Below are 57044 nucleotides of genomic sequence, written 5' to 3'. Positions count from 1 at the left end.
TGCGCCAAGGCGGCGAGCGGCGGCGCCGGTGTGCTGTTCATGTACGGCAACTATGCCGGCGACGTCATGAATTTCGACATGGCGGCCGAGATGGCCGCGATGGACGACATCGAGGTGCGCACGGTGCTGAGCACCGACGACGTCGCTTCCGCGCCCGTTGGCGACAGGCACAAGCGGCGCGGTGTCGCAGGGAACTTCTTCATCTTCAAGGCGGCAGGCGCCGCTTGCGACCGCATGTTGTCTTTCGATGAATGCCAACGCATTGCCGGGAAAGCCAACGACCACACCTTTACCATGGGCGTCGCATTGGCGCCCTGTTCGTTGCCGCAAACCCGCCGGCCGAATTTCGAAATCGGACCCGACGAGATGGAGATCGGCATGGGCATCCATGGCGAACCCGGCATCGCACGCGGAAAACTCAAAACGGCCGACGAGATCACTGACGAAATGCTGGACAGGATTCTCGCCGAGATGGCGCCGGCACGCGGCGAGAAGGTCGCCGTGCTGGTCAATTCGCTGGGTTCGACGCCGCTGATGGAACTCTACATCATGAACCGGCGCGTGAAGCAGAGGCTTGACGATATCGGTGTATCCATTCACGCAAGCTGGGTCGGCAATTACTGCACCTCGCTCGAAATGGCCGGCGCTTCGATTACGCTGCACCACCTCGACGACGAGTTGCAAACGATGCTCGACCACCCTTGCGACTGCGCCATGTTCCGCGCCGGGTAAACTTGGTGAACGGCAAGGAACAAGAGATGACGACAATCGACACCACCCGCCTTGCCGCGATGTTCGCGGCCATCGCCGACGCCATGTCAGCCGACCGGGATCGGTTGTGCGCGCTTGACGGGGTGATCGGCGATGCCGACCACGGCATTGCCATGGAGCTTGGATTTTCCGCGGCACGCGATGCGGTGGCCGCATTGGATACCGGCACCACCGATCCGACCATCTTGCTGAACACGGCGGCGAAGTCGTTCCTCAATGCCGTCGGCGCCTCCTCGGGCCCGCTCTATGCCACGGCATTCATGCGCGGCGCGGCCGCCGTCAAGGGCAAGGCGACGCTCGACGACGCCGACGCGGTCGCTATGTTCCAAGCGATGGCCAGAGGCATTCAGGATCGCGGCAAGGCCGAGCCTGGCGAAAAGACGATGATCGATGCGTGGGCGCCGGCCGCGAGGGCTGCGGGCGAGGCACTGGCCGCCGGCAAGGGGCTGGCCGGCAGCCTCGCGGCTGCAGCCGAGGCGGCAAAGGCCGGCGCGGAGGCGACCAAGGCGATGATCGCCACCAAGGGCCGGGCCTCCCGCCTCGGCGAACGCTCGCTTGGCCATATGGATCCAGGCGCGGCGTCCGCCGTAACCGTCATCGAGGCGATGCGGATCGCCTTGACCGGCTAGGTCGGGAGCGAATCCTCAGCGCTTCGCGTCGAGCCTGTCGACAGCCTGCACATTGGCGGCAGAGGGACCGTTCGGATCGAACTCCGAGGCCAGCCAGGCGTCGGCGATCGATTTGGCCAGTTCGGGGCCGATGACGCGCGCACCCATGGTGATGATCTGGGCATTGTTGGATTTCGCAGCGCGTTCCGCCGAATAGGTGTCGTGGGTTAGCGCGGCACGGATTCCGGGCACCTTGTTGGCCGAGATGCTGACGCCGATGCCGGTGCCGCAAAACAGGATGGCGCGGTCGTAATTGCCGTCGACAATTTCGTGGCCGACCGCAGCGGCAATATCGGCGTAGAATCCGGCCTGGCTGAGATCGACGACCTGCAGTTCTGGCTTGGTGGCGAGATGCTTGGCGATGACATCGAGCAGCGGCTTGCCGGCGCTGTCGGCTCCGAGTGCGATCTTCATGGCAATTAACTCCTTCGTTTTCGTGGTCAGCGCGCGATGGCGGCCGACGCCTTTTTGAGAATGTCGATATAGCCTTCCGCTTGCCATGCCGAGCGGCCGATGAACAGCCCATCGATATGCGGCTGGCCGATCAGTTCGGCCGCGTTGCCGGGATTGACGCTGCCGCCGTAGAGCACAAGCGGGGCGGTCGGCAACCGGGTTGCTGCGATCTGCTTGATCAGCGCCTGCTGCTTGTCGGCATAGTCGGCGCTGGCCGGGATGCCGTTTTCGCCGATCGCCCACACCGGTTCATAGGCAAACAGAATTTCCGCCGACAACTCATTGTTTGTGAGACCCTGCAGCGCGCCCAGAACCTGCGCGGTCAGGATTTCATCAGCGCGGCCGCCCTCGCGCTCGGCCAGCGTCTCGCCGACACAGATCAGCGGCACAAAGCCGTGCCTGACCGCCGCCGCCGTTTTCAGTCCTACGGTCCTGTCCGTCTCGCCAAAATGCTCGCGGCGTTCGCTATGGCCGAGTTCGATCAGGTCGAGCCCGCAATCCCTCAGCATCACCGGCGAAATCTCGCCCGTCCAGGCACCGGCGTCGGCCCAATGCATGTTCTGGGCGCCAACCTTGACGCGGGTGTTGGCGAGCGCCGCCTTGACCTGCCGCACCGCGGTGAAGGGCGGAATGACGAAAGGCTGTATCGCCGGATCGAAGCCGGGCACGAAGGCAGCCAATGCCTCGGCGAACTGCAGCGCCTCCGCCAGCGTCTTGTTCATTTTCCAGCTCGTGCCGACCCAATATGGGGCCATTCTTCTCTCCTTCGATCCGAAATTCGGATGTTTCCGGCCAGCGCGCCGGCCTACGGGCCGGCGCTTTCCCTCAAGCGCGAGGCTTGAGACTTTCGCGGCCGCTGTCGATGTAAGGCGCCCAGAAATCCACCGACTCACGGATCATTGCAATAACCTGATGATCGACCGGTTCCCTCTCCCGGAAGGAAAGTTCAAGGCAGATTTCATTGTCGGTTCCGCCACCCGCCCGCACGGCGTCGAGCAGCTTCTGCGGGATGATGCGGCCATCCTTGTTGTAGGCGGCGGTGAACGGCCAGTGCCCGCCCTTGTTCATCGACGATTGCTTGATGTGGATGATCGGCGATTGCAACGGGAACGCTTTCGCCCAGGCATAGGGATCAGTGTCGTCAGGATTGGGCGAGGTCACGTCGCCATGGTCGATGTCGACCATCATCTGCATCGGGATCGGCAGCTTGGCCGCATCGATGGCGCCCTGCAATTCGACGCAGCTTTCGATCGTGTGGCCAAACTCGCGGCCGACCGACATCGGTTCCCAGAAAAGGTAGGTCAGGCCCGCCGCCTTGGCGTGCTCGGCCACTTCGCGCCAGCATTCGAGCGCGATGTTGAGAAGTGCTGCGCGCCGGGTTGGATCGTCAAAATCCTTGTAGGTGAATATGGCGAACTGCGTGCCCATGCCCGACGCGCCGAGTTCGGCGGAGATGTCGGCGAAGGTCTTGAACCAATCGACATAATAGCGGCGCACATCCGCGTCCGGATGGCCGAAATGATTGAGCCGGCCATAGGGACCGGTCATACCCGAAGTGATCCGCACGCCGGTCCGCGCCAGGGCGCTGTTGAACAGGCGAACGAACTTGGCGATCGTTGCCGCCGGCCAGCCCGGATTGACGAATTCATGCGTCAGTTGCACGTCGCGGATGCCGATGCCATAGGCAATGGCGTCGATCAGATCGTCGGGATCGGCGAAGCGATTGACCAGCGGGTTGGTGTTCAGCGAAAGCGTGAAGGCCATCAGTTCACCGCCGCCATTGTCTTTGTGCACCAGTCTTCGAATGTTTTCCGCTCGGCCGCATTGATATGCAGCCCGTGTTTGGTCCGGCGTTCGAGAACGTCGGCGGCGGTCATCGCCCATTCGGTCTCGAACAGGAAGACAGCTTCGAGCTCATAGAAATCCGGGCCGAAACGACGGCCGAGATCGGCTTCGCCTTTTACGCCTTTCAGCAAGGCGCGCGTGCGCGTGCCGTAGCTGCGGGCATAGTGCTTCACCAGCGACGGGCTAAGCCACGAAAACTCGGCGTGCAGATCGCCCAGGAACTGCTCGAAATCCGCGTTGGGCAGGTCGCCTCCCGGCAGGGGAATTTTGGCTGTCCAGGCCTTCTTCATGGTCGGAAAGAAGGGCTGGATCTTTTCCAGCGCATGTTCGGACAGTTTGCGGAAGGTGGTGATCTTGCCGCCGAACACAGAAAGCAGCGGCGCGCCACCGTTCGGGGCGTCGAGTTCGAAGATGTAGTCGCGCGTCACCGCGCTCGGGTTGTCGGCATTGTCGTCATAGAGCGGACGCACGCCCGAGAAACTGTAGACCACGTCTTGCGCGGTCAGCTGCCGCTTGAAGTAGCGATTGACCACCTTGATCAGATAATTGATCTCGCTTGCCTCGGCGGCCACTTCTTCGGGCCGACCTTCATAAGGAATGTCGGTGGTGCCGATCAGCGCTAGATCGTTCTCATACGGGTTGACGAAGATCACCCGCTTGTCGTTGTTCTGGATGAGATAGGCCTGCCGTCCCTCCCAGAATTTCGGCACAACGATATGGCTTCCTTTCACCAAGCGAACGTTGCGGGTGGAATTCTGTCCAGCGACGCGGCTGACGATGTCATTCACCCATGGCCCGGCCGCGTTGACCAACCCGCGTGCGCGGGCCCTCGTCACAGCACCCGTGCGGCCATCCTGCATGTCGATCGACCACAGGCCGCCTTCGCGCCTGGCAGCAATACAGGCCGTGCGCGTGAAGACTTTTGCGCCACGCTGACTGGCGTCGAGCGCATTGAGCAACACCAGCCTGGCGTCATCGACCCAGCAGTCGGAATATTCGAAGCCGCGCTTGAATTCGTCCTTGATCGGCTCCCCTTCCGGCGCGGTCCTCAGGTTCAGCGTCCTCGTTCCCGGCAACCGCTTGCGGCCGCCAAGATGGTCGTAGAGAAACAGCCCGAGCCGAACCAGCCATGCCGGCCTGTCTTCGGGGCTGTGCGGCAGCACGAAGCGCATCGGCCAGATGATGTGCGGCGCCGCCTCAAGCAGCACCTCGCGCTCGATCAGCGCCTCGCGCACCAGCCGGAACTCGTAGTACTCGAGATAGCGCAGGCCCCCATGCACCAGCTTGCCGGAACGCGAGCTGGTGCCTTGCGCCAGATCGTCCTTCTCGCACAGGATGACCGACAGCCCGCGACCCGCGGCATCGCGCGCTATACCGGCGCCGTTGACGCCACCGCCGATCACGAAGAGATCGACAATATCCGTTGTATCGCTCAAGACTTAGCTCCTGTGCGGTGCGCCATCGATTTCCACACCGGATGCAGCGCCTGACGCGCCGCGACAAAGGACGGAAACAGCGCATCGTAGGTTTGCGAAAGCGCCTCGTCATAGGCGTCGCATTCGCCCAGCAGCGGCGTCACCCACTCGGCGCAGCAAACATCCATCGAGCGATAGACGCCAAGCCCGACCGCGGCCATCATCGCCGCACCCGCGGCGCCGGCTTCCTGGCGGCTGCTGGTCCTGACTTGCGCGCGGGTCGCCGCAGCGATGATACGGCGCAGCGACGGGCTGCGCGCGGCGCCGCCAGACAGGCGGATTTCGCCGGGCATGCTGCCCATTGCCTGGTAGCAATCGCGGGCCGCGAAGGCCAATCCTTCGAGAACTGCGCGCGCCAGATCGCCAAAACCGTGCTTGACGGAAAGCCCGATGAAGCCCGCGCGTGCGTCGGAGTCAACGAACGGTCCGCGTTCGCCGGCGAGCGAGATATAGGGCTGATAGACCAGCGATCCCGGCTCCGATCCTTCGACCCAGACATCGAGCGCTTTCAGCAATTCGTCGCCCGAAGGTTTTGCGCCGCTGGCGGTCAGCACGTCGCGCGCCAGGCCGAGCAGCCAGTCGATGTTGAGCGTCGCCGCCATATTGGATTGCAGTTGCGCATAGGCGCCGGGAACCGGCATGGCGATCGTGTAGCCGGACGCGTTGTCGTTGAGGATGACATCGTCGGCTGTGCGCGCCAGGCGCGTGTGGATGCCGGTCGAGCCGATGACCGTGCAGCCAACATTGCCGCTTGGATCATAGAGGCCGGCGCCGAGCGCGGTGCTGACCATGTCGACGTAGCCCAGCACCACCGGCGTGCCCGCAAGCAGGCCGGTCTCGCCTGCTGCCGACGCAGAAAGCGGATGATGGTCGGTCGTGCCTTCGAGCATGGGGGGCAGCAGGCGGCGGTGCGACGTCAGACGCAGAATGTCGAGCACCTCGTCGGAATAGCTGCGCGCGCGGAAATCGCCGAAGGTGAATGTTCCCTCCGAAGGATCGGTGGCGCGCTCGCCGGTCATCTTGAAATAGAGCCAGTCCTTGCAGTGAAAGGCAGTGGCGGCGCGCTCCAGGATTTCCGGGCTGTTTTTCTTCAGCCAGCTGAGCTGAGCGCCCTGCTGGCAGGCGTTGAGCCCGGTGCCGGTGATCTCGAACCGCGTGCGATCCCGGGGATCGCCGCGCATCTCGTCCACCAGATGTCCGGCGCGCGCATCGAGCCAGAGCCACGCGCGCCCGACCGGCATGCCGTCGCCATCGATCAGCCAGGTGCCGTCGCCCTGCCCGGTGACCGCGACGGCCGCGGTTCGCCGCGCGAGGTCTGGAATTTTCGTCGCCAGATCGAGAACGGTCAGCACCATGTCGCGCCAGGTCTGATTAAGGTCCTGTTCGGCGCCGCCGCCTTCCAGCGTGACGAAGCTGTTGGTCACCGATGCCATGGCGAGCTGCCGCCCCGATAGATCGAAAGCGACCGATTTGATCACGGACGTTCCCGCGTCGATCCCGATCAGCAGGTCTTTCATGCCGCAAGTTCCGGATGGTTATGAAGGCAAGTCACAAGGAGCAGTCTTTGTTGTCTCGAAGCCATGGAAGAGCCAGGGAGTGTCCGCGAAGGACACCCCCTGAGCAGGTTTTTATTCCGACAGCACGAAGGGTGCGGTGTACTTGTCCACATTGTCCTTGGTGATGAGCAGGCAATCGAACAGTTGCTTCTCGCTGGTGGCGCCGGTAGCGCCCGTCTTGATGAACGAGTCGGCCTGCTGCACGGCCTTGGCCGAGAAGATGGCCACCGGCTGAAGCACGGTGTACTGCAGTTCGCCGGACTTGATGGCCGCAACCGCATCCGGGGAGCCGTCAAAGCCGCCGACCTTGATGCCGGCGAGCTTGCCGGCTTCCTTCAGCGCCGCAACCGCGCCAAGCGCCATTTCGTCGTTGCCGCTGATCACCGCGATGATGTCGGGATTGGCCTGCAGCATGCTCTGCATCTTGTCGTGTCCCTGGGTACGATCCCAGTTGGCGACCTGCGAAGCGGCCTTTTCGAGATCCGGATACTGGCTCAGCACAGTCGCATAGCCGTTCGAGCGCGTGGCGGCGTTGTTGTCCGAGGGGGCGCCGAGCAGTTCGACATACTTGCCCTTTTCACCGACCGCCTGCACCCACTGCTGGGCGCCGAGAGCCGCACCCTGGGCGTTGTTGGAGACGAGCTGTCCCTTGGCAAGACCTTCCTGGTTGATCTCGGCATTGACGAGGAAAACCGGGATGTTGGCGGCAATCGCCTTCTTCACCGCGCCGACCGAACCATCGGCATTGGCCGGGTCGAGGATGATCGCCACCGACTTGTTGGTGATGGCGGTGTCGATCAGATTGCTTTCGGTATTGGTGTCGCCCTTGTGGGCGGCGACGTTGGCTGTATAGCCAAGCTTTTCGGCTTCGGCCTTGGCGACGTTGCCTTCGGTCAGCCAGTAGGGGTTGGCCGGATCGTTGACGATGATCGAGATCAGGCCCGCGGCCGATGCGGCTGCGCTAAACCCGACCACCATCGCGGCGGCAAGCAAACTTCTAAGCACGATTTTCATGTACATTCCTCCAATGATTTTACGCGGTCTTGCTGCCAGTCAGCTGGCAGTCTTCCCTTGGGCAGGATTGGCCGGTTCGGCCTTCCCCCGTTTCTGAGAAGTCGGTTGGCCGCCCGTCGAAGCTGGAAGCTTGCTACGGCGGCGATACTGAACGGCATTGAGGAGCACGGCGAGCACGATGACGGCGCCGGTGAACACTGTCTGCCAGTAGGATGAGATGCCGATGATCACCAGACCATCGGATAGGAAGCCGATGACGAAGGCTCCGAGCAAGGTGCCGCGAATGTTGCCGCGCCCGCCGGTGAGTGCGGCGCCGCCGATGACCACGGCGGCGATGGCCGTCAGTTCGTAGGTGGTGCCGGCGGTCGGCCCGGCCGAGGTCAGCTGCGAGGACAGGATCAGGCCGGCAATGGCGGCGCAGATGCCCGACAGCACATAGACCGAAATCTGCACGGTCTTGACCGGAACGCCGGAGAGTTCGGCGGCGCGCTCATTGCCGCCCGAGGCGTAGAGCCAGCGTCCAAAGGCGGTGCGGTTCAGGACGATGCTGCCGATCAGCGCGATAACCGCCAGCACCACCACGCCGGTCGGCACGCCGAACAGGCGGTTGAAGCCGAGAGCATCGAAACCGGTGTTGCCCAACTCCGGCTTGCCGCCGAGATTGTTGTAGGTCAGGCCGCTGGTCATCAGCAGTGCCAGGCCGCGCGCCATGTACATGACGCCGAGCGTGGCGACGAAGGCCGGAACCTTGAACCGCGCGATCAGCACGCCGTTGATAAGCCCGACGGCCGCACCCAGCATGCAGGCCAGCACCGCGACCACCCAGACCGGCGGGTAGAGAACGACGCCCAGCCAGGTCAGCGTCACGCCCTGCATCAGAAACCCAGCGACGACGCCGGCAAGCCCGAGCGTCGACCCCACCGACAGGTCGATGCCGCCATTGAGAATGACCAGCAGCATGCCGACGGCGAGAATCCCGAAGATGGCGACATGCGAGGCCATGGTCAGGAAATTCGCCACCGAGAGGTAATAGGGCGACAGGATCGAGAAGACGACAATGATGACGATCAGGGCAAAGAAGGCCCGGCCTTCGAGCAGCAGCTTGGCCACGTCGAAGCCCTCGCCGCCCGCATTGGGGCTGGACTGTTTGCTGGCCTGGCTGACATCGCTCATGGGTCGGGGCTCCGAAATTCTATGGTCAGGCGACCACGGCTTCGCCGGAGGCGGCCATGATCTGCTCTTTGGTGGCGTTGGCGCCGAATTCGGCTGAAATCTTGCCGCGCCGCATCACGACGATGCGATGGGCGATGCTGAGGCACTCATTGACCTCCGAAGTCGAGAAGACGACCGCCAAGCCTTGCGCGGCGCGCTCGCTGAGCAAGCGAAAGACTTCGGCCTTGGCGCCGACATCGATGCCGCGGCTCGGCTCGTCGAGAAGGATGACCTTGGGATCTGTCGTCAGCATCTTGCCGATGACGACCTTCTGCTGGTTGCCGCCCGACAGCGATCCGATCATGGCGTTGCCGCCCGCGGTCTTGATGGTCACCCTGCGGATCGAATCGTCGATCAGTGCGCGTTCCCTCGGCCGGGAGAGGAACAGGCCTTTCGCGAACGCCTCGATGCTGGCAAGCGACAGATTGCGGCCGACGGTCATGGTCTGAACCAGGCCATCGCGCTGGCGATCCTCGGGGACCAGAACCAGACCTCGGGCGATGCGCTGGGCAATGGTCAGCCCCGAAACGTCCTCACCCTCCAGCAGCGCCCGCCCGCCCGCCATGGGCACACGGCCGGCGACGGCCTCCAGCAATTCCGTGCGGCCCGCGCCCATCAGCCCATAGATGCAGACGATCTCGCCCGCTTTGACATCCAGCGACAGATGATCGACGACGTAGCCTGAACCCGAAGCGTCGGTGACGCTGACATCCTCGATCGAAAGCGCCACCGCGCCGAACTCGTGGCCGGTCGGCGGCGAGCCGAGATCGAAATTCTCGCCCACCATGTTGCGGACGATCCATTCGAGGTCGATGTCCTTGGCCTCGGCCGTTGCCGTGATCGCCCCGTCACGCAGCACGACGGCGTAGTCGGTGATCTGCAGCGCCTCTTCGAGGTGATGCGAGATGTAGACGATGGAGACACCGCGGCTGGTCAGATCGCGGATCACCTTGAACAGCACCTCCACCTCGGTCGCACTGAGTGCGGAGGTCGGCTCGTCCATGATCAGGATGCGGGAATCGACCGACAGCGCGCGTGCGATCTCGACGATCTGTTGCTGCCCCAGGCGCAGGTCCTCGACCAGGGTCATCGGATCGATGTCTTCTTCGAGGTCGGCCATCAGCGCCCGCGCCTGGCGCGCCTCCTCGGCGAAGTCGAGGCCGGTTCTGGTGCGCAGTTCGCGGCCCATGAAGATGTTGTCGCGAACGCTCAGATTCGGCGCCAGGCTGAGCTCCTGGTGGATGATCGAAATGCCGCGATCGCGCGCGTCCGAAGACGAGGCAAAGCTGACGAGATTGCCGTCGAGCACGATGTCGCCGGATGTCGGCGTCACCACGCCGGACAGGATCTTCATCAGCGTCGATTTGCCGGCGCCATTCTCTCCGAACAGGGTGGTGACCTTGCCGCGATGGATGTCGAAGTTGACGCCCTTGAGCGCGTGGACGCCGCCATACGACATGACGACATTGCGCGCCGAAAGCACGGCATCGCCATTCGCGGGTTCTGTGCCGGCAGCCATTGTCATTTGATGTCCAGCCTCACCGGTGTGACCAGCCAGCCCTTCGGATTGACCAGCTTGAAGACGCCGACCACCGCTATTGTCTTGCCGGTCAAGGCACTGGTATCGACTTTCGCCAGCACCTCCTTCTTCATCTCGTTGTTCAGCGCCGAGCCGGCGTCCTGATACTCGATCTGGTTGGTGAACTGACCAAAGGTGATCTTGCCGGTGGCGTCGCGAAGCTCGGTTCCGTTGATCGCCGGCCCAGTCTGCACGCGGACCGTCAACGTGTCTGGCAAACCGTCGACGGCGACCTTGTAGATGCCCGATTTTCCCTCGCCGACGACGCCGGTGAACTTGACCGAGATGACCGGTCCGACTCCCGCCGGCACGCCATATTCCTTTTCGGCCGTCGCCCTGTCCTTGGCGATCGCCGTTGCCACCGTTGCGGCGTCGGCGGCACGCGCTTCGACATCGGCTTGCACCTTGGGGAATTCAGATTTGCCGTAGTCGGCCGCCGAAAACACGGCGTTGCGAACATCGCCGGCAGAGCCGATCTTGATCACCTTGGTATCGAGCGCCATGGCGCCGAGCAGAACCACAACCGCAGCGCCGGCAAGCACCCGGCGCAGGCCGGGCGAAGCTTGCCGGGCGGTGGCCTTCGCGCTCATGATGCAACCACCAGCGGTGCGGATTGTCCGTTGTCACGCATTCGAAGTTCCTCCGTTCACGCAGCGCTTCGCGGTCCCGGCTGCATCGTCGAGCTCGACCAGCGCGCGGGCCGTGCATTCGTCGGTGATCAGGCCGCTGAGATAACGGCTTTCGAGTACTGCCTTGATGGCGCGCACCTTCACCTTGCCGCCGGCGACGGCAACGATCCTGCGGCCCTTCAACTGATCGCGCGGAAGCGCCAGTATTCTTTCCGACAGCGCCGTTTCGACCGGACGCCCCTTGTCGTCGAAGAAATGCGCCAGCAATTCACCAACGCCGCCGTCACGCTTGACCTCGTCGATTTCGGAAGGCTCGATCATGCCGGTGGCGACCAGCGACGCCTCCCGCTCGGCCGTGCCTATTCCGACGAACATCAGGTCGGACCGGCTGGCGAGAGCGAACACATCGCTGATGCCGCGCTGGCCAAGCAGCACTTCGCGGTCCTCGGCGGTATTGGCGACAAAAGGCACCGGCATGACGAAAGCCTGCGCGCCGGTCCGCTCTGCCAGGCGATGCATGACGTCGTGCGGGTTGGCGGCGAATTTGCGCGTCACGCCGCCAAGCAGCGAGACGAAACGGATGTGAGCAGCAGTTGCGCGCGTCAGATATTCGACGCTGGCGGCAAGCGTGCGGCCATGGCCGACGCCGATCAGCATGTCTTCGCCGCGATCGATTTCGCGCTTCAGGAACTGGGCGCCGGCAATGCCCAGCCCCTTGAGCGGCAGTTCGTCCTGATCGAGATCGGGAACCACCTCGCAATAGTGGAGCCCATAGGCGGCGATCAGGCGCTGTTCCAGGTCGACGCATTCGGCGACGTCGCCGTCGATGAAGACCCTGACCAGACCTTCCTGGTTGGCCTTGGTGATCAGCCTATGCGCCTTGAGGCTGGTCAGGCCAAGCCGCTTGGCCACCTGGGCCTGGGTCAGACCACCGGCATAGTGCAGCCAGGCCGCGCGCGTGGCGAGGCTGGATTCATGGTCGCGGTTTGCGCTTCCGCCGGAATTCAAGCCATCCCCTCCCCAGGGTGATAATATTATCTTTGTGTGCAAAAATTTTCATACCTTTGCACCGCTGTCAATCCCTCCGCAGATGGTTGCCTCAGCCGACGTTCGGCAGCCAACGCGAGCCTATTAGAAGGTAAGCATACAATTGACCATACGGTAGTGTTAATTTAACGTCAATTTGTGTTACCGGATCCAGTGACGGCATGAGCCCGTAGGCGCCGGCAAATCCCAATCCGGGTGCAAAATGGGAAGGTTGATGCACAGGGCGCAACAAGGGCAAATCGATCGGATTGCCTCAGGAAAAGCTAGGCGTCGGCGATCAAGCGATCAGTCCAGCCGCATCAGGTTCCTGCCTTCGAGCTCGACAACAGCGGCTTCGACCTCCCGCGTGAGGCGCTCGGTGCTCCACCCCAACGCCCGCCCCGCGATCGCGGCAATCTCCTGCAGGTCGCGGCTCGTCAGCGAGCCGCCTATCGCCAACGTGCTGCGGCGCATAACGACATCGGCCAGATGTTCGACGAACTCGTTGCGCGCGATGTAGTCGATTTCCGCCTTGCCGTAGCCGCCGGAGTCCGGCAGGCAACCCTCATCATCCAACCCGTGCCTGGCGATCTCAACGGCTCTGGTCCCGTAGCGCGACAGCAATTGATCAAGGCGCCCTTCCCCGGCGCCCGTTGCCTGCTGTGCCTCAGCCAGCCAGTCCGCGCGCGCGGCGGCATTGGCCGGAAAATCCCGCCCACCGCCGATCGGCATCGACTGAGTCGACATCTTGCGGCTGCGCTGCAAGCGCTTGAGTACGGTATCAGTGACTTCCTCGGCAAAGCCGCGGAACGTCGTCCATTTGCCGCCGACCAGCGAAATGACTGCAAAGGGCCTGTTGCCGTCCGGCTCGGCAACGGGCGCCGAATGATCGCGGCTGATCAGTCCGGGCGTCGCTGCTTCAGACGTCGGCAGCGGCCGGATGCCGCTATAGGCGTAGACGATCTGGTCGCGCTCGAACGCCATGCCCGGCAGCAGCGTTCGCACGCTGTCGAGCAGATAGTCGACTTCTTCGGGTTCGCAGCGGACCGCGTCCGGATTGTCGGCCTTGATGTCGGTCGAGCCGACCAGCGCCAGGCCGAGATAGTCGTAGACCAGGCAGATGCGGCCGTCATCGGCCTCGAAATAGAGCATGCGCCCGGCGAGGCTTTTGACCAGTTCGTCATGCCTTAAAAGGATATGCGAGCCCTTGGTGCCGCCGATCATCTTCGATGGAGCACCAAGCAGCGCGTTGACGTCGTCGATCCACGGACCGGCGGCGTTCACCACCAGCTTCGGCCGCACCGAAAAGGCCGCGCCGTTTTCCGGCTGGAAGGTGAGCACGCCATTGGCTGAAGCCGCCAGTGTCGTGTAGTTGGCACCGGCAGACGCCGCGTGAGCCTGCAAGCCGTCGAGGATCAGTTCCAGCACCAGCCTTTCCGGGTGACTTATCTTGGCGTCGTAGTAGGTGCCGGTGGCGACGATCGCCGGATTGAGCGCCGGCATCTCAACAAGCGCCTGCCGCCGCCCGACCATGCGGTGGCGCGGCATGACCTGGTTTCGTGAACCGTAGAAATCGTAGATCATCAAGCCGATCTTGATCAGTATGGCGCCGCGGCTGCGCGGCGCGCTGGTCGAGCCGAACAGCGTTCGCAACGCCGCGAGCATGCCCTTGCTCCACGAGAAGATCGGGATGACGGTCGGCAGCGGGCTGACATAGTGCGGCGCGTTTTGAAGAAGCAGATTGCGTTCGAGCGTCGACTGCGCCACCAGCCCGAACTCGCCGGTCTCGAGATATTTCAAGCCGCCGTGGATGAGCCTCGACGGCGCGGCACTGGTGCCCGAGCCGAAATCCGCCTTTTCGACGATCAGGCAGCTGACACCTTGCGCGCACAGATCGCGAAACAGCCCAGCCCCGTTGATGCCGGCGCCAAGAATGACGACGTCGACTTCGCCGGTCCCGGCCATCGCGGCGAGACGCCCTGCGGGATTGTCCGCCCCGGCTCCATCTGCTGGGTTCATGGCGCCTTCGTCTTGACGATGCGCAACTTCACCCCCGCCCGTTCGAGGCTCTGCGCCTGCGCATCGCCCAGGCCCTCGGTCACCAGCACGGCGTCGAAACTGGTCAGATCGTCGAAGACATGCAGCGCGATCCGGTCGAATTTTGCGTGGTCGACCAAAAGGATGCGCTTCACGGAGGCGGTCATCATCGCCTGCTTGACCCGCACGACATTCGGATCCTGGATGAAAGCAGTGGTTCCGGTGACGGCCGAAGCCGAACAGATCAGCACATTGGCGCGCAACTGCGCCACGGCGTTCTCGCAGACAATGCCGATATAGGCATTGTAAGTGGGATGATACTGGCCGCCGAGGCAGATGAAATCGATATCGTCCACATTGATCAATTGGCCCGCCGTCGAAACGCTGTTGGAAATGACGGTCAGCGGCTTGACGTCGAGCAGCAGCGTCGCGACCGCGTTTGCCGTCGATGAATCGTCCAGCATCACCACCTGGCCGGCCTCGATATAATCCAGTGCCGCCCGCGCCAGTGCATCCTTCTCGGCTCGATTGACGGTCACCCGGTAGCGGAAAGCGCTCTCGTAGAGGCCGGAAGGCTGGACCGTCACCGCACCGTGCAGCTTGCGCAGCACGCCCTGCTGCGCCAGCCGGTCGATATGCCGGTGGATGGTCATGCGCGACACGCCGAAATGCTCGACCAGATCATCGATGCGCACCTGGCCGAGCTTGATCACATAATCGGCGATCTCTTCGCGTCGTTCGTCGGCCTTGATCATGCGTTTACCCCCGCCAGCCTTTCGATATCAGGCCAATGCGACTTCAGCTGCTCGGCTATGCGGCAGTAGAGCGAAAACCGCTCATTGAACACAGCACTGGAGGCGGGCACGGGTTGATACGTCCGCTCCGTCATCCCGACCTGCCTGGCGCCCTGTTGCGGCGTCGCGAAGATCCCGACCGCGGCACCTGCGCAAAGCGCGGCACCGAGGGCCGCGGTCTCATCCGTCGAGGTGACGGTGACCGGGGCGTTCAGCACGTCGGCAAACATCTGCACGAAGGCAGGATTACGCGAGCCGCCGCCGGTCAGGCGGATCTCGCTGATAGCAAAGCCTTCGCGCAAAGCCTCGACATGGGTGCGGTGATTGAAGGCGATGCCTTCCAGAACCGCCTTCAGCATGTCGCCGCGATTGTGCCAGCCATGCAGGCCGACAAAGCTGCCGCTGGCCAAATCGCCATAGGGAGAGCCGAACAGATAGGGATGAAACAGGATGGTCGAAGGCTTCTTCAACGCCGCGTCGATCTCTCCCGCCAGCAATTCGTGGAGGGAGCCGCCATCCGTCCTGTCCTGCTCCGCGCGGCAAAACGTGTCGAGAAACCAGTCGTAGTTCGCGGTCGAGGCCGGCGAGATCGACATGTTGTTCCAACGGCCCGCGTCGATGGCGTTGCGGCAGAACCAACGCCGGTCGACGCGCGGTTGCGAAGAGACGACTTCATTGATGGAATAGGTGCCGGCGACGATGGCGAGCACGCCGTCTTCATGGCCGCCCATGCCAAGCGCCGATGCGGCCACGTCGTGCAGGCCGCAGGCGACCGGTGTTCCCTTGCGAAGGCCGGTCCTTTCGGCGGCATCGGCTGTGACTTGACCGGCGATGTCAGCGGAATGCGCCACCGGCGGCAGCGCGTTGAACAGATCCTCCAACCCGAAGATGCGCAGCGCTTCAGGCGCATAGGCTTGCGTGCGAAAATCCGTGAATGAAGTGCTGGCCTCCGTGCGGTCGGTCCCGATCGTGCCGGTCAGGCAAAAGCGCAGCCAGTCCTTGCAGGCCAGCACATGGCCGATGCGGCCATAGCGATCAGGATCGTTCTGCTTGAGCCACGCCAGCAGCGCCGACGGCGCCGAAACATGCGGCGTCTGGCCCGTCGTCGCCAGCGCATCGGTGAAAACGGTACCGGCGGACCACCTGTCGACAATGTCGCCGGCGCGGCTGTCGAGCGACAGGATGCCTGGTCCCAAAGGCTGACGATCATGATCGAGCAGATAGAGACCATCGCCATGCGCGGTCGCCGCCACCGCCTTGATGTCTTCCGCCGGCCTGCCGGAGAGCGCGATCGCCTCCTTGATGGCGTCGGCTGTTGCTTGCCACAGGCCTGACATGTCGCGCTCCACCCAGCGCGCGTGGGGCATCGATTGCGGCACCCGGCGACGCGCCACGGACAATTGCGTGCCGTCGGCATCGAAGATGACCGCCTTGGTGACCGTGAGGCCGTTATCGATTCCGAGCAGGCTGGGCATGATCACCGCCTCTTTCAGCATTGGCGATTGCTACAGGGCGATCCTGCAGTCTGATGCAAGGGCGAAACACATGGCGACAACCCCGATAGAGCAAGGCGGATAAATGGCAAAAGTACCTTGCCCGGACAAAACACCCATATCTTTATGTGAATTTAACGTCAACATGCGCGACAAAAACCGCTACGGCGCCGTTAGAGGGCATGAATGGATCTCGCCGTTGCCAGGCGACGCGTAATCAGCTGCTAAGGCCGTCACGGATGGCGCTGAAATAGCGGTCGGTTCCAACCTGCCCGCCCTTGAGTGCCACCTCCAGCCCATCGATCGCCTTGACGCGCGAGTGAGCGACGCAAAGCGGCGAGCCCGGCGACGCCGGCAACGGCATCCGCACGGTCAGCGCATCGACACCCATCTGGCCGAGCGCGTGGCTCGACGTATCGCCGCCGGCAACGACCACGCGCTGCAACTTCTGCTCGATGGTCAGCGCGCGAAGCAGTTCGCCGAGGCCCCGCCCGAGCTTGTGGCGGGCGCCTTCCTGGCGGTCGATTTCGCCCCCCCTATCGGCCGCGGGTCCAAGGGCCGTGTAGAGAACGACGCTGCGCCCGGCTTCCAGACTGGCGCGACCGGCTGCCGTCGCGCGTGCGATCGCATCTCCGGAAGCTTCGGAGATCAGTTCGACGGGATCGACCTCGATGCCATCGAAGCCGTCGGTCAAAGCGTGCCGGATCTGTCGTTCGGTCGTCGGCGAACAACTGCCCGAGACGACCGCGATCCGGTCGGCGGCACCTGGCGGCGAAAATCCTGGCTCAGCTCTGACTGTCCCGTTCGACACCCATTCGGCCAGCAGCGCATATTCGATCCCGGACGAGCCGACGACGAACGAACCGCCCGGCTTGCGGGCGCGCCATATCCCCTTGCCGGCAAGCGCCTGCGTCTCGAGGCTGTCGACATCGACAAGTACGATGTCGGTGCCCTCGGCGAGCAAGCGGTCGAAGGCTTCCGAGCGCGACACCGACTGCAACGTCGCGAGATCGACCAGCCCCGATGTGAGCTCCGTCTGCCGCGACAGATGGATCAGCAGGTCGGATTCATCCATCGGCGTCGTCGGGTGGCGGCTCATCACCGGATGGCGGTCGATGCGGAAATACTTTTCACGATAGGCCGCGAACAAATGACCGAAGGCGGTGTAACGCTTGAGCTGCGGCGCCCCAACCAGCAGCGGCACGCTGTCCTGAGCGAAAACCGAGCGGCCGATCTCGATGGCGCGACCGATGCTGCCGATCGTCGGACTGGAATCGAAGGTCGAGCAGACCTTGTAGTGACAGATCGCGGCATTCAGCGTCTTCAGCCAAGCGAAGGCATCGCTCAGATGCGTGTCCATCCATTGTGGCGTCTCGCTGCGGCTGGTGCCGGCCAATCCAATGGCGCGGCAGTGGCTGAACTGCGCAAGCATGGCCGCGTCCGGCTGGCGCATGAACAGCACGGTCGGCACGCCGCCGAGTTCGAGCGCTTCCATGACGTCGGTCGAGCCGGTGAGGTCGTCGCCATAATAGCTGAGAAGCAGGTCTTGCATTGCTTCAGGCCGCTTTGCCGTCGCCGAATTTTTCGATCGACCGCGCCAGCTCCGGATGGCTCAAGGCGAAATCCGCCAGCGGAATGCCGTCGACCGCCGCCTGCCAGGCTTGCTGCACGGCACGCACCCCGGCGCCCGGTCCATCCGGATGGCTGACGATGCCGCCGCCGCACAGATAGAGCAGATCGACCGTCCGGCCGGTCCGTTCATAGGTCTCGGGTGCTTGCCCGCCCCATTGGCCGGAGCCCGCCACAGGCAAGGCGCAATCCTCAGGCGCAAAAATCGGCGTCGTCACCGCCTTGAAGGACTCGACGAAAGACGCGTCCGGCTCCCAGTATTTCGATTGGATGCCGTTGATCTGGAACTGGTCGACGCCGAGCAGCCGCCAGAACTGTTGCCAGACCTTGAAGTTCATACCGAGGCCGGGATGGCGGGTGAGGATGTCCCAGCCGTTGCGATGAGCGTGAAGCACCAGGCTGGAGCGTTTTCTCAAGAAGGCCAGGCCACCGAAACCGACGGAGTTGATGTTGACCACCGCGCAATTGCCGCCGGCCTTGGCCACCAGATCGTGTTTGCGCATCATCTCGTCCGGGTCGGCATGCGAGATGCCGAAGGCATACATCACCTTCTTGCCGGTCCTCTGCTCGTGGTCGAGGATCAGCGGCATGATTGCCTTTACCCGCTCCGCCAGCGGCGAATAGGCTGGGCTCATCAGCTTCTCATCGTCCTTGATGAAATCGACACCGGCGGCGATCAGCTCGCCCACCATCGCGGCGGTCTCGGGGGGCCGCAGCCCCAGCGCCGGCTTGACGATGGTGCCGATGATCGGCCGATCCGTGACACCTGTCAGCCTGCGGCTGCCGGCGACGCCGAATTGCGGACCTGGATGCGCGCCGCGGAATTGCTCCGGCAGCTTCATGTCGACAACGCGAATGCCGGACAGGCCCTTGATCGAATAGGCGCCGCCGATGGCAATGGTCATCAGAGCCGACAGGTCGTGGCCGATGGCATCGAATGGAAAGGCGATGTCGACATCCGCGCGCTTGAACGGCCCGTTACCGGCCTCGGGAATGGAGGGGCGAAGTGCGTCCGGCAGGTGCCGAATGGCCAGGACACGCGCGGCCACCCGGGCTTTCAGTTCCTCGGTCTCGCCGGGCAGCGCGACGAAGGTTCCAGTCGACTGGTCGCTGGCGATCTTGGCTGCCAGCCTCTCGATGCTGCCTGATGTCTCGATGCGGTAGGTGAACGTGATCATGGTTCGTTGTCTGAGGCCGCAGGGGGTTCGAAAAGAGTTCCTTGATCGTCGAAACCTGGTATAATGAGTACATAAGCTTTGCAAGTGATATCCTGTCTGGCGGGGTACGGTCGAGCGGTCAGACAGGCGTTCCGAAAATCGCGGTGGCAGTGCTAGATAGACACAGGTCAAGGGAGTGATTCGCGACGATGAACCGTTCGGAGCCGATCGTCCGGCGCAAACTTTCCGACGAAGTGTTTTTGCGGCTGAAGCGCCTGATCACCAGCGGAGAATTGACGCCGGGCGACGACATGCCGTCGGAGCGCGAGTTGATGGAGCGCTTCGAGGTCGGCCGTCCAGCGATCCGCGAGGCGATGCAGGCGCTGAGCAATATGGGCCTCGTCGCGATCTCGCATGGGGAACGCGCCAAGGTGCTGCAGCTGACCGCCAAGTCGATCATCAAGCAGGTCGATGGCGCAGCCAAGATCATCCTGTCGTCGTCGAAGGACACGTTGGAACACCTGAAAACGGCGCGCATCTTCTTCGAGCGCGGTATGGTCAGGGAAGCCGCCGAAAACGCCACTGCCGAGGACGTTGAGCAGCTGCGGGCCACAATTGCCGAACAGCGTGGCTTTCGCGGCGATTCCGAGGCTTTCATTTCAGCCGACATGAAGTTTCACACCCAGATCGCGGCCATTTCAGGCAACCCGATCTATATCGCCGTCAGCGAGGCGATGCTCGGTTGGCTGAAGGAATATCACACCGAAATGCTGATCTGGACCGGCAAGGAACAGTTCACGCTGACCGAGCATGAAGAGATCATCGGCCGCATCGAGAAGAAGGATGCCGACGGCGCCGAGAAGGCGATGATCAAGCACCTCGAGCGCTCGCGCGCGCTTTATGTGATGAACTCCGGCAACTGATTTCAGCTGATCCGCGTGATCGCGTAAGGGGTCATCACCAGTTGGCCTCGGCCAAGCGCTGAGATGTCGACCGTCACGTCGTCCGCCGTCAGGTTCGCCAGCCACGCCACGGTCTTGCCCGAAGCGGAGCGGCCGGCCAGCGCCAGCACCTTGGTCTCGTCGCTCGTTTTCGTCGCCACATACGTAAGGCCGGCCAGTTCGCAAAGCCCCTTGATGGCATCGAAGATCGGCCGAGGCGATCCTTCCGCGACGGGTTCGCCGGATGCTGCGAGCACGCCGAAGGGCCCGGCGAAGCCGGACAGCGTGAGCAGTTCCAGCCCGGCCGGCGCGACACGCGCGGCATAGCCGATCGTCCATGCGGCAGCGAACAGGCCGGCATGACGAGGGTCGCGATCGGCCATGGCGATGCGCTGTCCCCCGGGATTGCCCTTGGTCGCGCCGCCATAGGGGTTCTGGCGCATGGCGAGCGTCGACGGACCGATGCGGTAGGGCTTTGCCCCGAAGATCGCCCGCGTCGACGCGGTGATGAAGGGCAGCGCCTCCAGCGACTGCATGACGCTGAGATCGTCGGCAGCGTGCACGATCGGGCACGTGCAGTGGGTGACGAAATCGAGCAGGCCCCCCGGCACGCGCTTGCGGTTGAGCTCGGTGAAATAGCTGAACATGCCGCCACCAAGCCGGATATCGGGAAAGGCGCGCCGCGCCGCGTCATAGACGTCTTCGAGCGGCGGACAGTCCGGCCACGCACTGCCCGGCGGTGTCGACTGCCGGTCAACCGAAGGCGAGACGGCAATGGCCGAAAGCTTCAACCCGGCTTGACGCACCATGTCGGCAACGCCTGACAGCTCGGCATCGAGGTCGCCCGCGCAGGCAACGACGCATTCCAGCGTCGTCTGCACCGGATAGGCGGCGGTGAGCCTTGCATAAGACTGCAATGCTTCGAGACCGTGGCCGCGCGTCGGATCGTAGTGGAAGACAAGTTGCTGCGGGCCGAGCTCGGTCAATGTCGAAAGATTTGCGAGCGCTGCTTCGACCTCATCCGGGTAGATGATCACGCCGAGATCCGGCAGCCTCTGCCCGGTCTCGCCGAGTTCGACGCTGACCGGTTCGGCGGCAGATGCTGCGGCCGGCATTCCCCCCTCGCCGGTGATGCGAAGCCTGACCGTCTGGCTTACAGTTTGGCCGGCCGGCAGCACATAGGGCCAAGGCAGCGCCAGTGGCCGCACATAGGTCTTGTAGGACGCGTCCGACCAGTTACGCTGGTCCTCCATCTCGAAAGTGTCGCCCTCCATCCGGCATTCGGCAGTGATGCCCGGCCGGACCTCATGGGTGATCGCGCTCAAATCCTTGAAAGGCTGCCAGGGATCGATCAACAGCGGCAGTTTCGTCGCCACCACGCTGCCGTCGGTATGCTCGACCGTCACCGCACTGCCGGCGAGGCCGGCGATCGGATGCAGGATGCAGAAACCGCAACGGTTGGTCTCGAAATCGCTTTCAGGGACCGCGCAGACGTCGAACACCAGGTTACCGTTGGCGGAGCCCTTGATCGTAGCGCGAAAGTCTAGCCGGCTTCCGCCCGGCGCTAAGCAAGTTGCGGAGTAGCTGACGGAGAAGCTGTCGGCGTCCTGATCGACGGCAAGGTCCGTCAGCGCCGGTTCATAGGTGCCCCAGTCGCGGTCGCGCACGATGTAGGCGATGGCGCGCAACACTTCGATGCCACCGTAACGGATGGTGCGCAGGTTGCCGTTGACAAAGTCGGCGCTGAGCAGACCGGCATTCAGCCTGACCGGCTCCGCCTCGACGGCATGCGTACCGTAGAGGAGGAAGGCGTCGGCTGTCATGTCAGCAAGCCATCCAGGTGGACAGGTTCGTGGCTCGCGGCGCCCAGATAGGCCGCCTCGACCAGCGCGAATGTCTTGAGGTTGTCGGCGCCCGAGGTCGCCGGCTCGGTTCCCTTTGCCAGGCAGTCGACCCAGTGCTGCTGGATGGCGACGACGCTCTCCTGGATGTTGTGCCATGGGCGCGATGCCCAGGCGAGTACGGGCGGCGAAACGTCGGTGATCTTCGTGCCGCTCCTGCCGGTGACGGTGAGCCGATATCCCTGCGCCAAGCGGATCGTGCCGTCGCTGCCGTCGATCTCGATCAGCGTTTCGGGAAACGGTTCGGTGGCGAGCTTCGTCGCGTAGCTACAGTCGACCACTGACGTCGCCCCGCTCTTGTGGTCCATCAGCATCGTCGCGACATCTTCGCCCGCGATGCCGGGGTTGATGCGCGCGGTTCGCGTCGTGATCGTCGACACGTCGCCCAGTAGAAAACGGGCGATGTCGAGACTGTGGATACCGAGGTCCTCGATGATGAAGCGCTTTCCCTTGGCGAGATAGGGCTGGCCGGAAAACACGTCATAGGCAGAGCGGAAGGAGATGCGCCCGAAGAACGGCGTGCCGATCTCGCCGCTGTCGAGCACGGCACGCACCGCCTGGATCGCCGACTGCCAGCGAAAATTCTCATGCACCATCAGCGGTACGCCGGCTTCCACGCAGGCCCTCACCATCGCCTTGGCGTCGGCAAGCGTCGGCGCGAACGGCTTTTGGCAAATCACCGGCACACGGTGCAGCGCCGCCATCTCGACCAGCGGACGATGGCTGGGAACGGTGGTGGCGATATCGACGAAGTCGAGGCTTTCGCTTGCAAACATCTCTGCCGCGTCGGTGTAGCGCTTCGCAATGCCGAACTGGTCGCCGATGATGCGCAGCCGCTCCGGGTCGCGGTCGCAAATGGCGACCATCGCGGCGCCTTCAATGTCGCGCCAGGCATGCATCTGGTTGATGGCAAAGAAGCCGCAGCCGATGAGCCCTCCCCGCAACTCCGCCATGCTCAGCCTGCCTTTGCCATCTGCATCAGCGTCACCCGGCTCTGCAGCCGGCGCTGCGCTTGGTCGACGACGACGGCGACGATGATGACAAGGCCCTTGATCACCATCTGCCAGAAGGAACTCACGCCCATCATCACCAACCCGTCCGAAAGAATGCCGATGACGAAGGCGCCGACAATGGTGCCGCCGATCGTGCCGCGCCCACCCGACATCGAGGTGCCGCCGAGCACCGCCGCCGCAATGGCGTTGAGCTCGAAACTTTCGCCTGTTGCCGGGTGCGAGGCCATCAGTTCGGACGAGATGATCAGGCCGACGATCGCCGCGCAGAAGCCGGAGAACATGTAGACGAACATTTTCACCATGTTGACACGAACGCCCGAAATTCGCGACGCCCGTTCATTGCCGCCGACGGCGAAGATGTGGCGGCCGAGCGGGGTGTATTTGGCGAGGTAGGCCGCCGCCAGCGCAACGACGATCAGTATCCAGATCGCCACCGGCAGGCCGAGCAGCCGCCCGGCGCCGAGGAAACCAAACCCGGTGGTGCCAAGCTCCGGCTTGCCGACGAGGTTGGGGAAGGTGCGGCCGTCCGACGACAGCAACGCCAGGCCGCGCGCGACATAGAGCACGCCGAGCGTGGCGATGAACGGCGCGACGTTCAGCCTGGTGATCAGCAGTCCGTTGACGGCGCCGATCAATATGCCGACCGCCAGCGTGATCAGCGCGATCTCGACGACGTTGAAATAGACGGTGTAGCCGAATTGCAGGTCGATGCCGTTGAGCACGAGGTAGCCGGCGACCATGCCGCACAGGCCGACGATCGAGCCGACTGAGAGATCGATGCCGCCGGTGATGATGACGAAGGTCATGCCCATGGCGAGGAAGGCGTTCAGCGCCACATGTTTCGACATCAGGATCAGATTGGCTGTCGACAGGAAATTCGGCGCCGCGATCGAGAAGAAGATCAAGACGGCGATCAGCGCGATGAAGGTCCTCGCCTTCATCAGCGTCAGCAGCAGCGAGCCGCTCGAAACGGAGGAGACAGCCGCCTTGGCCGGGATGTCAGTCATGGGTTCTCCGTGTGCGGGGCCGGTCCGTGGCCAAGTGCCGAGGCGGCGACAAGGGCTGCCTCCGTCGCCTCGGCGCGATCGAACATGCCCGTCAGTTTTCCATTGCTCATCACCGCGATGCGATCGGACAGCGCCATCACCTCATCGAGATCCGAGGTGGCGAACAGAATGCCGAGCCCGTCTCGCGACAGTTTGCGCATGGTGCGGAAGACGTCGGCCTTGGCGCCGACATCGATGCCACGGCTCGGCTCGTCCATCAGCAGCACCTTCGGCCCGGTGAGCAGCGCCTTTCCGATCACCACCTTTTGCTGGTTGCCGCCCGACAGCGATGAGACCTCCTGCGCCGGGTCGGCGACCTTGATCGCCAGTTCCCGCACCATCTGCGTCACCGCCTGCTTCTCGTGGCCGCCGCGAATGTGAAACAGGCGGACAAAACGCGACAGGCTGGCCAGTGTCAGATTGCTCGCGACGGACAGGATCGAGACTAGCCCTTCGCGTTGGCGGTCTTCGGGGATCAGCGCCAGCCCGCGCCGGATACGCCGCGTCGTGTCGCGCTCCTTGACCTTTTTGCCGGCGATGAAGATCGCGCCGGTCGCCTGGCCATGGCGGCCCATGATGCAGTCGAACAGCTCGCTCCGCCCGGCGCCCATCAGGCCGTATATGCCGAGGATCTCGCCGGCGCGCAGCGACAGCGAGACGTGATCGACCGCCAGCCCGCCGGTCGCGCGCGGCAGGCAGATGTCCTCGGCGCGGAATATCTCTTCGCCAGGAACATGGCCGTCGGCCTTGGCGAAATCCTTGGCGTCGGAGCCGATCATCTGCCGCACGATCCACCGGGTGTCGACGTTCTTCATCTCCTCCTGGCCGGTGATGTGCCCATCGCGCAGCACGGTGATGTAGTCGCCGATGCGGATCAGTTCTTCCAGCCGGTGCGAGATGTAGACGATCGCCACGCCGCGCGCCTTGAGGTCGGCGATCACCTTGAACAGGATCTCGACTTCCGCCGCACTGAGCGCCGAGGTCGGCTCGTCCATGATCAGGATGCGCGCATCGAGCGAAACCGCCTTGGCGATCTCGACCAGCTGCTGCTGGCCGATGCGCAGATCCTCGACCAGCATGTCGGGCCTTATCCCGGCCTGCAGGCGTTCGAGAAATTGCGCCGCGCGACGCTCCTGCTCCTTGCGGTCGATCTTGCGGAACCGGTTGGTGATCTCGCGCGTGGCGAAGATGTTCTCGGCGACGGTCATATTGCCAAACAGGTTCAGCTCCTGGAACACCATGCCGATGCCGCGGTTCACCGCGTCGCCCGATGACGAGAAGGAGACCTCCTCCCCTTCCAGGAGGATCCGGCCGAGCGTCGGCTGTTCGACGCCGGCGATGATCTTCATCAGCGTCGATTTGCCGGCGCCGTTTTCGCCGACCAGCACATTGACGGCGCCCTTGCGCACCTCGAAATTCGCGCGCTTGACCGCGACGGTGCCGGAATAGACCTTGCAGACGTCCTCCAGTTTCAGGATGACATCGTGAGCAACCGCAGCGCTCATGGCTTCGGCCCGATTTCTGCCTCCGCCGGCGTCACCAGCGGCAGGTCCTGGCCGTTTTCGAGCGTATAGGCGCCGAGGACCTTGGCGGTCCGGCCCTCCAAGGCGTCACGCGGCAGTTTGGCAAGCACGGCCTTGACGGCATAGGCGTTGAACGCCTTGCCGAACTGGGCGAAGTCGATCTGGTTGGTAAAATCGTTGAACTGGATGAAATCGAGGCTGTCGCGCAGCGCGGTTCCGCGCATCGCCGGTCCGATCTGTACCCGCGCATCGGCCTTGCCGTCGCCGTCGACATCGACATCCATGGTCGCTGCCCGCGACTGCGTGTTGGCGGCGATGATCTTGCCCTCGACGCGAACCGCGAAGGTCCATGGCGAATTCGCCTGCTTCTTCGGATTGCCATATTTGGCGCCGGCGGAAGCAGGATCGGTTTTCGCCAGAGCGTGGACTTCGGCAAACGGCCCGGCTTTCTGCTGGAGGTAAGGCACGACCTTCGCCGCCCATATCTCCTCGACCATCTTGTCCGGATTGAAGGCGGCGGCGCTGCCGCTGTCCCCCGAGGGCGTCGGCAGGATCTTGCAGGCGGTCAGGCTGATGCCGACTGCAACGACAAGGATCGGCCAGTTCGGCTTGTTGTTCAGCATGATGGCCTGTTGAGCATGGTGATTGGCACCCACGGAAAATGGCGGCGAGGGACGACCTTGATCGCCCCTCGCTATTCATGTCACGCCGGCTCAGTTGGTAAGCGCAAACGTTTCCAGCTTGGAAGCATTGTCGCCATTGACCAACACGCAGTCCATCAGCTGCTTTTCCTTCTCGGGCGACTTCTTGTTCTTGATGAAGTCGTTGGCCTGCTCGACCGCCATCTGCGCCTGCGCATAGGCCGGCTGCAGCACGGTTGCCTTGATGCCGCCCGCGGTGATCGAATCGCGCACGTCGTTGGATCCGTCGAAACCGACGACGATGACTTCCTTGCGGTTCGCCGCAACCAGCGCCGCATACGCGCCCATGGCCATCGTGTCGTTGCCGGAGATGACGCCCTTGATATCCGGGTTGGCCTGCAGGATCGATTCCATCTTGGAATAGGCTTCCGTCTGGCTCCAGTTGGCCGATTGCTGGGCGACCATCTTCAGGTCCGGATAATCGTTGATGACGTCATGATAGCCCTTCGAGCGAATGCCGGCATTGGTATCGGATTCCTTGCCGACCAGCTCGACGAAATTGCCCTTCTCGCCCATCAGCTTGACGAACTCCTGCGCGCCGAGCTGGGCGCCCTGGTAGTTGTTGGAGACGATCTGAGCCACGGCGACGCCGGTGGCGTTGATCTCGCGATCGATCAGGAACGACGGCACGCCTGCGTCCTTGGCCTTCTGCACGGCAGCGACAGTGGCGTCGGCGCCGGCATTGTCGAGGATGATCGCCTTGGCGCCGCGACCGATCGCCGTATCGATCAATTCGGATTGCTTGTTGGCGTCGTCATCATGGACGAGCACAAGCGCTTCGTAGCCGAGTTCCTTGGCCTTGGCTTCGGCGCCGACAGCTTCCGCCTTGAAGAACGGATTGTCGTGCGAGGGCGTGATGATGGCAATGAGGTCGGCCGCATAGGCGGGTACCGCCGTGCCAAGCGCCAGCATGCCGGCGAACGCCGCAAGTGTCATTCTGCGTGTGAGTTTCATGATGTCCTCCCGTTTGAAAAATTGCCTTGATAAATCAAGGCCTCTGCATTCGAATTCATCGCGCAACGCGGGCCGCCGATCGGTTCAGGCTGAATGCCGGTGCCGGCTTCCCAAACGATCGCTGCTCCCCCGCCGTCCCTCCACTCGCCCAGGCTTCGTACTTCCCGCGAACCCTTGCCCAAGCCATCAACAGCTAAGCCAACTGGTATGATGAGTCAATCACTAATTGAGGTGACATGTTCCCACTGAGCAAAACATCTGTTCGTCATGGCGGGTGTGTCGAGCCATCGAGGCGCTCCGGCAAGCGCCCGACTCGGCCTGTCTCAGGTAATGCGCCGAATGCTCGCGGCGATCTCTTCGGGCTCGAACACCCGCTTCCAGTCGTCGCGCATCAGCACCGGCTTGCCGAATTCGATCGCCTTGTTGCAGGCATCCGAGAATACGCCCTTGGTCTCGCCGAAAATCACGGCGCCGAGCACGTTCATGTGGCCGAGCAGGAAGTCGAGCGCCGCCTGTTGGTCGACGCCTCGCGCGACGACCTCGTCGACGGCTTCCTTCATGACGACAAGCAGTGACGCGCACACCGTCTCCGATAGACCGGGCTCCAGCAGCGCCATCTGTTCGACGGTGACACGGTGCGAGCGCATGACCGGCGCCCAGATGATTTTTGCGACCGCCTCGCCCTTGGCGTAGTCCGCTTCCGGCCCCTGCATCAGCGCGCTGACCATATGCTGCTTGGCCTTGACGCCGCCAAAATAATCCTTCTTGGCCGCCATGTCGGTCTCGTCGTTGAAGATCGGCGGATGACAGGGATGGGTGACGAAATAGGTCAGGTCCGGCCGGTTGGGCAGATGGCCGGCGAAGGGTGCGGCCGCGTCGAGCACTATCACCATCGTGCCAGGCGCGAGCTTGCTCTCGATATCAGCCGCCACCTTGCCGATATGCGTGTCGGGAACGGCCAGGATGACGATATCCGCCCCGTCGAGCGCCGCATCGGCACTGACCGCGTCAAAGCCCAGTCCGGTCTTCAGCCGCTCGCGGCCGGCCTCGCTGACCTCGACATGGCGTACCGTGTAGGGCGATCCGCGAAAATTGGTCGACAGGCGGTAACCCATTTTGCCGCCGGCACCGAACAGCGCAATCGTCGTCATCTATCCCTACTCCCGCATTAAACGACGGCCGCGCCGATCGTCATGTTATTAACTGGTATAATCACCTTACCACGAATTGAGGAGTTGAACAGGGCTTTGATGAGCGGCTATACGGGCGCCCGTTTGGATTCCGTCCGCACGATTTCCGCGGTGGCGGCCGAGAATTCAACCAAGCCAGAGCGCCGTTGCCTTTCCAGACGTTCGATGCCAGCGTTAGAAGCTCCAGGTCCATTTTCGCGGGGGCTCGGTCGCGAGGTGACGGTGGGGGGCCACCAGCAAGGCAAAGCGCGTCCGCGCGCGGTCCGGTCGCGTTTTCGGGCCGTGAGTTCTCGCGGCGATTTGGCGAAGGGGCTATAGAGAATTCGCGCTTCGCCGGGGTTCCGGCGAGCCAAATCACTTCTAGTCGATCATGCCGACAACCATTTACCGGTAGCTTCCCGGGTCCTTGGCTTTCTCCGCCCGACAGCTGTCCGTGCGTTGCGCCGCCGTGCGGAAAGCGCCTTCATAAAACCTGATGGCTCTCTTGAATTTGGGGGGATTGGGCATCAGGTGTTTATCTTGCACATCGTACAAGATGTATATCGCCGTTATTTTGGATTTTCCGTCTGGAGTCAGCTGCAGCGCCGGGCATCGCGTCGTAACGGCGATGACGTTAGCTGACCATGTTACGACCAATTTCAACTGGGCGTCGGACAGCCCGGCCAGATAGTTGATGTTTTTTTGATAGGCAGGGTCGATGTGTTGTCGATTATCTTTTGCAGACGCAGCGGAAGACAGGACACCTACCACGCCGAGTATAATCAATATGCATTTCAAAAGCTGCCTCCCCCAATGTTACGGCCATCTCGACCACGGCATTGTCCGTCCCCACAAAGCAGGTTGAAACAAGTCAATTTGAAAAGCAATTGGGGTTCGCGACCTTATACGGATCACCGCACCTTCAGAATCCAGTCACTCGCCGGCGTCCTTCTTCAACCAAGTGAAACCGGTAGCGGTCGCGCACGAACTCGTTGAAAAATTGCCCTTTCGAGAAGGCGGCCCGGAACGCCGCATAGGTCTCAGGCTCGACCTCTTCATAGTCGTAGCGGGCTCCGCTTGGAACGAACCAGACCGAGAGGATTTTCGTCGACGGGTCGTAATGGGTGTTGCGGATGGCAGTGGACGGCATGTCGAAAATCCTGCTTCGTCCCAAAATCTTGCTTCGCCCCAAATCCTGCTTCGAACATGCGAAATGCCGCAACGATGCGGAGGTTCCGTCAGGGAGGCGCATCACAACGCCGAAAATCTTGCCCAGGCGGCGAGGCTTCCTATCTCTCCGTCAGATGGCACAGACGAAATCCAGCACAACAGCGTATGCCAGCCAGGGCGATCTCTTCGGCGCGGCCGACACGCTGCCGGAAGGATTTCCTACCGGCCGGGCCTGATCACAACGGATGAAGAGGCGGAACTGGTCCGTCACCTCAATGAACTGTCCTTCAAGCCGTTCGATTTCCATGGCCATATTGCCAACCGGCAGGTCGCCGGCTTCGGCTGGCGCTATGACTACGACCGGCGCCAGGTCGTCGAAGCGCCGCCCATCCCGAAATTCCTGCTGCCGCTTCGCGACAAGGTCGCGGACTTTGCCGGCCGGTCCGCCACAGAGTTCGCGCAGGTGCTGATCAACGAGTATCGGCCGGGCGCGGGCATCGGCTGGCATCGCGACAAGCCGCATTTCGACCTTGTCGCCGGCGTGTCGCTGCTGGCGCCCTGCAGCTTCCGGCTGCGCCGCAAAAACGGCTCGAAATGGGATCGCGAGACGATCGAGGTTCAGCCGGGATCTGTCTATCTCATGGACGGTCCGGCGCGCCACGAATGGGAGCACAGCATTCCGCCGGTCGCCGGGCACCGCTATTCGATCACGCTGCGCACTCTGAAATAGGCGATACTCCAAGCCACGCAGCAGCCGCTCTGGAAGGCAGCACGCAGTTGTGCTTCGATTGCATATGAGCGTTGATCGCAGCAAAATCCTGGCCAGATACATAACGCCCTATGCCCGAGCAACGAGCACGCTGTTGCATGTCCTTGTCTGGGCATGCCTGGCTCAAAGTCTCTACTTCGCTTGCCGAGCCTTGTTTGGCAAACGCTTCGAGCCTGCTCCTCTCTTCCTGCAAATCCTGATCGCCGCCGCACTGACTGTCGTGCCGGCATTCATCGTAAAACACTGTCCGCGGTCTCAGGTATGCAGCAACATCTATGAAGCGCTCACCAATACGATGATGGACGACGGCACCGGCGGATGACGTTGTGTCTCCAGTAACTGACGAGAGATAGAAGTTTGGCGTCGCGCCCGCGCGGTGGCGGTAAAACCTGGAGGAACCATGCGAAAGATCCTGGCATCGATGCTGCTGTTCGCGGCGGCGCTATCTGCAAACCCCGCTCGGGCGCTGGACAGTACCAGCCCGCCGGTTGTCGTCACGCCGCTTGCCGATCGCAGCCAGACGGCGTCCGGCCAGCCGATCGTGCTGCCGCAGAAAAATGTCCAGGTGCTGGTATCAACCTATGACATTGCGGTCGGTGCCACTCTGCCGGTGCACCAGCACCCGTTTGCCCGCTACGCCTATGTCGAGGCCGGGACACTCAAAGTGACGAATGTCGAGACCGGCAACAGCAACACCTACAAGACGGGCGATTTCATCATCGAGATGATCGGCCAATGGCACCAGGCCACCAACATCGGCGACGCCCCGGTCAAGCTGCTGGTCATCGACCAGATCGAACAAGGCGCCAAGAACACGGTGCTGCAGAAACAATAGATCTCTCGCTACGGACTAGGCCGGGTTGCCGGGCTGGCCCAAGCAGCGACTGGCTGTTCCGGCTTCCCCACCAACCGAGCCGATGCTAGGGCTGGCCGTCATGCAATCATGAAGGATCGCCCCTTGGCCGGAAATGCTCGCCCCCTGATCGAAATCTGCGTCGAAGGCATCGATGGACTGCTGGCCGCGCAGGCCGCCGGCGCCGACCGGGTCGAGCTCTGCGCCAGCCTGGTCGAAGGCGGCATCACGCCCAGCCTCGGCACGGTGCGCGCCGCACTCGAGAGCGCGACCATTCCCTTCCATGTCATCGTGCGGCCGCGCGGCGGCGATTTCCTCTACAGCGAGGCCGAATACCGCTCGATGCTCGTCGATGTCGCAGCGCTTCGTGACCTCGGCGTCGCCGGCGTCGTCGTCGGTTGCCTCAATGCCGACGGCACCATCGATGAAACCCGCATGGGCGCGCTGGTCGATGCCGCCGGTCCGCTCGCCGTTACCTGCCACCGCGCCTTCGACATGACGCGCGACCCGGCCGAGGCGCTGGAAGCGCTGATCCGCTGCAAGGTCGGCCGCGTGCTGACCAGCGGCCAGAGGGACACCGCGGTGGAAGGCGCCGGCCTGTTGGCGGATCTCGTCCGCCAGGCCGACGGCCGCATCATCATCCTCGGCTGCGGCGCGCTGGACCCCGAAAACATCGCCGGGGTGCTGGCATCAACCGGGCTGACGGAAATGCATTTCGCCGCGCTCAAGGATGTACCGAGCGCTATGGCCTACCGCAACCCGCAAGTCGGCATGGGCGGCACCGATCTCGACCGCGAGTATCGCACCACAGTCACCGATGGGGCGCTGGTTGCCGCGACGATTGCGGCGGCCAGAGCATGATGAGCGAAGCCGTGACTGGGCCGTCGCCGATCAGCCGTGTCTCGCCTCAGGACGAAGTGGCCATCCTCGCACTCAACAACGAGCACGCCGCCGAACTGTCATGGCTCGAGCCCGAACGGCTGTCCTTCCTGCTTGGCGAAGCGTTTTACGTCAGGCGCATCGGCGCGCTCGAAGCCTTCGTCATGACCTTCGACCAGGATGCGCGCTACGACAGCCCGAATTTCCTCTGGTTCCGCGAGCGCTATCCACGCTTCGTCTATGTCGACCGCGTCGTCGTCGCGGCGCAAGCGCGCGGCCGCGGCCATGCCCGCCGGCTCTACGAGGATCTGTTCGGGGAAGTCGCCCGCGCGGGCCACAGCATCGTCACCTGCGAGGTGAATGCCGAACCTCCCAATCCGGCTTCGGACGCCTTCCATGCCGCGCTTGGCTTTGCGCAAGTCGGCGAAGCGGCGATCCATGGCGGCCAGAAGACCGTGCGCTACTACCTCAGGCAGATTGCGGGCTGACGCATCGCTGGCTGATGATCGGCAAGCAGATCGCCACGGCAGCATAAGATTAGGAGTCCGTAGCCCTCACCAATTCCGGTTCAGCCAGGCCCGCGCGGGCTTCTCGACCAGATAGTAGCTGCATAGTGCACAGGCGAAGACAGCCGCCAGCATCGGGATCGGCGCACTGCCCTGCTCGGCGACGAATTTGTAGAAGGGCTGTTGCCAGAGATAGAGCGAGTACGACCATAGCCCGATCATCACCATCGGCCTGGATGAAAGCAGGCCGGTAAGATGCCAGTTGCTGGTGTCCAGCGTATTGACGGCAAGCGCCAGCAACGGCACCGCCAGTAGGTAATGGATCGGCGTCGGCACCGGATCGAGGAACAGCAATATAGCCGCCGCCGCCGACACGAGGCTGACATAGGGGCTCTTCAGGAATGCCGGCAGCCGGTCATCGTGCTTGAGCAGGCAGATCGATGCCGACAGCAGGATCGAGGCGATATGCACATCGGTGCGCCAATAGCTGTGCTCGTAATCCATGCCGAGTACCCAGTAGGAAATGGCGCCATTGGCCATCGCCAGCAGCGACAGCGTCACCAGCAGCCGAACGACATTGCCCCGCCCGGTCACCACCACGCTGATCAGCGCCAGGATGATGTAGGCATGCTCTTCCACGCATAGCGACCAGATGTGGTCGAGCGCGCCGGCGCGGGTGATGAGAATTCCGGCATAGTTGTAGGTGAATGTCAGCGCCGTCAGCGCCGCCTTCCATTTGAAGGCGATGAAGGTGCCGGAGAGCCCGATCATGGCTGATATCACGAACACCAGCAGCGCGGGATAGATGCGCGAAAAGCGGCGCTTGAAGAATTTTTTCAGCGGAAAGCGTTCGATGAACAGGATCTCGCCCATCAGCCGGCCTGAGAGCACGAAGAAGAACTCGACGCCGAGCACGCCGAGATTGATCCCGGGAACGGGGAAGAAATGGCCGATCAGCACCAGTGCGATCGAAAGCCCGCGCCAGCCATCGAGATAGGCCAGTCTTGCTCTAGCTGCTTTGTCGGCTGTGGCCCGCGGCAGGGCAACAGACGCTGCGGAGATGTCGGCCATGCCCGTCCTTCGCACTCAAGAACCGATGCAGCGCGCATCGCTGCGCCACGGATTCGCCTCGTATTCCCGCCCGGTTTATATTGCAGTGCGGGATAACTTTGTGCAAGTGCGAAGCTTTGAGATTGGCGCGTGTTGGCGCCAACGTTTGTGATCGCAAAAAAGAAAGGGGCCGCAATGGCCCCTTCCCGTCTCGAATTGGCACTGTTCAAGCGTTGGCGGCGTTCACCGCGCGCTTGGCCATCACGGCGATCAAATTGGCGCGGTATTCGGCCGAAGCGTGGAGGTCGGTCATCAAATTCTTAGCCGGCACTTTCACGCCGTCGAGCGCCGATGCGGCAAAATTCTTCGCCAGTGCGGCTTCGATCTCCTTCGAGCGGAACACACCGTCATCGCCGGCACCGGTGACGGCAACGCTGACCCCGTCCTTGCCCTTGGCCACGAACACGCCGACGATCGCATAGCGCGAGGCCGGGTTGCGGAATTTTTCGTAAGCAGCCTTGGCCGGCGCGGTAAAACTCACCGCGGTGATGATCTCGCCTTCTTTCAGCGCCGTTTCGAACAGGCCGGTGAAGAATTTCGCGGCTGAAATCTCGCGCTTGTTGGTGACGATGGTGGCGCCCAGCGCCAAGAGCGCCGCCGGATAATCGGCGGCTGGGTCGTTGTTGGCGACCGAGCCGCCGATCGTGCCCTTGTGGCGCACCGCCGGATCGCCAATCAGCGACGCAAGGTGCGCAAGCGCCGGACAGGCCTTCCGCAGCTTCTCGTCATTGGCGACGTCGTAATGGGTTGTGGCGGCGCCGATGGTGACGGTCTTGCCCGACACCTTGACGCCTTGCAGTTCCTTGATCCGCGACAGGTCGATCAGGTCGGAGGGTGCGGCGAGCCGCGTCTTCATCGCCGGGATCAGCGTCATGCCGCCTGACAAAAGCCTGGCGTCGCCGCTCTTCACCAGCTTGGCGGCGTCGGCGACCGAGGCGGCGCGGTTGTAGTTGACTGCGTACATGGGATCCTCCCCTGAAGTGGTTAGGCAGTAGTGAGTAGGGAGTAGGGAATAGGGACGCTGTCATCTCCGGTAATGCCCATTCCCTACTCACTACTCCCTACTCACTCATTTCTTCGCCCTAATCGCCGCCCACACCGTCGACGGCGAGGCCGGCATGGCGATGTCCACAATCCCCAAAGCGTCGGTGATGGCGTTGATGACCGCCGGCGGCGAGCCGATGGCGCCGGCCTCGCCACAGCCCTTGATGCCGAGCGGATTGCTCGGACACGGCGTGTTCGAGGTCGACACCTTGAATGACGGCAGGTCGTCCGCGCGGGGCATGGTGTAGTCCATATAGCTCGCCGTCAAAAGCTGCCCGCTATCGTCATAGTGAGCGCCTTCCAGCAGCGCCTGGCCGATGCCCTGGGCGATGCCGCCATGCACCTGGCCCTCGACGATCATCGGGTTGATGATGTTGCCGAAATCGTCCGCGGCGACGAACTGGACGATCTCGGTCGTGCCGGTTTCCGGATCGATCTCGACCTCGCAGATGTAGCAGCCGGCCGGGAAAGTGAAGTTCGCCGGATCGTAGAAGGCGGTTTCCTTCAGTCCCGGCTCCATGCCTGCCGGCAGATTGTGAGCGGTGTAGGCGGCAAGAGCCACCTGGAACCAGGGCAGGCTCTTATCGGTGCCGGCGACCTTGACCTCGCCATTCTCGATGACGATGTCGCCCTCGTCGGCTTCGAGCAGATGGGCGGCGATTTTCTTGGCCTTGGCCTCGACCTTGTCGAGCGCCTTGGCAATTGCCGACATGCCGACCGCGCCCGAGCGCGAGCCGTAGGTGCCCATACCCATCTGCACCTTGTCGGTATCTCCATGGACGATCGAAACCGAGTCCAGTGGCACGCCAAAACGCTGGTTGACGAGTTGCGCGAAGGTCGTCTCATGGCCCTGGCCGTGGCTGTGCGAGCCGGTCAGCACCTCGATCGTGCCGACGGCATTGACCCGCACCTCGGCCGATTCCCACAGACCGACGCCGGCGCCGAGCGAACCGACCGCCGCCGACGGCGCGATGCCGCAGGCCTCGATATAGCAGCTCATGCCGATGCCGCGCAGTCTGCCCTGGCTGGCGGCCGCCGCTTTGCGCTTGGCAAAGCCGGCATAGTCGGACGCCTGTGTCGCCGCATCGAGTGAAGCTCCATAGTCGCCGGCGTCATAGTTCATGATGACCGGCGTCTGGTGCGGAAACTCGGTGATGAAATTGATGCGCCGCAACTCCGCCGGAGAGACCCCAAGTTCACGCGCGGCGGTCTCCATTGTCCGTTCGAGCAGATACGTGGCTTCCGGCCGCCCTGCCCCGCGATAGGCATCGACGGGTGCCGTGTTGGTGTAGACGGTGCGCACATTGGCGTGGATCGTCGGGATGTTGTACTGGCCCGACAGCAGCGTCGCGTAGAGATAGGTCGGCACGCAAGACGAGAACAGCGACATGTAGGCGCCGAGATTGGCGATGGTGTCGACTTTGAAGCCGGTGATCTTGTTGTTCTTGTCGAACGCCATTTCGACCGTCGAGACATGGTCGCGGCCATGTGCGTCGGTGAGGAAGCTTTCGGTGCGGTCGGCGACCCATTTGACCGGGACGCCGGTTTTCTTGGACGCCCACAGGCAGACGATCTCTTCGGGATAGATGTAGATCTTCGAGCCGAAGCCGCCGCCGACATCGGGCGCAATGACGCGCAGCTTGTTTTCCGGCGCGACATTGTAGAAGGCGCTCATCACCAGCCGCGCGACATGCGGGTTCTGCGACGTCGTCCAGCAGGTAAAATGGTCCTCGGCCTTGTCGTAATGGCCAAGGGCCGCGCGCGGCTCCATGGCGTTGGGAACCAGCCGGTTGTTGACGATCTTCATGCGGGTGACATGGGCCGCCGCCTGGATCGCCGCGTCGGTCGCCTTGGCATCGCCGATCTCCCAGTCGAAGATAAGATTGTCCTCGGCTTCGGCATGGACCTGCGGCGCACCTTTTTGCAGCGCCTTGGTGGCATCGACCACCGCCTTCAATTCCTTGTAGGTGATCTCGACCGCTTCGGCCGCGTCGCGGGCCTGGCCCTTGGTTTCCGCCACCACGATGACGACCGCGTCGCCGACATAGCGCACCTTGTCGACGGCCAGCGGCGACCACGCGCCCATCTTCATCGGCGAGCCGTCCTTGGAATGGATCATCCAGCCGCAGATCAGGTTGCCGATGCCGTCGGCCTTGAGCTCCTTGCCGGTCAAGACGCCGATGACGCCGGGCATCGCCTGCGCTCGTCTGACGTCGATCTTCTTGATCTGAGCATGCGCGTGCGGGCTGCGCACGAAAGCGGCATGCTTCATGCCGGGAACCACCATGTCGTCGACATAGCGGCCGGCGCCGGTGATGAACCGTTTGTCTTCCTTGCGCACGACCCGAGCGCCGATGCCTTCAATGCCCATAGGAATTCCTCCGGAATAGCGAATAGTGAGTAGCGAATAGTGAACAGTGAGTAGGGAATTGTGCTCGGAGCGGTTCGGCTAAACCGACTACTCGCTATTCACTATTCACTACTCGCTTCTTTCTTACGCTGCCTGTTTCGCCCTGCCCTTCGGCACCTTCGCCATCGTCTGCGATGCGGCGAGGATCGCCTTGACGATGTTGTGGTAGCCGGTGCAGCGGCAGATGTTGCCTTCGAGCTCGGCGCGCACCGTCGCCTCGTCAAGGCCTTCGGGATGGCGCGCGATCATGTCGGTCGCCGTCATGATCATGCCCGGCGTGCAGAAGCCGCATTGCAGCCCATGATGTTCCTTGAACGCGGCCTGCATCGGATGCAGGTCGCCGCCATTGGCAAGCCCTTCGATCGTCACCACGGTCGACCCGGAGGCCTGCACGGCCAGCATCGAACAGGACTTCACCGCCTTGCCGTCGACATGCACGACGCAGGCGCCGCATTGAGAGGTGTCACAACCGACATGCGTTCCGGTGAGACCAAGATTTTCGCGCAGGAAATGAACCAGAAGCGTTCGGTCCTCGGCAGCGCCGCTGATCCGTTTTCCGTTCACGACAAACGAAACGTCCGACATGCATCCTCCCTGGGTATCGACCTTGGTAGTCATGCTGCCGATGCGGCTTTGGCGCTCGGCCATGCGCTATTGGTACACTGCAAAAAGCGCAAAAAACACACGGCGCTCATTGTACTTTCGGTCATGGAGAAAACGAAAATCATGGGCCTGTCCGCCCCATTGCCAAAGAGCGAATAGGGGGCAACAATGCCCTCGACGCCAACGCGCCGAGAGACATAAAACGGGCGCGCGCAGGAAGCGTCGGAGGATATCGGGAGGAAGCCTCTGGCCAGTTCACGGACGAGCTATGCATCCGGTCTGTCNCCTCGACGCCAACGCGCCGAGAGACATAAAACGGGCGCGCGCAGGAAGCGTCGGAGGATATCGGGAGGAAGCCTCTGGCCAGTTCACGGACGAGCTATGCATCCGGTCTGTCGGCGCTCACCACCGACGAGCCCGACGCCGATGCATTCGCCCTGGCGGTCGCCGTCGAGGCCGCAGCCATCGATGCCGGCTTTGCCCTGCTGTTCTTTTCCCAGAGCCTGCTTGATGCGAGCGTCCTTTCGCAAGCGCTGAAGACCCACGCGCCGACGCTGGCCTACGCCGCCTGCTCGACCGCCGGCGAGATCACCCCGCAAGGCCTGGAGGAAGGTCATGTGCTCGCCATGCTCTTTCCCTCCGCGTCGTTTTCGGCGGTCAGCACCATGGTCGACAATCTCTCCTCGTCGGGCATGGACAGGATCACTGATGAAGTCGAGGGCTTGCGGCGGTTGCTGCGCGGACGCACCGGCAGTTGCCATGCCAAAAGCACCTTCGCGCTCTGCTTCATCGACGGCCTGTCCTTTGCCGAGGAAGCTGTAACCTCGGCCATCCATTGGGGGCTGGACGACATCCCGCTGATAGGCGGTTCGGCGGGCGACGATTTGAAATTCGAAACCACCAGGCTGATTTCGAACGGCAAGGTTGCGTCCGACAGCGCCATCATTGTGCTGATCGCCACCGAGATCCCGTTCCATGTCTTCAAGACCGACAATTTCATCCCAACCGACGAGAAGCTGGTGGTGACGGCATCCGATCCGGACCACCGCACCGTGCGCGAATTCAACGCCACCAACGCGGCTGAGGAATATGCAGCCTCGGTCGGCATCGTTGCGCAGAACCTGACGCCGATGAGCTTCGCCTCGCACCCGGTGGTGGTGAAAGTGGGCGGCGAATATTACTGCCGCTCGATCCAGAAGATGCATGCCGACGGTTCCCTGTCATTCTTTTGCGCCATAGACGACGGCGTCGTGCTGTCCATCGCCCAGCCCAAGGACATGGTGGAATCCACGCGCGCCGCACTGCGCGACGTCGAGCAACGGCTCGGCGGCATCGACATGATCCTCGGCTTCGATTGCGTGCTGCGCCGGCTCGACGCCCGCAACCGCCAGGTGTTCCGCGACATTTCGGAGCTTTACCGGGTCAACAATGTCATCGGCTTCGGCACCTATGGCGAACAGTACCGTTCGATGCATCTGAACCAAACCTTCACCGGCATCGCCTTCGGCGAACGCCAGGCGGCGGAATAGCGCATGCCGCTCAGGGACATCAACGACGTCGACAGGCTGAAGAAGATCAACGCCGCTCTGGTCAGCCGCGTCGAGCGCTCGATGGACCAGCAGGGCAACGCCTTCTCGCTGTTCCAGACCGCAATTTCACTGGAAAACCGCGTGCGCATGCGCACCGAGGAACTACACTCGACCTTGCGCCGGCTGGAACAGTCGAACATCGACCTCAGCGCCGCCAAGGAAAACGCCGAACTGGCAAACCTGTCCAAGACCAGGTTCCTGGCCGCCGCCAGCCATGACGTGCTGCAGCCGCTGAACGCCGCCCACCTCTCCGTCTCGGCGCTGGCCGAAGTGCAGACCAGCGACGAGGGCAAGAAACTTGTCCGTCAGGTCGAGCGCTCGCTGGAGACCATGGAAGACCTGTTGCGCACGCTGCTCGACATTTCCAAGCTCGATGCCGGTGTGGTGCAGCCCGACATCGGCGATGTCAATCTGGAGACGCTGTTTTCCTCGCTGCGGTCGGATTTCCTGCCCGTGGCCGAGATGAAGGGGCTGGCGCTGAAGTTCCGCCCGGTCAGCGCCGTGGTGCGTTCGGACCGCACGCTCTTGCGCCGCATCCTGCAAAACATCCTGTCCAATGCGCTGCGCTATACCCCTTCGGGCGGCGTGCTTGTCGGCACAAGGCATCGCGGCGATACCATCCGCATCGATGTCGCCGACACCGGCTGCGGCATTCCCGACGACCAGCGCGAGGCGGTGTTCGAGGAGTTCCATCGCGGCTCCGCCATTCCAGCCGACACCGGGATCTCCGGCGGCGGGCTGGGCCTGGGCCTTGCCATCGTGCGGCGCATGGCTGCCGCGCTCGGTCATCCCGTGACGTTCTCCTCGAGGGTTGGGCGCGGCACCATCTTCCACATCGACGTGCCGGTCGGCATCGGCGCCAGCGCCGACGCCATCGCCAGCCTTGCCGAGATGGAGCGGCCGCGCGGCTACGGCCTGTTCGGCACCAAGGTGCTGCTGGTCGAAAATGACGCCGACGTGTTGCAGGCGATGACCTTCCTGCTCGAGCGCTGGCAGTGCCTGGTGCGCGCCGCGACTTCGACCGAGGCTGCGATCAGCCTGCTTGGCGACACCGACTGGGTGCCCGACATCGTCATTGCCGACCAGCATCTCGACGACGGCGACCTCGGCACCGCCACCATCGCCGAAGTCCGCGATTATCTCGGCCGCGCCGTGCCGGCGCTGATCGTCACCGCCGACGGATCGGAGGCCGTCGCCAAGGCAGCCCGCGCCGCAGGCATAGAGCTGATGCGGAAGCCGCTAAAGCCGGCGCAGCTAAGGGCGCTGCTGGCGCATCTGCTGGCTTGAGCCCCATACCCTCCCCTCGATGGGGAGGGTCGGCGCGCAGCGCCGGGGCGGGGTGCAGCGCCAAGCTCCCCCACCCCGCTCCGCTTCGCGGATCGACCCTCCCCACAAGGGGGAGGGTAAAGATCAAAACCCGGCCTGATCGCGAAACAGCTCCGCATTGTCCAGCTTCGACACCTCAATCACCGCTTGCGTGCGGCTGTAGACGTTGAGCTTGCGCAGGATCTCCGAGACATGCGCCTTGACCGTGGTCTCGCCGACCTGCAGCTCGTAGGCGATCTGCTTGTTCAGCAGGCCCTGGCGCAGCATCTGCAGCACGCGCAGCTGCTGCGGCGTCAGTTTGGCCAGCCGCTGCACCATATCGGCGCGGTCGGCGCTGTCGGCGTCGGGCGGCTGTCCCTCATATGTCTCCGGCACATAGATCGCGCCCTCCATCACCGAGCGGATTGCGGCCGCAAGATCGCTCTTGCGCGCCGATTTCGGGATGAAGCCGGCAGCGCCATAGGACAACGCCTCGGAGATGATCTTCGGCTCCTCATAGCCCGAGACGACGACCACCGGCAGCCGCGGATGGCGGGTCCTGAGTTGCAGCAGTCCATCGAAGCCATGGACATCAGGCATGTTGAGATCGAGCAGCGCCAGATCGAACGGTTTTATCCCACCCAGGAGATCGAGCGCCTCGGCGATCGAGCGCGCCTCCACGGTGTCGACTTCCGGATAGGCCATCTGCACGGCGCTGTGCAGCGCCTCGCGAAACAGCGGATGGTCGTCGATGATCAGAAACCGGGCGCGATCGTTGATTGCGGTCATGGTGTTCGTTTCAGTTCTCCGTGGGCACGATACTCCCGCTGGTATGGCCAGCTTATTGGCAAATAGTCTATCGCCATCTTGGTCCACGGAGCGCAGCCGACGCTTTTGCCAGCGCTGATGCCTTGCCCGGCGGTCCAAATCGGTCAAATGTGCCCTCAGTTGAAGCAGAGACCCGCGCATGACAGACTTCGTCCTTCCCCTGCCCGCAACCCCGTCGGTGGCCGTCGCCGGCTCTGCCGAGCGTTTTCCGGTGCGCCGCATCTTCTGCGTCGGCCGCAACTACGCCGCGCATGCCCGCGAACTCGGCAATGACGAGCGCGACCCGCCCTTCTTCTTCACCAAGCCGGCCGATGCGGTGGTCGATTCCGGCACCACGGTCCCCTACCCGCCTTTGACCAAAAACCTGCACCATGAGATCGAGCTGGTCGCTGCGATCGGCAAGGCCGGCTTCCGCATTCCTCGCGCGCAGGCGCTCGACCATGTCTGGGGCTACGGCGTCGGTATCGACCTCACCCGCCGCGACCTGCAGGACGAGGCCAAGAAAGCAGCCCGGCCGTGGGACTGGTCGAAGGCCTTCGACCGCTCGGCGCCCTGCGGCCCGTTGGTATCAGCCGCCAAATCCGGCCACCTGCAAAAGGGCCGCATCTGGCTCGCCGTCGACGGCGCGGTGAAGCAGGATGGGGACCTCGCCGAACTGATCTGGCCGATTGCCGATATCGTTTCGATCTGCAGCAGTGCGGTTGCACTACAACCGGGCGACCTGATCTTCACCGGCACGCCGGCCGGCGTCGGCGCGGTAGCGCCGGGTCAGACGATGACCGGCGGTGTCGACGGCATCGGCACCATCGAGATCACCATCGGCCAAGATTCGATGGGCAAGCCGTGATCCGATGAGCGATCTGGTCCTCCATAACTACTACCGCTCCTCCACCTCCTATCGCGCACGCATTGCGCTCGAGATGAAGGGCCTGACCTACGATTACGTGCCGCATCATCTGCGTCATGGCGACCATCTGGAGCCGGCTTACCTAGCGGTCAATCCGCAGGGGCTGGTGCCGGCGCTGATCCTGGGCGACGGCACGCTTTTGACGCAGTCGCTGGCGATCATCGAATATCTCGACGAGACCCATCCCGAACCGCCGCTGTTGCCGAAGGACGCGCTCGGCCGGGCGCGCGTGCGAATGCTGGCGCAGATGATCGCCTGCGACATCCACCCGGTGAACAATCTGCGCGTGCTGACCTCGCTGCGCACTTTGTTCGGCGCCGGCGACCAGGATGTCATCCACTGGTTTCGCCACTGGGTGAACGAAGGGTTCCAGCCGCTTGAAAAGATTCTGGCTTCATCGGATGAGACCGGCACATTTTGCCATGGCGACGCACCGGGCCTCGCCGACATCTGCCTGGTCGCCCAGATCGCCAGCAACGCCCGCTTCGGAGTCGACCTGACACCCTACCCCGAGATCTCGCGCATCCACGCCGCCTGCATGGCGCTGCCGGCCTTTCAGAAGGCAGCGCCGGAGAATCAGATAGATGCCGAATAGGCTCACAATGCCGGAGCAGAGCACGGAGAGTTGCCGATGAAAGCCGTCGTCTTCGAAAAATTCGGCGAAGCGCCGAGAATCCAGACCGTGCCGGATCCTAAACCGGCCGCCGACGGCGTCGTCATCAAGGTCGAGGCGACCGGGCTCTGCCGCAGCGACTGGCATGGCTGGATGGGCCATGACGATGGCATCACACTGCCGCATGTGCCGGGCCATGAACTGGCCGGCATCGTCGTCGCCGTCGGCAAGCAGGTCACCCGCTGGAAGGCCGGCGAGCGCGTCACCGTGCCGTTCTGCGTCGGCTGCGGCCGCTGCTTCGAATGCAATTCGGGCAATCATCAGGTCTGCGAACACCAGACGCAGCCGGGATTCACCGCCTGGGGATCGTTTGCCGAATATGTCGCTATCGAGCATGCCGACACCAATCTCGTACGCCTGCCCGAGGAGATGGAGTTCGCCACCGCCGCCAGCCTCGGCTGCCGCTTCGTCACCTCGTTTCGCGCCATTGTCGACCAGGGCCGGGTGACGCCGGGGGAATGGGTGGCGGTGCATGGCTGCGGCGGCGTCGGCCTGTCGGCGATCATGATCGCCAGTTCCATGGGCGCCAATGTCATCGCCATTGACCTCACCGACGAGAAACTGGACTTCGCCAAAAAGATCGGCGCCGTGGCGACCATCAACGCCGCGACCACGCCGAACGTGGTCAAGGCGGTCAAGCAGATCACCAATGGCGGCGCGCATATGTCGATGGACGCGCTCGGCCACCCCACGACATCGTTCAACTCGATTGCCAATCTGCGCCGGCGCGGCCGCCACGTGCAGGTCGGCCTGATGCTGGGCGAACATGCCCGCCCGCAAGTGCCGATGGACAAGGTGATCGCCTTCGAGCTCGAAATCCTCGGCAGCCACGGCATGCAGGCCTACCGCTACCCCGCCATGATGGAGATGATCCGCACCGGCAAGCTCAAGCCCGAACTGCTGGTCGGCAAGAAGATCAGCCTTGATGAGGCGCCTGCGGCGCTGATGGCGATGGGCGGGTTCGAGGGGATTGGCATTGGGGTGGTGACGAAGTTCTAGGGCGGAGTCGCCCTCCACCACCAAACTCCTAGCGTGCAAATTTCTTCGCCCCGAACACGCAGGCCACCACGCCGAGCGTGACAACAATCATCAGCGGACTGACCTGCTCGTGCAGCAGCGACGCTGCCAGCGCCAGGCCGAAAAAGGGCTGCAGTAGCTGCAACTGCCCGACGGCAGCGATGCCGCCTTGGGCGAGGCCGCGGTACCAGAACACGAAGCCGATCAGCATGCTGAACAGCGAGACATAGGCGAGACCCATCCAGGCGCCGGAGCCGACGCCGGCGAAGGACGACGGCAGCGTCGCGAACGTCAGAACCAGCATGATCGGCAGCGAGATCGCCAGCGCCCAGCAGATCACCTGCCAGCCGCCCAGCCTGCGCGACAATGCCGCCCCCTCGGCATAGCCCAGGCCGCAGACGATGATGGCGGCCAGCATCAGGCCGTCGCCGACAGGTGAGGCCGTCACGCCTTGCATCAGGGCAAAACCGGCGAACAGCGCGCTGCCGATGCAGGAAAACAGCCAGAAGACCGGGCGCGGACGCTCGCCACCGCGCAGCACGCCGAAGATCGCGGTGGCCAGCGGCAGCAGGCCGACGAAGATGATGGAGTGGGCAGAGGTGACGTGCTTGAGCGCCAGAGCGGTGAGCAAGGGAAAGCCGACAACCACCCCAAGGGCGACGATCACCAGCGACAGAAAATCGCTGCGCGCCGGGCGCTTCTGCTGGAACAGGACGAGCATCGCGAGACCAAGCAGCCCGGCAATCGCGGCGCGGGCCGAGGTCAGGAACGTCGGATCGAACTCCGCCACGGCGACGCGCGTCGCCGGCAGCGAGCCTGAGAAGATCAGCACGCCGACGAATCCGTTCAGCCAGCCGCTCGCGGTCTTGTCCATTCCAGGCTCCATTGCTTTCGACCTCTATCGGGCAAGTGCCTATGGTGCAGCCAGAGACAATGCAGTACAATTCCGCAAAACTGTAATGGCAGGTCGAGCAGTACGGATGAAGGAACTCGCTTTGGAAGCGGACGGCGCGCCCACCGTTCTCGCGACCACTCTGGTCGAAACTGTGATGGCGACCATCCGCCAGCGGATATCGGCGCGCAGCCTGACGCCGGGCGCGCGGCTGCCCTCGATCCGCGCCTTCGCCAAGGCCATGCAGGTGTCGAAATCCACCGTCGTCGAAGCTTATGAACGGCTTGCCGCCGAAGGCGCGATTCGCTCCCGGCCGGGTTCGGGTTTTTATGCCGCCGGATCGCTGGCGCCACTGTCGCTGGCCGAGATTGGACCCCGGCTCGATCGCGCCATCGATCCGCTGTGGGTCTCGCGCCAGTCGCTGGAAGCCGGCGACGAGATGCTGAAACCAGGCTGCGGCTGGATGCCGGCCTCGTGGATGCCGCAATCGGCCTTGCGCCGGGCGCTGCGCACCGTGGCGCGCGCCGACGATGTCGACCTAGCCGATTACGGCACGCCGCTCGGCCTGCCGCCGCTCAGGCAATTGCTCGCGCGGCGCATGGCCGGCCACGGCATCGAGGTCTCGCCCGAACAGATCATGCTGACCGAATCGGGCACGCAGGCCATCGATCTTCTGTGCCGCTTCCTGATCGAACCCGGCGATACCGTGCTGGTCGACGACCCCTGCTATTTCAATTTCCACGCACTGCTGCGCGCCCACCGCGCCAAGGTCGTCAGCGTGCCCTACACGCCATCGGGGCCGGACATCGAGATGTTCGCGCAGGCGCTCGCCGAGCACAGGCCGCGCCTCTACATCACCAATTCCGCCATCCACAACCCGACCGGCGCGATCCTGTCGCCGGTCACTGCGCACCGGCTGCTGAAACTCGCCGACCAGTCGGACCTGACCATCATCGAGGACGATATCTTCGCCGATTTCGAGCACAGCCCAGCGCCTCGGCTGGCGGCGTTCGACGGCCTCAACCGCGTCGTCCATATCGGCAGCTTCTCCAAGACGCTGTCGGCCTCGGTGCGCTGCGGCTTTATCGCCGCACCCCGCGACTGGATCGAACAGCTCACCGACCTCAAGATCGCCACCACCTTCGGCGGGGGCAGGCTGGCGGCCGAACTGGTGCTGACGCTGCTTAGGGATGGCAGCTACCGCAAGCACATGGATCTGCTGCGCGCGCGCCTTTCCCGCGCCATGGGCGAGACGAGCGCGCGCCTGAAGGCGATCGGCATCGCGCCCTGGATCGACCAGCCCGCCGGACTGTTCCTGTGGTGCGGCCTGCCCGATGGCGTGGACGCAGCCGAAATCGCCCGCCGCGCGCTGGCCGACAACATCGTATTGGCGCCCGGCAACGCATTCAGCCTGTCGGGAACCGCCAGCCGCTTCCTGCGCTTCAACGTTGCCCAGTGCCAGGACGAGCGGATTTTCAGGGTGCTCAAGGGGGCAATGGCGCGCTGAGGGCTCAGCGGGAGGCCGCGCAGACCTCCCGAACGCAATCTCGCAGCCAGCGTTGCGCCGGATCGGCATCGAGCCGTGGATGCCAGAGCATCGAGATGGTGACCTCCACCGTGGCGACCGGCAGCAGAAAGCTGACCATGCCGGCGCGTGCGCCTTGCGTGTGCCGTTCGGGCACGCTGGCAATAAGGTCCGAAGCGCGCGCCATGGAGAGTGCAGCCGAAAAGCCGGAGACCATGCACGCCACGGTTCGCTGCAGGCCGAGCAGCGCCAAAGTCTGATCGATCGGCCCTCTTTCCCGACCCCGCCGTGAAACGCTGATGTGGCGGCCGGCCGCGTAGCGTTCAGGCGTTACCGCGCCTTCACTCAAAGGGTGGCCGGCTCGCACAGCACCGACGAAGCGGTCGCGAAACAGCGCCTGTATCAGCACTTCAGGTCCGGCCTCGCCGGCAACGCCGATTTCGAGGTCGATGTCCGCGTCGCGCAGCGAGGCGACATCCTTGTCGGATTTGGGCCTAAAGCGCAGCCGCGCGCCCGGCGCCTCGGCCTGGATGCGGGCGACAAGACGCGGCCCGAATTCCTCGACGAACCCTTCATTGGTGCGCAGCGTGAAGATCTGGTTCAGCTTTGCCAGATCGAGCAGCCTGGCGGGACGCAATAGCGTTTCCGCATCGTGGACGACACGGCCGGCCTGCTGCCGCAATGCCTCCGCGCGCGGCGTCGGGACCAGGCCGCGGCCGGCGCGGACCAGCAGCGGATCGCCGGTCGCTTCCCGCAGCCGCGCCAGCGTGCGGCTCATCGCCGAAGGGCTGAGCCGCAGCCGGGTTGCCGCGCGAGCCACGCTACCTTCGGTCAGCAGGACGTCGAGAGCGAACAGCAGATTGAGATCTGGCGATGCCATCGGCGGATTGTAGCACATGCCATGGCGTTTGGTGCACGAATAAGATGCAAATGATGCGCCTTCCGCCATTCCATCCTGACGACTAGATCTCCGACAGGTCCGGTTGCGGGACTGACAAGGAGGAAATCGCCATGGCAATTGCTGAGCAGAACGAGTGCGCATCGGCGCCGCACAACACCCGGTCCGCAGGCCTGGCCCACTCTCCTGTCTTGGCATTGGCCAGCCTGTCGCTCGCCACGCTGCTGTCGTCGCTTGGAACCAGCATTGCCAGCGTCGGACTGCCTTCCCTCATGCAGGCGTTCGGTGCGCCGTTCCAGTCCGTGCAATGGGTGGTTCTCGCCTATCTGCTCGCCATCACGGCCCTGATCGTCAGCGCCGGTCGGCTGGCCGATATGCTCGGCCGCCGGCCGTTGCTGCTCGGCGGCATCGCGCTGTTCACACTGGCTTCGGTGCTCTGCGGCCTGGCGCCGACGCTCTGGCTGCTGATTGCGGCGCGCGCCGTACAAGGACTGGGTGCCGCGCTGATGATGGCGCTGACGCTGGCCTTTGTCGCGGAGACCGTGACCAAGGAGAGAACCGGCAGCGCCATGGGCCTGCTCGGCGCCATGTCGGCGATCGGCACGACGCTCGGACCCTCGCTCGGCGGCTTGCTGATCGCCGGCTTTGGCTGGCGGGCGCTCTTCCTCGTCAATGTGCCGCTCGGCCTCCTGACCTTTGCCCTCGCCTGGCTGGCCCTGCCTGCCCGCGGCAAGGCTGCGGGCGTTCAAGGCGGGTTCGACGCGATCGGGACGGTCTTGCTAGGCCTGACGCTCGCCGCCTATGCACTGGCCATGACGCTCGGCCGCGGCCATTTCGGCGCCCTCAACATCGGCCTCCTGGTGGCCGCCGGCATCGGCGTCGTTCTGTTCGGCGTTGCGCAGACGAAGGCGAAAAGTCCCTTGATCCGGCTTGCCCGGTTGTACGACATCCGGCTCAGCGCCAGCCTCGCCACGAACCTCGTTGTCGCCACCGTGATGATGGCGACCCTGGTGGTCGCTCCGTTCTATTTGTCGCGAGGGCTGGGGCTCAATGCTGCGATGGTCGGCGTGGTCCTGTCGACAGGTCCGCTGGTCTCCGCGCTCTCGGCGCTTATCGCCGGCCGCCTCACCGATCGCTTCGGTACCAACAGGATGATGATCGCCGGACTGTTCGGCCTGGTCAACGGCACCTTGCTTTTGTCGCTCGCCGCAACAAAACTCGGCATTGTCAGCTATATCGTGCCGATCGCCGTCACCTGCTTCGGGTACGCCCTGTTCCAGACATCCAACAATGCCGCCGTCATGAGCGGTGTCGCTGCCGGCGAGCGCGGCGTGGTGTCCGGCCTGCTCAATCTGTCGCGCAATCTCGGCCTGATCACCGGCGCATCGCTTATGGGCGCCATTTTTGCGGCTGCCTCGACGGGAGAACGGCAAAGCCAGGACATGCTGACCTCAGCGGCAGCCGCGCGCGGCATGCAGGTTACCTTTCAGACGGCAACGGTCCTGGCGGTGGCTGCGCTGTTGCTGGCACTGCTCTGGACCCGCGCCGGCGGCAGGCTGTCGGTGCGGCAACAGCCATCATGACCGAAGATAGGGAGCTTACGCTCCCGCCCGCTTGCGCCGCTCATAAAGCATGACCAGCGTTTCGGCGGTCAGCGCCGGCCTCTGTTCGCCCTCGATCTCGACCGTATTGGCGGCCTTCATCAGATACTGGCCCGGCCCCTTGTCCTCCACCGACAACAGCGTCGTGCGCAGCCGGATGCGTGCGCCGACCCTGACGGGCGCCAGGAACCGCACCTTGTCGAAGCCGTAATTGAAGGCGGCTTGCGTGTTTTCGGGTACGATGCCCATGCCCAGCGCCAGCGCGCCGATGATCGACAGCGTCAGATAGCCATGCGCGATCGTGGTGCGAAATGGGCTCTGCCGCTTCGCCCGCTCCGGATCGACGTGGATCCACTGATGGTCGCCTGTGCATTCGGCAAACTGGTTGATGCGGTTCTGGTCGACGGTCGTCCATTCCGACACGCCGAGCTCCTGCCCGGCCATCGCCCTTAACTGCTCGAAGGTCGGCGGCGTTTTCGGCCGTAGTTCCGTCATTCCTGCTTTCCCGGTGGCTCCCAGTGCCTCGGACCACGAACGGACGGCTCCTGTCAATTCGCCCGTTGCGATTCCGTTCCGCCATTTTCCGCCAAACAGCGTCCCTCGTCCATGCTCATGCGCCGCAACCGGCCCACTCCTCTCATGGTTGCGTTGGAGAGTCACTTCTTGTCATAGCCCGAGCGGATTTCCTCCATCGCTTCCTTGATGCGGCTGCGCAGGATTTCGATCGATTCGGTGCCGGATTTCTTGACCAGCTCGGCCACTTCGCCGGCATTTTTCAGGGCGGCTTCGAAGGATTTCCTGGCGAACTCCGCCTGTTTTGTCATCAGTTCCTGGGGATTGCCCGGCGCCTTGTAGCTCTGCGCCATGTCGCTGACTTCACGCAGCGTGTCCTGCAGCATCTCGCGCTGTCTGGACAACAATGAGGTCGCGCCGGCAGCTCCCGCCCGCGCCGATCTTTCCAGGGCCTCGAGGTTCTTGCGATGATGCGCGAGGATCGCCTCGACATTCGGCACCTTCAGGTCACGGCCGAACCGGCGAATCGGAGTCGGGTTGTTTGGCCATTGCTCGTGCTCCCCAGTGTCGCAAATGCTGAACCCTGTTCTGAACAATAGCACTCGCGCGCCGTGTGTCCATTCGGACGCCCAAGCAATTCAGCGGCAAATGCAGCATCAGCCAGCGAGAAACAGCCTCTCCGCCGTGTAGAGCACGAGACCGGCCAGGCCGCCAATAATCATGCCATTGAAGCGGATATATTGCAGGTCCCTGCCGATGTTCATCTCGATCAGCCTCGTCAGCTGGGCAAGGTCCCAGCGCTTGACCTGATCGGCGATGAACGTCGACACACCGCTCTTCTGGCTCTCCACGAACGACGACAGCGCCACGACAAAGCCCTGGTTCATGTCGGCCCTGATCTGCGGATCGCCTGAGAGATGGCGGCCGACCTCGACGAACATGTTGGCGAGATGCGCGCGAACAATCGAATTCTCCGCCTTGGCGTCCTGTTCGATGAACACGCTGAGGCTCTGCCACATGTCGCCGGCGAGCGACTTCACTTCCGGCCGCGCCAGGAAATCGCGCTTCAGCTTCTCGGCCCGTTTGGCGTATTGCTTCGAGGTTCTGAGCCGCTCGATGAAGCTGTGCGCGAAACGGTCGAATTCGGCGCGCATCGGATGGTCGGGATCGGCCCGCACCTCGTCAAGCAGCGAACCGGCGGAAGCGACGATCTTTTTCAGCAGATAGGCGTCGGCTCTGAACAGGTTGAACAGCGACGGCAATTCCTCGCGGATTTTCTCGCGCATGGTCGCCAGCGCCTCTTCATCGTTCAGGAACCGGCCGATCACCCTGGTGAATTCGTCGAAGAGTTTCTGGTGGCGGCGGTCGTCGGTCAGTGCCGACAGCAATTCGGCCGCGAGCGGCGCCAGCGGCACCTTGTCGATCTGCTCCAGCATGCGGCTGGTGACGAAGCTCCGCAGGCCGGATTGCTCGATCGCCGCAAGCGTCTGCGGGACCAGCCGTACGACGAAGCGCGACAGGCCGGCAGAGCGTTCGGCGTCAGTCAGCCAGTCGGCGACGAGTGCTGCAAAATCGACCTCGGCCAGCTTTTCCCGCACCGGCCCGGGCGCCAGAAAATTGACCTCGATGAAGCGGCCCAGATTATCGGCGATGCGGTTCTGGTTCGCTGGGATGATGGCGGTGTGCGGGATCGGCAGGCCCAGCGGCCGCTTGAACAGCGCCACCACCGCGTACCAGTCGGCCAGGCCGCCAATGGTCGCCGCCTCGGCGAAGGCCGCCACGAAGCCCAGCCACGGATACTTGGCCTCGAACGATTTGGCCACGGCAAAAACCACGACGCAAAGCACCAGCGCAGCCGTGGCGAGGAACTTTGTCCGCCGCAACGCGAAAAGCTTGGCGCCCGTCTCGGCATCAAAACCGCCAGGCGCCAGGGACGAAGCCGATTGGGACATGATACGCCGCTCCTCATCGATCTCTTGGCTATCTGGCATGGGCTATTTAGGGGGTGTTTGGGCCCGTAGCATGATCGGATGGGCCGATTTCGTCCGGGAATTGCCGGTTTCGCACGCAAAGTTGACAAGAATGTTCATCTATCATGCAATCCCAGTCTGGAATTGTTCCAAGGTATAGGCCATATTCCGATCAGGCCAGTGTGGGCGAATCCGAAACTCCGGGTGAGAAAGCTGCACCAGCACAATCTAAAATCTGGTGCAGTTCCAGCGCGCCAGCACTCGGTGAGGAATGAAATGCGGCTGACGCGCCAGACCAACTACGCCATGCGCATCCTGATGTATTGCGCCGCCAACAACGATCGCCTGAGCCGCATCCCCGAGATTGCGGCCGCCTATTCGGTGTCGGAGCTTTTCCTGTTCAAGATCCTGCAGCCGCTGGTCGAGCATGGCCTGGTCGAGACAGTGCGCGGCAGGAATGGCGGCGTGAGGATCGGCCGCCCCGCCGAGCAGATCAGCCTGTTCGACGTCGTACGGGTGACAGAAGAGAGCTTTGCCATGGCCGAGTGCTTCGAAAACGACGCCGCCGAATGCCCGCTGGTCGACAGCTGCCAGCTGAATTCGGCGCTGCGCGAGGCGCTCAACGCCTTCTTTGCCGTGCTTTCCCGCTACACGATCGCCGATATGGTGGCGGCGCGCCCGAATGTGCGTCATTTACTCGGCATCGACATGCTGGTCCAGCGAGCACCGGCCGCCTGAGTTTTCTAGTGCATGTCGCTCAAAAGTGGCCCCGGTTTTGAGACAATGACATGCATAAAAACAAAGACCTAAAGCGCGTCGCCTGAGTCCGTTCAAACGCGACGCGCTTTAGGCGGCTGACTGCGGCAAGACGAACGGCATGTTCGCCGCCGGCAACACACCGACCCTTAGCCGACAATCGAACACCTTTTCGATCAGATCGTCGCTCAGCACCTCCTGCGGTGAACGTCGGCGGCGAGCCGGCCGCGATGCATCACGAAAATCCGGTCGGCATACATGGCCGTCAGATTGAGGTCGTGCAGGATGGCGATCACACCGCCGCCGCGCCGGGCGAAATCGCGGGCGATGTTCATGATGATCAGCTGGTGCTTGATATCGAGGCTGGAGACCGGCTCGTCGAGATAGAGATAGCGCGGCTTGCCGTCGAGCACCGGCGCCCAGACCTGGCACAGCACGCGCGCCAGCTGCACACGCTGTTGTTCGCCGCCCGAAAGCTCCTGATAGAAGCGGCCGGCAAAGCCGTCGAGGTCGACCCGCGCCAGCGCCCGCTCGGGCAGACGATCATCTTCGCCCGGCAGAACGCCGGAACGGCCGCCGATAAGGCCGAGCCTGACCACTTCGTGCACGGTGAAGGGAAAGGACAGCGTCGCGGTCTGCGGCAGCACGGCACGCACGGTCGCGGCCTCCACCGGCTTCATCTCGGAGAGGTCGCGCCCGTTGACGGCCACTGTCCCCGTAAACGCCAGATCGCCCGACAACGCCTTCAAAAACGTCGTCTTGCCCGAGCCGTTGGGTCCGACGATTGCCGCAATTTCGCCCGGCCGCGCGACGAAATCGACATTGGCAACAATGCGCTTGCCGCCGATCGCCACCGAGACATCGCGTGCTTCGATCATGCCGCCTCACAAGTCGATTACGCCGCGCTTGCGCAGCAGGATCCAGAGGAAGAACGGCGCGCCGGCGATCGCCGTGACGATGCCGATTGGCAATTCGGCCGGCGCCACGATGACGCGGGCAACTGCGTCGGCAAGAAGCAGCATCGAGGCGCCGAGCAGCGCCGATGCGAGCAAAAGATAGCGATTGTCCGGACCGATCAGCAGCCGCAGCAGATGCGGCACGACGATGCCGACAAAACCGATGCCTCCGCTGACTGCGACAGAGGCGCCGACCGCTGCCGAGACGCCGACGATCGCGGTGTATTTCAGCCGCTGTACCGGGATGCCGAGATGTCCGGCCGTCGCCTCGCCGAGCGCCAGGGCGTTGAGGCCTTTGGCCAGGAACGGCATTGCCGCAAGCGCCAGCACGATGATCGGCCCGACGGAAGCGATCTTCGGCCAGGTCGCGCCGCCCAGCGAGCCCAGTTGCCAGAAGGTCAGATCGCGCAACTGCCGGTCGTCGGCCATGAAAATCAGGATACCGGTCAGCGCCATGGCAAGGGCTGCGAGCGCAATGCCGGCAAGCAGCATGGTGGCGACCGATGTGCGCCCCTGCCGCGTGGCGACGCGGTAGAGCACCAGCGTGACCGCAAGGCCGCCGCAGAAAGCGGCGAGCGGCAAGGCCANCCAGCCACGTCGTGCCGAGCACGATGACGGCGACCGCGCCGAGGCTCGACCCGGCGGAAACGCCGATCAGGCCGGGATCGGCGAGCGGGTTGCGAAACAGGCCTTGCATGACCGCACCCGATACGGCCAGTGCCGCCCCGATGAGCACACCGAGCAGTACGCGCGGCATGCGGATATCGTAGACGATCAACCGGTCGCGGGCACCAAGCGCGGCGTCGTCCGGCATGGCGCCGGTCAGCCAGTCACGAATGACACCAACGGCCGATGCATCGGAAGCGCCCGACCTCAGCGACAGGAACATCGAAAGGGCAAGCGCCACACACAGGAGCACAATAACCATGCGAGCGCGCCCGGAACGATCGCCCTCGGCCACCTTGCCCGCCGCGCCGGCGATCGACTGATCCACCATCGGCTCAGTCCGTGACCTGGCTGCCATAGAGCGAGGCGGCCAGATCGTGGATGGCATCGGCCGTGCGCGGCCCGAAGCCGAGGAGATAGCTGCCATCCATCAGGGTCAGTTTGCGGCCTTCACCGGCCGGCGTCGAGGTGATCGACGGGATGGCAAACAGCTCGGCCTCCGCAATCGGCGGTCCGGCATTTTTCATCGCCAGGATCACGTCCGGCCTGGCGGTTACGATGGCCTCGTCGGACATCTGCTTGTAGCCGGAAAAACCTTCGACGGCGTTGACCGCACCGGCGAGCTTGATGATGCCATCACCGGCGGTGTCGGTGCCGGCGGCCAGGATCTTGCCGCCCTGGATCGACAGCACGAACAGGATGCGCTTGCGCTGCTTGATCGACGCCGTCTGCTTCTCGGCCGCCTTCAGCTTGGCGTCGGTCTCAGCCACCAGCGTCTCGGCCTTGGCGTCGACGCCGAGCGCCTTGCCGACGATGCGGATCTTTTCCAGGATGCCGTCATGGCTGTAATGCTCGGGCACGTCGATGAACTGAACGCTCGACTTTTTCAGCACATCGACCGCTTCCTTCGGCCCACTGCCATGCAGCGCCAGAATGCCCGAAGGATTGACCGACAACACGCCTTCCGGCGACAGCTGGCGCATATAGCCGACGTCGGGCAGCGCGACCGCGGCGGCGGGGTAGCGGCTGGTCGAATCGCGGGCGACGAGATGACCTTCCTCGCCAAGCGCGTAGACGATCTCGGTGATCGAACCGCCGATCGCCACGATCCGCGACGTGTCGGCAAACACGGCCACGTTCTCGCTGGCCGGCACTGGGGCGGCAATAAACAGCGACAGGCCCATGGCCGCGGCAAGCGTCCTGAACAGTGAAATCATCGTCGTTTCCTCAGGCTGCGGTCGGGCTTGGAATGCGCGGCAGGTTCTCGGCAAGGAACCGCCAGTCGTCGCGCTCGCCCTCGCCTTCATGGCGCTTGCCGAAGAACTGGATGATCATCTTGCCGTCGGCGCCATAGGCTTCGAGCGAGGTGACATGACCGTCCTTGGTCGGTTTGCGCACCGCCCACACCTCCTGGATTTGGTCGGTGCGCAGATGCAGGTGGAACGTCTCGTCCATCACGTTGATCCACGGCCCCATCGGCCTGATCGACTTGACGGGACCGGAATGGATCTGGATGCAGCCTCGGTTTCCGACAAAACACATGATCGGCATGCCGTCGGCGGCGGCATGGTGGAACATGGCGCCGATGGCGTCATTGTCGAGCAGCCAGGCATAGTCCTGGCCGACCATGCGCACGGCCTGGCGGCGGGTAAGCTTCAGCGTTTTCAACATGCCAAAGAACTGATGCACGTCGGTCAGCCGGCTCCAGCGGTCGCGCAGATCATCGATGTCTGCGGCAATGCCCGACGTCTCCGCGTCGTCGTCGGCCACGCCTGCGATAGACACGGTCGCCTCCTGGTTCGGCGATTCGAGTGCGGCCACGAGCTTCTGGTAGGCATAGAGATTGGACGCCGGCCGCAGATGCACCTTGTGCACCGCATCGCCGGCCGCGTCGAAGAATTGCAGGCTGCGGCGGATGTCGCCGCCGTCGCGCTTTTCCACGGCAAAGCCATGCGCCCAGACTTTGGGAAAAATGCGCAGGTCGATGTTTTCGCCCAGCACCATGGCGTTGTGCGTGCCTGTGACAACCTTGTCGTAGACGCCGATCTTCTCGTGCACCGCGCTTTCGTTGCGGGTCAGCGCCATCACTTCGCCGACGGCGTCGAGGCCGGTCAGAAGATCGTTGACCCTGGGCTCGACGCGCACGACGCCGTCGCCGCAATGCGCGGCCACCAGCTCGGCCTCGGAAATACCGAGCTCGGCGGCAAGATCGCGCTCGCGCGCTTTCGGATTGTCTGCCCGCGCCCGCCGGATTTCATGCGGGGCGGGTTTTGCGCGCTGGTCCATGTCCTGCTTACCTGTCTGCCGTGTTTGGTCGTTTCGTCACTTGTTGAGGATGAGCTTGCCCTGGCGGGTGATCTTCAGCCGATAGAGCGCGCCATGGTGCTCGATGCCGATCTCGTGCTCGCCCTGGAACAGCGTGTTGGAGGACAGCGTCCGCACCGCCAGCGGCACCCGGTCGAAGCGGGTCGGCGTCTCCTCGGAACGGCGGACGCGGTAACGAAAGTCGTTGGGATTGTGGGTGTTCATCTCTTTCGATCCCCTTTCCTGTGCCGGGCAACTGGCTAGGCGTTGCAAAAATGCCGATTCATTTCTTGACTCGAATAATCATGTTTATTAGTCAGTGCAATACCGGACCAAATGAGTCAACATTTAAGACGCCGGACAGAATGAAAAATGCCAGCGAGCACCAAGCCAGCCAGCATCGAATCTGGAATTTTGGAGTTGGGGCATGGGCTTGGGAAATTGTGGACCACTGGGTCTGGCGAGCACCGGTCCGGTGCATCGGTCTATGGCAAAGGTGGCCTTGCTTGCGGGGGCAGCGACGATCGCGCTGCTGACATCGCCGGCCAGCGCTCAGCCGGCCGCTGACCAGGCCGACCAGACCAAGAAAACCGAGGACACCAAGCCGGCGCCCGCCGGCGCGACCCTGCTGGACAAGATCCTCGTCATCAGCCGCACCGGCGAGACGGCAATCGAATCGCTGGCCTCAGCCAGCCATGTCGACCAGGAACAGCT

At 63.4% G+C, this 57044-nt stretch carries 53 protein-coding genes and 3 pseudogenes (2 of these 56 cut by a window edge); 17 read left to right on the top strand and 39 right to left on the bottom strand.

All coding sequences use genetic code 11. The features are described from left to right. Positions 1 to 732: the 3' portion of a dihydroxyacetone kinase subunit DhaK gene (locus X771_RS150940; protein ID WP_023688205.1), read on the top strand. The gene continues 276 nt to the left of window position 1, outside the view; 732 of the gene's 1008 nt are visible here — the last part of the coding sequence; its start codon lies beyond the left edge, outside the window; the stop codon is at positions 730 to 732. Positions 733 to 758: 26 nt separating this feature from the next. Beyond that, positions 759 to 1400: a dihydroxyacetone kinase subunit DhaL gene (dhaL, locus tag X771_RS150945; RefSeq protein WP_023688204.1), complete on the top strand. Its 642-nt coding sequence runs from the start codon at positions 759 to 761 to the stop codon at positions 1398 to 1400. 15 nt (positions 1401 to 1415) lie between these two features. Here the strand turns inward: dhaL and X771_RS150950 are convergent, their stop codons facing one another. The 15 genes from X771_RS150950 to oiaX all read right to left on the bottom strand — a co-directional run bounded on the left by X771_RS150950 (position 1416) and on the right by oiaX (position 19359). Further along, a complete protein-coding gene (locus X771_RS150950) occupies positions 1416 to 1853 on the bottom strand; it encodes an RpiB/LacA/LacB family sugar-phosphate isomerase (protein ID WP_023688203.1) in 438 nt (145 codons plus the stop codon). A gap of 26 nt (positions 1854 to 1879) precedes the next feature. Then, complete coding sequence (locus X771_RS150955; protein ID WP_023688202.1) at positions 1880 to 2647, bottom strand: triose-phosphate isomerase; 768 nt, start codon at positions 2645 to 2647, stop codon at positions 1880 to 1882. A 70-nt stretch (positions 2648 to 2717) separates the two neighbouring features. Beyond that, the gene (locus tag X771_RS150960; RefSeq protein ID WP_023688201.1) at positions 2718 to 3656 is read right to left on the bottom strand and encodes a TIM barrel protein; all 939 of its coding nucleotides are present in this window, start codon (positions 3654 to 3656) and stop codon (positions 2718 to 2720) included. After that, the gene (locus tag X771_RS150965; protein WP_023688200.1) at positions 3656 to 5173 is read right to left on the bottom strand and encodes a glycerol-3-phosphate dehydrogenase; all 1518 of its coding nucleotides are present in this window, start codon (positions 5171 to 5173) and stop codon (positions 3656 to 3658) included. Before X771_RS150965 ends, X771_RS150960 begins: the two co-directional genes overlap by 1 nt. Next, positions 5170 to 6729, bottom strand: coding sequence for an FGGY-family carbohydrate kinase (locus tag X771_RS150970; protein WP_023688199.1), 1560 nt, complete (start codon positions 6727 to 6729; stop codon positions 5170 to 5172). The genes X771_RS150965 and X771_RS150970 overlap by 4 nt, the downstream gene beginning before the upstream one ends. 111 nt (positions 6730 to 6840) lie before the next feature. Continuing rightward, positions 6841 to 7788 carry a D-ribose ABC transporter substrate-binding protein gene (locus X771_RS150975; protein ID WP_023672597.1) on the bottom strand — a complete coding sequence of 316 codons (948 nt, stop codon included), beginning with the start codon at positions 7786 to 7788 and terminating at the stop codon, positions 6841 to 6843. Positions 7789 to 7821: 33 nt separating this feature from the next. Beyond that, on the bottom strand, positions 7822 to 8955 hold the full coding sequence (locus tag X771_RS150980) for an ABC transporter permease (protein WP_023688198.1): 1134 nt from the start codon (positions 8953 to 8955) through the stop codon (positions 7822 to 7824). Between the two features lie 25 nt (positions 8956 to 8980). Next, positions 8981 to 10519, bottom strand: coding sequence for a sugar ABC transporter ATP-binding protein (locus X771_RS150985; protein WP_023688197.1), 1539 nt, complete (start codon positions 10517 to 10519; stop codon positions 8981 to 8983). Then, entirely contained in the window at positions 10516 to 11076 is a 561-nt protein-coding gene (locus tag X771_RS150990) for a DUF2291 domain-containing protein (protein WP_245262652.1), read from the bottom strand. The genes X771_RS150985 and X771_RS150990 overlap by 4 nt, the downstream gene beginning before the upstream one ends. Positions 11077 to 11196: 120 nt before the next feature. After that, on the bottom strand, positions 11197 to 12210 hold the full coding sequence (locus X771_RS150995) for a sugar-binding transcriptional regulator (protein WP_023672601.1): 1014 nt from the start codon (positions 12208 to 12210) through the stop codon (positions 11197 to 11199). 324 nt (positions 12211 to 12534) lie between these two features. Beyond that, positions 12535 to 14193, bottom strand: coding sequence for a glycerol-3-phosphate dehydrogenase/oxidase (locus X771_RS151000; protein ID WP_245262645.1), 1659 nt, complete (start codon positions 14191 to 14193; stop codon positions 12535 to 12537). A 50-nt stretch (positions 14194 to 14243) separates the two neighbouring features. Beyond that, a complete protein-coding gene (locus X771_RS151005; RefSeq protein WP_023672603.1) occupies positions 14244 to 15020 on the bottom strand; it encodes a DeoR/GlpR family DNA-binding transcription regulator in 777 nt (258 codons plus the stop codon). Further along, the gene (locus tag X771_RS151010; RefSeq protein WP_023688194.1) at positions 15017 to 16534 is read right to left on the bottom strand and encodes an FGGY-family carbohydrate kinase; all 1518 of its coding nucleotides are present in this window, start codon (positions 16532 to 16534) and stop codon (positions 15017 to 15019) included. Before X771_RS151010 ends, X771_RS151005 begins: the two co-directional genes overlap by 4 nt. Positions 16535 to 16769: 235 nt before the next feature. Next, positions 16770 to 18104: a four-carbon acid sugar kinase family protein gene (locus X771_RS151015; RefSeq protein WP_023688193.1), complete on the bottom strand. Its 1335-nt coding sequence runs from the start codon at positions 18102 to 18104 to the stop codon at positions 16770 to 16772. A 4-nt stretch (positions 18105 to 18108) separates the two neighbouring features. Beyond that, positions 18109 to 19359 carry a 3-oxo-isoapionate-4-phosphate decarboxylase OiaX gene (gene oiaX / locus X771_RS151020; protein ID WP_023688192.1) on the bottom strand — a complete coding sequence of 417 codons (1251 nt, stop codon included), beginning with the start codon at positions 19357 to 19359 and terminating at the stop codon, positions 18109 to 18111. A 188-nt stretch (positions 19360 to 19547) separates the two neighbouring features. Between oiaX and X771_RS151025 the strand changes: the two genes are divergently transcribed. Beyond that, a complete protein-coding gene (locus X771_RS151025) occupies positions 19548 to 20261 on the top strand; it encodes a transcriptional regulator NanR (protein ID WP_023672607.1) in 714 nt (237 codons plus the stop codon). Between the two features lie 2 nt (positions 20262 to 20263). Here X771_RS151025 and X771_RS151030 read toward each other — a convergent pair whose 3' ends face one another. The 9 genes from X771_RS151030 to X771_RS151070 all read right to left on the bottom strand — a co-directional run bounded on the left by X771_RS151030 (position 20264) and on the right by X771_RS151070 (position 29736). Further along, complete coding sequence (locus X771_RS151030; RefSeq protein ID WP_023688191.1) at positions 20264 to 22102, bottom strand: hypothetical protein; 1839 nt, start codon at positions 22100 to 22102, stop codon at positions 20264 to 20266. Beyond that, positions 22099 to 23133, bottom strand: a complete 1035-nt coding sequence (locus X771_RS151035) for a Gfo/Idh/MocA family oxidoreductase (protein WP_023681700.1) — start codon at positions 23131 to 23133, stop codon at positions 22099 to 22101. The genes X771_RS151030 and X771_RS151035 overlap by 4 nt, the downstream gene beginning before the upstream one ends. 2 nt (positions 23134 to 23135) lie before the next feature. Further along, on the bottom strand, positions 23136 to 24200 hold the full coding sequence (locus X771_RS151040; protein ID WP_023688190.1) for an ABC transporter permease: 1065 nt from the start codon (positions 24198 to 24200) through the stop codon (positions 23136 to 23138). Next, positions 24197 to 25744, bottom strand: a complete 1548-nt coding sequence (locus X771_RS151045; RefSeq protein WP_023688189.1) for a sugar ABC transporter ATP-binding protein — start codon at positions 25742 to 25744, stop codon at positions 24197 to 24199. The genes X771_RS151040 and X771_RS151045 overlap by 4 nt, the downstream gene beginning before the upstream one ends. Beyond that, positions 25741 to 26385 (bottom strand): DUF2291 family protein, encoded by a 645-nt coding sequence (locus X771_RS151050; RefSeq protein WP_023688188.1) that lies wholly within the window; start codon positions 26383 to 26385, stop codon positions 25741 to 25743. The genes X771_RS151045 and X771_RS151050 overlap by 4 nt, the downstream gene beginning before the upstream one ends. Before the next feature lie 90 nt (positions 26386 to 26475). Next, positions 26476 to 27417, bottom strand: coding sequence for a D-ribose ABC transporter substrate-binding protein (locus tag X771_RS151055; RefSeq protein WP_023688187.1), 942 nt, complete (start codon positions 27415 to 27417; stop codon positions 26476 to 26478). 323 nt (positions 27418 to 27740) lie between these two features. Continuing rightward, positions 27741 to 28568, bottom strand: a complete 828-nt coding sequence (locus tag X771_RS151060; protein WP_023688186.1) for a phosphogluconate dehydrogenase C-terminal domain-containing protein — start codon at positions 28566 to 28568, stop codon at positions 27741 to 27743. A gap of 423 nt (positions 28569 to 28991) precedes the next feature. Continuing rightward, positions 28992 to 29372, bottom strand: coding sequence for a hypothetical protein (locus tag X771_RS151065; protein ID WP_023805419.1), 381 nt, complete (start codon positions 29370 to 29372; stop codon positions 28992 to 28994). A gap of 136 nt (positions 29373 to 29508) precedes the next feature. Beyond that, the gene (locus tag X771_RS151070) at positions 29509 to 29736 is read right to left on the bottom strand and encodes a KTSC domain-containing protein (protein WP_023688184.1); all 228 of its coding nucleotides are present in this window, start codon (positions 29734 to 29736) and stop codon (positions 29509 to 29511) included. Between the two features lie 63 nt (positions 29737 to 29799). On the opposite strand from X771_RS151070, the gene X771_RS01000000165005 reads away from it, so the two are divergent. The 5 genes from X771_RS01000000165005 to X771_RS151085 all read left to right on the top strand — a co-directional run bounded on the left by X771_RS01000000165005 (position 29800) and on the right by X771_RS151085 (position 32745). Beyond that, positions 29800 to 30486: an alpha-ketoglutarate-dependent dioxygenase AlkB gene (locus X771_RS01000000165005; protein ID WP_156935993.1), complete on the top strand. Its 687-nt coding sequence runs from the start codon at positions 29800 to 29802 to the stop codon at positions 30484 to 30486. 64 nt (positions 30487 to 30550) lie between these two features. After that, complete coding sequence (locus X771_RS0134000; RefSeq protein WP_245262614.1) at positions 30551 to 30847, top strand: hypothetical protein; 297 nt, start codon at positions 30551 to 30553, stop codon at positions 30845 to 30847. A 78-nt stretch (positions 30848 to 30925) separates the two neighbouring features. Then, a complete protein-coding gene (locus X771_RS151075) occupies positions 30926 to 31360 on the top strand; it encodes a cupin domain-containing protein (RefSeq protein WP_023688182.1) in 435 nt (144 codons plus the stop codon). Positions 31361 to 31483: 123 nt separating this feature from the next. Further along, positions 31484 to 32239, top strand: a complete 756-nt coding sequence (locus X771_RS151080) for a copper homeostasis protein CutC (RefSeq protein ID WP_245262611.1) — start codon at positions 31484 to 31486, stop codon at positions 32237 to 32239. Then, the gene (locus X771_RS151085; RefSeq protein WP_023688180.1) at positions 32239 to 32745 is read left to right on the top strand and encodes a GNAT family N-acetyltransferase; all 507 of its coding nucleotides are present in this window, start codon (positions 32239 to 32241) and stop codon (positions 32743 to 32745) included. Before X771_RS151080 ends, X771_RS151085 begins: the two co-directional genes overlap by 1 nt. 66 nt (positions 32746 to 32811) lie before the next feature. Here X771_RS151085 and X771_RS151090 read toward each other — a convergent pair whose 3' ends face one another. The 4 genes from X771_RS151090 to X771_RS151105 all read right to left on the bottom strand — a co-directional run bounded on the left by X771_RS151090 (position 32812) and on the right by X771_RS151105 (position 37912). After that, positions 32812 to 33834: an acyltransferase gene (locus X771_RS151090; RefSeq protein WP_023688179.1), complete on the bottom strand. Its 1023-nt coding sequence runs from the start codon at positions 33832 to 33834 to the stop codon at positions 32812 to 32814. Between the two features lie 205 nt (positions 33835 to 34039). Beyond that, entirely contained in the window at positions 34040 to 34837 is a 798-nt protein-coding gene (locus tag X771_RS151095) for a xanthine dehydrogenase family protein subunit M (protein ID WP_023688178.1), read from the bottom strand. A gap of 105 nt (positions 34838 to 34942) precedes the next feature. Then, entirely contained in the window at positions 34943 to 37288 is a 2346-nt protein-coding gene (locus X771_RS151100; RefSeq protein ID WP_023688177.1) for a xanthine dehydrogenase family protein molybdopterin-binding subunit, read from the bottom strand. 123 nt (positions 37289 to 37411) lie between these two features. Beyond that, positions 37412 to 37912: a (2Fe-2S)-binding protein gene (locus X771_RS151105; RefSeq protein WP_023681712.1), complete on the bottom strand. Its 501-nt coding sequence runs from the start codon at positions 37910 to 37912 to the stop codon at positions 37412 to 37414. Positions 37913 to 38274: 362 nt separating this feature from the next. Between X771_RS151105 and X771_RS151110 the strand changes: the two genes are divergently transcribed. Continuing rightward, entirely contained in the window at positions 38275 to 39459 is a 1185-nt protein-coding gene (locus tag X771_RS151110) for an FIST signal transduction protein (protein WP_348625473.1), read from the top strand. Between the two features lie 3 nt (positions 39460 to 39462). Beyond that, complete coding sequence (locus X771_RS151115) at positions 39463 to 40806, top strand: hybrid sensor histidine kinase/response regulator (protein ID WP_023688174.1); 1344 nt, start codon at positions 39463 to 39465, stop codon at positions 40804 to 40806. Between the two features lie 123 nt (positions 40807 to 40929). Here the strand turns inward: X771_RS151115 and X771_RS151120 are convergent, their stop codons facing one another. Beyond that, positions 40930 to 41613, bottom strand: a complete 684-nt coding sequence (locus X771_RS151120) for a response regulator transcription factor (protein WP_023672627.1) — start codon at positions 41611 to 41613, stop codon at positions 40930 to 40932. A gap of 178 nt (positions 41614 to 41791) precedes the next feature. Between X771_RS151120 and X771_RS151125 the strand changes: the two genes are divergently transcribed. The 3 genes from X771_RS151125 to X771_RS151135 are packed head-to-tail and all read left to right on the top strand — an operon-like array spanning position 41792 to position 44231. Then, complete coding sequence (locus tag X771_RS151125) at positions 41792 to 42499, top strand: fumarylacetoacetate hydrolase family protein (protein ID WP_023688173.1); 708 nt, start codon at positions 41792 to 41794, stop codon at positions 42497 to 42499. 4 nt (positions 42500 to 42503) lie between these two features. After that, positions 42504 to 43154 carry a maleylacetoacetate isomerase gene (maiA, locus tag X771_RS151130; protein ID WP_023688172.1) on the top strand — a complete coding sequence of 217 codons (651 nt, stop codon included), beginning with the start codon at positions 42504 to 42506 and terminating at the stop codon, positions 43152 to 43154. A gap of 36 nt (positions 43155 to 43190) precedes the next feature. Further along, the gene (locus X771_RS151135) at positions 43191 to 44231 is read left to right on the top strand and encodes a zinc-dependent alcohol dehydrogenase family protein (RefSeq protein WP_023688171.1); all 1041 of its coding nucleotides are present in this window, start codon (positions 43191 to 43193) and stop codon (positions 44229 to 44231) included. A 28-nt stretch (positions 44232 to 44259) separates the two neighbouring features. Here X771_RS151135 and X771_RS151140 read toward each other — a convergent pair whose 3' ends face one another. Next, a complete protein-coding gene (locus tag X771_RS151140) occupies positions 44260 to 45123 on the bottom strand; it encodes a DMT family transporter (RefSeq protein WP_023688170.1) in 864 nt (287 codons plus the stop codon). A 106-nt stretch (positions 45124 to 45229) separates the two neighbouring features. Here X771_RS151140 and X771_RS151145 point away from each other — a divergent pair, with 106 nt between their 5' ends. Continuing rightward, a complete protein-coding gene (locus tag X771_RS151145; protein WP_023688169.1) occupies positions 45230 to 46648 on the top strand; it encodes a PLP-dependent aminotransferase family protein in 1419 nt (472 codons plus the stop codon). 4 nt (positions 46649 to 46652) lie between these two features. On the opposite strand, the gene X771_RS151150 is transcribed toward X771_RS151145, so the two are convergent. Then, positions 46653 to 47546 carry a LysR family transcriptional regulator gene (locus X771_RS151150; RefSeq protein WP_023688168.1) on the bottom strand — a complete coding sequence of 298 codons (894 nt, stop codon included), beginning with the start codon at positions 47544 to 47546 and terminating at the stop codon, positions 46653 to 46655. Between the two features lie 131 nt (positions 47547 to 47677). Here X771_RS151150 and X771_RS151155 point away from each other — a divergent pair, with 131 nt between their 5' ends. After that, on the top strand, positions 47678 to 49147 hold the full coding sequence (locus X771_RS151155) for an MFS transporter (RefSeq protein ID WP_023688167.1): 1470 nt from the start codon (positions 47678 to 47680) through the stop codon (positions 49145 to 49147). A gap of 15 nt (positions 49148 to 49162) precedes the next feature. Here the strand turns inward: X771_RS151155 and X771_RS151160 are convergent, their stop codons facing one another. From X771_RS151160 to X771_RS151165, 3 genes and pseudogenes are all read right to left on the bottom strand, one after another. Next, positions 49163 to 49660, bottom strand: coding sequence for a MaoC family dehydratase (locus X771_RS151160; protein WP_023681725.1), 498 nt, complete (start codon positions 49658 to 49660; stop codon positions 49163 to 49165). A 161-nt stretch (positions 49661 to 49821) separates the two neighbouring features. After that, positions 49822 to 50227: pseudogene (phaP, locus tag X771_RS01000000165000) on the bottom strand (TIGR01841 family phasin). A gap of 107 nt (positions 50228 to 50334) precedes the next feature. Beyond that, positions 50335 to 51630, bottom strand: coding sequence for a DUF445 domain-containing protein (locus X771_RS151165; protein WP_023688166.1), 1296 nt, complete (start codon positions 51628 to 51630; stop codon positions 50335 to 50337). Positions 51631 to 51924: 294 nt separating this feature from the next. Here X771_RS151165 and rirA point away from each other — a divergent pair, with 294 nt between their 5' ends. Continuing rightward, positions 51925 to 52386, top strand: coding sequence for an iron-responsive transcriptional regulator RirA (gene rirA / locus X771_RS151170; protein WP_023672640.1), 462 nt, complete (start codon positions 51925 to 51927; stop codon positions 52384 to 52386). A gap of 108 nt (positions 52387 to 52494) precedes the next feature. On the opposite strand, the pseudogene X771_RS01000000164995 reads toward rirA, so the two are convergent. From X771_RS01000000164995 to hemP, 5 genes and pseudogenes are all read right to left on the bottom strand, one after another. Beyond that, a pseudogene (locus X771_RS01000000164995) lies at positions 52495 to 53282 on the bottom strand (heme ABC transporter ATP-binding protein). A 6-nt stretch (positions 53283 to 53288) separates the two neighbouring features. Next, positions 53289 to 54357, bottom strand: a pseudogene (locus X771_RS01000000164990) (iron ABC transporter permease). Between the two features lie 4 nt (positions 54358 to 54361). After that, positions 54362 to 55243 (bottom strand): hemin ABC transporter substrate-binding protein, encoded by an 882-nt coding sequence (locus X771_RS151175; protein WP_023688165.1) that lies wholly within the window; start codon positions 55241 to 55243, stop codon positions 54362 to 54364. A 10-nt stretch (positions 55244 to 55253) separates the two neighbouring features. Next, positions 55254 to 56312 carry a hemin-degrading factor gene (locus X771_RS151180; protein WP_023688164.1) on the bottom strand — a complete coding sequence of 353 codons (1059 nt, stop codon included), beginning with the start codon at positions 56310 to 56312 and terminating at the stop codon, positions 55254 to 55256. 36 nt (positions 56313 to 56348) lie between these two features. Next, positions 56349 to 56555, bottom strand: coding sequence for a hemin uptake protein HemP (hemP, locus tag X771_RS151185; protein WP_023673860.1), 207 nt, complete (start codon positions 56553 to 56555; stop codon positions 56349 to 56351). Positions 56556 to 56817: 262 nt separating this feature from the next. Here hemP and X771_RS151190 point away from each other — a divergent pair, with 262 nt between their 5' ends. Further along, a protein-coding gene (locus tag X771_RS151190) for a TonB-dependent hemoglobin/transferrin/lactoferrin family receptor (RefSeq protein ID WP_031202687.1) crosses the window boundary here: on the top strand, positions 56818 to 57044 show its beginning. Its footprint extends 1909 nt past the window's final position; 227 of the gene's 2136 nt are visible here — the first part of the coding sequence; it begins with the start codon at positions 56818 to 56820; its stop codon lies beyond the right edge, outside the window.

Source organism: Mesorhizobium sp. LSJC269B00 (assembly GCF_000502815.1).
In the GTDB taxonomy this organism is placed as follows: Bacteria; Pseudomonadota; Alphaproteobacteria; order Rhizobiales; family Rhizobiaceae; genus Mesorhizobium.
This window is presented reverse-complemented; position numbering and strand designations above follow the sequence as displayed.

Bases quoted from the DNA above. Each gene is read 5' to 3' on its own strand.
- dhaL (WP_023688204.1), top strand. From the start codon at position 759: ATGACGACAATCGACACCACCCGCCTTGCCGCGATGTTCGCGGCCATC.
- X771_RS150950 (WP_023688203.1), bottom strand. From the start codon at position 1,853: ATGAAGATCGCACTCGGAGCCGACAGCGCCGGCAAGCCGCTGCTCGAT.
- X771_RS150955 (WP_023688202.1), bottom strand. From the start codon at position 2,647: ATGGCCCCATATTGGGTCGGCACGAGCTGGAAAATGAACAAGACGCTG.
- X771_RS150960 (WP_023688201.1), bottom strand. From the start codon at position 3,656: ATGGCCTTCACGCTTTCGCTGAACACCAACCCGCTGGTCAATCGCTTC.
- X771_RS150970 (WP_023688199.1), bottom strand. From the start codon at position 6,729: ATGAAAGACCTGCTGATCGGGATCGACGCGGGAACGTCCGTGATCAAA.
- X771_RS150975 (WP_023672597.1), bottom strand. From the start codon at position 7,788: ATGTACATGAAAATCGTGCTTAGAAGTTTGCTTGCCGCCGCGATGGTG.
- X771_RS150980 (WP_023688198.1), bottom strand. From the start codon at position 8,955: ATGAGCGATGTCAGCCAGGCCAGCAAACAGTCCAGCCCCAATGCGGGC.
- X771_RS150985 (WP_023688197.1), bottom strand. From the start codon at position 10,519: ATGACAATGGCTGCCGGCACAGAACCCGCGAATGGCGATGCCGTGCTT.
- X771_RS150990 (WP_245262652.1), bottom strand. From the start codon at position 11,076: ATGGCGCTCGATACCAAGGTGATCAAGATCGGCTCTGCCGGCGATGTT.
- X771_RS151000 (WP_245262645.1), bottom strand. From the start codon at position 14,193: ATGGCCGGGACCGGCGAAGTCGACGTCGTCATTCTTGGCGCCGGCATC.
- X771_RS151005 (WP_023672603.1), bottom strand. From the start codon at position 15,020: ATGATCAAGGCCGACGAACGACGCGAAGAGATCGCCGATTATGTGATC.
- X771_RS151010 (WP_023688194.1), bottom strand. From the start codon at position 16,534: ATGCCCAGCCTGCTCGGAATCGATAACGGCCTCACGGTCACCAAGGCG.
- X771_RS151015 (WP_023688193.1), bottom strand. From the start codon at position 18,104: ATGCAAGACCTGCTTCTCAGCTATTATGGCGACGACCTCACCGGCTCG.
- oiaX (WP_023688192.1), bottom strand. From the start codon at position 19,359: ATGATCACGTTCACCTACCGCATCGAGACATCAGGCAGCATCGAGAGG.
- X771_RS151025 (WP_023672607.1), top strand. From the start codon at position 19,548: ATGAACCGTTCGGAGCCGATCGTCCGGCGCAAACTTTCCGACGAAGTG.
- X771_RS151030 (WP_023688191.1), bottom strand. From the start codon at position 22,102: ATGACAGCCGACGCCTTCCTCCTCTACGGTACGCATGCCGTCGAGGCG.
- X771_RS151035 (WP_023681700.1), bottom strand. From the start codon at position 23,133: ATGGCGGAGTTGCGGGGAGGGCTCATCGGCTGCGGCTTCTTTGCCATC.
- X771_RS151040 (WP_023688190.1), bottom strand. From the start codon at position 24,200: ATGACTGACATCCCGGCCAAGGCGGCTGTCTCCTCCGTTTCGAGCGGC.
- X771_RS151045 (WP_023688189.1), bottom strand. From the start codon at position 25,744: ATGAGCGCTGCGGTTGCTCACGATGTCATCCTGAAACTGGAGGACGTC.
- X771_RS151050 (WP_023688188.1), bottom strand. From the start codon at position 26,385: ATGCTGAACAACAAGCCGAACTGGCCGATCCTTGTCGTTGCAGTCGGC.
- X771_RS151055 (WP_023688187.1), bottom strand. From the start codon at position 27,417: ATGAAACTCACACGCAGAATGACACTTGCGGCGTTCGCCGGCATGCTG.
- X771_RS151060 (WP_023688186.1), bottom strand. From the start codon at position 28,568: ATGACGACGATTGCGCTGTTCGGTGCCGGCGGCAAAATGGGTTACCGC.
- X771_RS151070 (WP_023688184.1), bottom strand. From the start codon at position 29,736: ATGCCGTCCACTGCCATCCGCAACACCCATTACGACCCGTCGACGAAA.
- X771_RS01000000165005 (WP_156935993.1), top strand. From the start codon at position 29,800: ATGCCGCAACGATGCGGAGGTTCCGTCAGGGAGGCGCATCACAACGCC.
- X771_RS0134000 (WP_245262614.1), top strand. From the start codon at position 30,551: ATGAGCGTTGATCGCAGCAAAATCCTGGCCAGATACATAACGCCCTAT.
- X771_RS151075 (WP_023688182.1), top strand. From the start codon at position 30,926: ATGCGAAAGATCCTGGCATCGATGCTGCTGTTCGCGGCGGCGCTATCT.
- X771_RS151085 (WP_023688180.1), top strand. From the start codon at position 32,239: ATGAGCGAAGCCGTGACTGGGCCGTCGCCGATCAGCCGTGTCTCGCCT.
- X771_RS151090 (WP_023688179.1), bottom strand. From the start codon at position 33,834: ATGGCCGACATCTCCGCAGCGTCTGTTGCCCTGCCGCGGGCCACAGCC.
- X771_RS151095 (WP_023688178.1), bottom strand. From the start codon at position 34,837: ATGTACGCAGTCAACTACAACCGCGCCGCCTCGGTCGCCGACGCCGCC.
- X771_RS151100 (WP_023688177.1), bottom strand. From the start codon at position 37,288: ATGGGCATTGAAGGCATCGGCGCTCGGGTCGTGCGCAAGGAAGACAAA.
- X771_RS151105 (WP_023681712.1), bottom strand. From the start codon at position 37,912: ATGTCGGACGTTTCGTTTGTCGTGAACGGAAAACGGATCAGCGGCGCT.
- X771_RS151115 (WP_023688174.1), top strand. From the start codon at position 39,463: ATGCCGCTCAGGGACATCAACGACGTCGACAGGCTGAAGAAGATCAAC.
- X771_RS151120 (WP_023672627.1), bottom strand. From the start codon at position 41,613: ATGACCGCAATCAACGATCGCGCCCGGTTTCTGATCATCGACGACCAT.
- X771_RS151125 (WP_023688173.1), top strand. From the start codon at position 41,792: ATGACAGACTTCGTCCTTCCCCTGCCCGCAACCCCGTCGGTGGCCGTC.
- maiA (WP_023688172.1), top strand. From the start codon at position 42,504: ATGAGCGATCTGGTCCTCCATAACTACTACCGCTCCTCCACCTCCTAT.
- X771_RS151135 (WP_023688171.1), top strand. From the start codon at position 43,191: ATGAAAGCCGTCGTCTTCGAAAAATTCGGCGAAGCGCCGAGAATCCAG.
- X771_RS151140 (WP_023688170.1), bottom strand. From the start codon at position 45,123: ATGGACAAGACCGCGAGCGGCTGGCTGAACGGATTCGTCGGCGTGCTG.
- X771_RS151145 (WP_023688169.1), top strand. From the start codon at position 45,230: ATGAAGGAACTCGCTTTGGAAGCGGACGGCGCGCCCACCGTTCTCGCG.
- X771_RS151150 (WP_023688168.1), bottom strand. From the start codon at position 47,546: ATGGCATCGCCAGATCTCAATCTGCTGTTCGCTCTCGACGTCCTGCTG.
- X771_RS151155 (WP_023688167.1), top strand. From the start codon at position 47,678: ATGGCAATTGCTGAGCAGAACGAGTGCGCATCGGCGCCGCACAACACC.
- X771_RS151160 (WP_023681725.1), bottom strand. From the start codon at position 49,660: ATGACGGAACTACGGCCGAAAACGCCGCCGACCTTCGAGCAGTTAAGG.
- X771_RS151165 (WP_023688166.1), bottom strand. From the start codon at position 51,630: ATGTCCCAATCGGCTTCGTCCCTGGCGCCTGGCGGTTTTGATGCCGAG.
- rirA (WP_023672640.1), top strand. From the start codon at position 51,925: ATGCGGCTGACGCGCCAGACCAACTACGCCATGCGCATCCTGATGTAT.
- X771_RS151175 (WP_023688165.1), bottom strand. From the start codon at position 55,243: ATGATTTCACTGTTCAGGACGCTTGCCGCGGCCATGGGCCTGTCGCTG.
- X771_RS151180 (WP_023688164.1), bottom strand. From the start codon at position 56,312: ATGGACCAGCGCGCAAAACCCGCCCCGCATGAAATCCGGCGGGCGCGG.
- hemP (WP_023673860.1), bottom strand. From the start codon at position 56,555: ATGAACACCCACAATCCCAACGACTTTCGTTACCGCGTCCGCCGTTCC.